General features: G+C 58.8%; 53 protein-coding genes and 1 pseudogene (2 of these 54 cut by a window edge). 33 read left to right on the forward strand and 21 right to left on the reverse strand.

Going from position 1 to position 57,195, the window contains the following annotated elements; genetic code table 11:
• The 15 genes from aceA to nuoN all read left to right on the forward strand — a co-directional run.
• Window positions 1-971, forward strand: partial view of an isocitrate lyase gene (gene aceA, locus H8F21_RS17165; RefSeq protein ID WP_130264071.1) — the 3' portion only. Its footprint begins 355 nt before the window's first position; 971 of the gene's 1,326 nt are visible here — the last part of the coding sequence; the start codon falls outside the window, past its left edge; it ends in the stop codon at window positions 969-971.
• Window positions 972-1,154: 183 nt separating this feature from the next.
• Window positions 1,155-1,817 carry a lysoplasmalogenase gene (locus H8F21_RS17170; RefSeq protein WP_203481532.1) on the forward strand — a complete coding sequence of 221 codons (663 nt, stop codon included), beginning with the start codon at window positions 1,155-1,157 and terminating at the stop codon, window positions 1,815-1,817.
• A 358-nt stretch (window positions 1,818-2,175) separates the two neighbouring features.
• Window positions 2,176-2,589, forward strand: coding sequence for an NADH-quinone oxidoreductase subunit A (locus H8F21_RS17175; RefSeq protein ID WP_028944238.1), 414 nt, complete (start codon window positions 2,176-2,178; stop codon window positions 2,587-2,589).
• 10 nt (window positions 2,590-2,599) lie between these two features.
• Window positions 2,600-3,277, forward strand: coding sequence for an NADH-quinone oxidoreductase subunit B (locus H8F21_RS17180; RefSeq protein WP_010220398.1), 678 nt, complete (start codon window positions 2,600-2,602; stop codon window positions 3,275-3,277).
• Between the two features lie 78 nt (window positions 3,278-3,355).
• Window positions 3,356-5,137 (forward strand): NADH-quinone oxidoreductase subunit C/D, encoded by a 1,782-nt coding sequence (nuoC, locus tag H8F21_RS17185; RefSeq protein WP_203481534.1) that lies wholly within the window; start codon window positions 3,356-3,358, stop codon window positions 5,135-5,137.
• A 2-nt stretch (window positions 5,138-5,139) separates the two neighbouring features.
• Entirely contained in the window at window positions 5,140-5,637 is a 498-nt protein-coding gene (gene nuoE, locus H8F21_RS17190; RefSeq protein ID WP_136477175.1) for an NADH-quinone oxidoreductase subunit NuoE, read from the forward strand.
• Window positions 5,634-6,998 (forward strand): NADH-quinone oxidoreductase subunit NuoF, encoded by a 1,365-nt coding sequence (gene nuoF, locus H8F21_RS17195; protein ID WP_203481536.1) that lies wholly within the window; start codon window positions 5,634-5,636, stop codon window positions 6,996-6,998. The genes nuoE and nuoF overlap by 4 nt, the downstream gene beginning before the upstream one ends.
• Before the next feature lie 131 nt (window positions 6,999-7,129).
• Entirely contained in the window at window positions 7,130-9,844 is a 2,715-nt protein-coding gene (gene nuoG, locus H8F21_RS17200; RefSeq protein ID WP_203481538.1) for an NADH-quinone oxidoreductase subunit NuoG, read from the forward strand.
• Window positions 9,841-10,848: an NADH-quinone oxidoreductase subunit NuoH gene (gene nuoH, locus H8F21_RS17205; RefSeq protein ID WP_136477178.1), complete on the forward strand. Its 1,008-nt coding sequence runs from the start codon at window positions 9,841-9,843 to the stop codon at window positions 10,846-10,848. Before nuoG ends, nuoH begins: the two co-directional genes overlap by 4 nt.
• An 11-nt stretch (window positions 10,849-10,859) precedes the next feature.
• Entirely contained in the window at window positions 10,860-11,408 is a 549-nt protein-coding gene (gene nuoI / locus H8F21_RS17210) for an NADH-quinone oxidoreductase subunit NuoI (protein ID WP_116551508.1), read from the forward strand.
• 9 nt (window positions 11,409-11,417) lie between these two features.
• Complete coding sequence (nuoJ, locus tag H8F21_RS17215) at window positions 11,418-11,918, forward strand: NADH-quinone oxidoreductase subunit J (protein ID WP_136477179.1); 501 nt, start codon at window positions 11,418-11,420, stop codon at window positions 11,916-11,918.
• 4 nt (window positions 11,919-11,922) lie between these two features.
• Entirely contained in the window at window positions 11,923-12,231 is a 309-nt protein-coding gene (gene nuoK, locus H8F21_RS17220) for an NADH-quinone oxidoreductase subunit NuoK (protein ID WP_203481540.1), read from the forward strand.
• Complete coding sequence (nuoL, locus tag H8F21_RS17225; protein WP_136477180.1) at window positions 12,228-14,081, forward strand: NADH-quinone oxidoreductase subunit L; 1,854 nt, start codon at window positions 12,228-12,230, stop codon at window positions 14,079-14,081. The genes nuoK and nuoL overlap by 4 nt, the downstream gene beginning before the upstream one ends.
• 39 nt (window positions 14,082-14,120) lie before the next feature.
• Window positions 14,121-15,653 (forward strand): NADH-quinone oxidoreductase subunit M, encoded by a 1,533-nt coding sequence (gene nuoM / locus H8F21_RS17230; protein ID WP_203481542.1) that lies wholly within the window; start codon window positions 14,121-14,123, stop codon window positions 15,651-15,653.
• Window positions 15,654-15,660: 7 nt separating this feature from the next.
• Complete coding sequence (gene nuoN / locus H8F21_RS17235; RefSeq protein WP_136477182.1) at window positions 15,661-17,130, forward strand: NADH-quinone oxidoreductase subunit NuoN; 1,470 nt, start codon at window positions 15,661-15,663, stop codon at window positions 17,128-17,130.
• 57 nt (window positions 17,131-17,187) lie between these two features.
• Here the strand turns inward: nuoN and H8F21_RS17240 are convergent, their stop codons facing one another.
• Window positions 17,188-17,496, reverse strand: a complete 309-nt coding sequence (locus tag H8F21_RS17240) for an Ogr/Delta-like zinc finger protein (RefSeq protein ID WP_328824286.1) — start codon at window positions 17,494-17,496, stop codon at window positions 17,188-17,190.
• 269 nt (window positions 17,497-17,765) lie between these two features.
• Here H8F21_RS17240 and H8F21_RS17245 point away from each other — a divergent pair, with 269 nt between their 5' ends.
• Window positions 17,766-18,176, forward strand: coding sequence for a helix-turn-helix domain-containing protein (locus H8F21_RS17245; protein ID WP_203481544.1), 411 nt, complete (start codon window positions 17,766-17,768; stop codon window positions 18,174-18,176).
• A gap of 78 nt (window positions 18,177-18,254) precedes the next feature.
• On the opposite strand, the pseudogene H8F21_RS17250 reads toward H8F21_RS17245, so the two are convergent.
• The 3 genes and pseudogenes from H8F21_RS17250 to H8F21_RS17260 all read right to left on the reverse strand — a co-directional run.
• Window positions 18,255-18,590, reverse strand: a pseudogene (locus H8F21_RS17250) (putative holin); the annotation flags it as partial.
• On the reverse strand, window positions 18,535-18,903 hold the full coding sequence (locus H8F21_RS17255) for a head completion/stabilization protein (protein WP_236043090.1): 369 nt from the start codon (window positions 18,901-18,903) through the stop codon (window positions 18,535-18,537). The gene H8F21_RS17255 and the pseudogene H8F21_RS17250, both read right to left, overlap by 56 nt.
• Before the next feature lie 36 nt (window positions 18,904-18,939).
• Window positions 18,940-19,203 carry a response regulator transcription factor gene (locus H8F21_RS17260; protein ID WP_203481549.1) on the reverse strand — a complete coding sequence of 88 codons (264 nt, stop codon included), beginning with the start codon at window positions 19,201-19,203 and terminating at the stop codon, window positions 18,940-18,942.
• A 213-nt stretch (window positions 19,204-19,416) separates the two neighbouring features.
• On the opposite strand from H8F21_RS17260, the gene H8F21_RS17265 reads away from it, so the two are divergent.
• Window positions 19,417-21,498, forward strand: coding sequence for a TonB-dependent receptor family protein (locus H8F21_RS17265; RefSeq protein ID WP_203481551.1), 2,082 nt, complete (start codon window positions 19,417-19,419; stop codon window positions 21,496-21,498).
• Here H8F21_RS17265 and H8F21_RS17270 read toward each other — a convergent pair.
• Genes H8F21_RS17270 through fnr form a run of 3 tightly spaced genes read right to left on the reverse strand, consistent with a single transcriptional unit; the run spans window position 21,495 to window position 23,803 of the window.
• Complete coding sequence (locus H8F21_RS17270; protein WP_203585105.1) at window positions 21,495-22,559, reverse strand: AI-2E family transporter; 1,065 nt, start codon at window positions 22,557-22,559, stop codon at window positions 21,495-21,497. The two genes, H8F21_RS17265 and H8F21_RS17270, sit on opposite strands and share 4 nt — an antisense overlap.
• A gap of 56 nt (window positions 22,560-22,615) precedes the next feature.
• Window positions 22,616-23,047: a hypothetical protein gene (locus H8F21_RS17275; RefSeq protein WP_203585106.1), complete on the reverse strand. Its 432-nt coding sequence runs from the start codon at window positions 23,045-23,047 to the stop codon at window positions 22,616-22,618.
• Between the two features lie 9 nt (window positions 23,048-23,056).
• Complete coding sequence (fnr, locus tag H8F21_RS17280; protein ID WP_203481557.1) at window positions 23,057-23,803, reverse strand: fumarate/nitrate reduction transcriptional regulator Fnr; 747 nt, start codon at window positions 23,801-23,803, stop codon at window positions 23,057-23,059.
• A gap of 315 nt (window positions 23,804-24,118) precedes the next feature.
• Between fnr and trhP the strand changes: the two genes are divergently transcribed.
• Window positions 24,119-25,438, forward strand: coding sequence for a prephenate-dependent tRNA uridine(34) hydroxylase TrhP (gene trhP / locus H8F21_RS17285; protein WP_203481559.1), 1,320 nt, complete (start codon window positions 24,119-24,121; stop codon window positions 25,436-25,438).
• A 56-nt stretch (window positions 25,439-25,494) separates the two neighbouring features.
• On the opposite strand, the gene pvdQ is transcribed toward trhP, so the two are convergent.
• Complete coding sequence (gene pvdQ / locus H8F21_RS17290) at window positions 25,495-27,816, reverse strand: bifunctional acylase PvdQ (RefSeq protein WP_203481561.1); 2,322 nt, start codon at window positions 27,814-27,816, stop codon at window positions 25,495-25,497.
• A gap of 211 nt (window positions 27,817-28,027) precedes the next feature.
• Here pvdQ and H8F21_RS17295 point away from each other — a divergent pair, with 211 nt between their 5' ends.
• Entirely contained in the window at window positions 28,028-28,417 is a 390-nt protein-coding gene (locus H8F21_RS17295) for a fe2+ zn2+ uptake regulation protein (protein ID WP_203481574.1), read from the forward strand.
• Window positions 28,418-28,453: 36 nt separating this feature from the next.
• Here H8F21_RS17295 and H8F21_RS17300 read toward each other — a convergent pair whose 3' ends face one another.
• Window positions 28,454-28,642, reverse strand: a complete 189-nt coding sequence (locus H8F21_RS17300) for a hypothetical protein (protein ID WP_136477193.1) — start codon at window positions 28,640-28,642, stop codon at window positions 28,454-28,456.
• A 375-nt stretch (window positions 28,643-29,017) separates the two neighbouring features.
• On the opposite strand from H8F21_RS17300, the gene H8F21_RS17305 reads away from it, so the two are divergent.
• Window positions 29,018-29,410, forward strand: coding sequence for a Mor transcription activator family protein (locus H8F21_RS17305; protein WP_203481575.1), 393 nt, complete (start codon window positions 29,018-29,020; stop codon window positions 29,408-29,410).
• 97 nt (window positions 29,411-29,507) lie between these two features.
• On the opposite strand, the gene H8F21_RS17310 is transcribed toward H8F21_RS17305, so the two are convergent.
• From H8F21_RS17310 to H8F21_RS17320, 3 genes are read right to left on the reverse strand one after another with little or no spacing between them, the layout of a single operon-like run.
• Complete coding sequence (locus H8F21_RS17310) at window positions 29,508-33,131, reverse strand: translocation/assembly module TamB domain-containing protein (RefSeq protein WP_236043099.1); 3,624 nt, start codon at window positions 33,129-33,131, stop codon at window positions 29,508-29,510.
• A 47-nt stretch (window positions 33,132-33,178) separates the two neighbouring features.
• Window positions 33,179-34,921 (reverse strand): autotransporter assembly complex protein TamA, encoded by a 1,743-nt coding sequence (locus tag H8F21_RS17315; RefSeq protein ID WP_203481577.1) that lies wholly within the window; start codon window positions 34,919-34,921, stop codon window positions 33,179-33,181.
• 57 nt (window positions 34,922-34,978) lie between these two features.
• Window positions 34,979-35,638: a GNAT family N-acetyltransferase gene (locus H8F21_RS17320; protein ID WP_203481579.1), complete on the reverse strand. Its 660-nt coding sequence runs from the start codon at window positions 35,636-35,638 to the stop codon at window positions 34,979-34,981.
• Between the two features lie 162 nt (window positions 35,639-35,800).
• On the opposite strand from H8F21_RS17320, the gene xthA reads away from it, so the two are divergent.
• From xthA to H8F21_RS17335, 3 genes are all read left to right on the forward strand, one after another.
• Window positions 35,801-36,613, forward strand: a complete 813-nt coding sequence (gene xthA / locus H8F21_RS17325; RefSeq protein WP_203481581.1) for an exodeoxyribonuclease III — start codon at window positions 35,801-35,803, stop codon at window positions 36,611-36,613.
• Between the two features lie 107 nt (window positions 36,614-36,720).
• Window positions 36,721-38,043: a substrate-binding domain-containing protein gene (locus H8F21_RS17330; protein ID WP_203481583.1), complete on the forward strand. Its 1,323-nt coding sequence runs from the start codon at window positions 36,721-36,723 to the stop codon at window positions 38,041-38,043.
• A gap of 164 nt (window positions 38,044-38,207) precedes the next feature.
• Window positions 38,208-39,215, forward strand: coding sequence for a TerC family protein (locus H8F21_RS17335; RefSeq protein ID WP_203481585.1), 1,008 nt, complete (start codon window positions 38,208-38,210; stop codon window positions 39,213-39,215).
• Window positions 39,216-39,257: 42 nt separating this feature from the next.
• Here H8F21_RS17335 and H8F21_RS17340 read toward each other — a convergent pair whose 3' ends face one another.
• Complete coding sequence (locus tag H8F21_RS17340) at window positions 39,258-40,487, reverse strand: acyl-CoA dehydrogenase (RefSeq protein ID WP_203481588.1); 1,230 nt, start codon at window positions 40,485-40,487, stop codon at window positions 39,258-39,260.
• Window positions 40,488-40,627: 140 nt separating this feature from the next.
• Between H8F21_RS17340 and H8F21_RS17345 the strand changes: the two genes are divergently transcribed.
• From H8F21_RS17345 to H8F21_RS17355, 3 genes are all read left to right on the forward strand, one after another.
• Entirely contained in the window at window positions 40,628-41,563 is a 936-nt protein-coding gene (locus tag H8F21_RS17345; protein WP_203481592.1) for a LysR family transcriptional regulator, read from the forward strand.
• A gap of 108 nt (window positions 41,564-41,671) precedes the next feature.
• Window positions 41,672-42,073 (forward strand): MerR family transcriptional regulator, encoded by a 402-nt coding sequence (locus H8F21_RS17350; protein ID WP_203481593.1) that lies wholly within the window; start codon window positions 41,672-41,674, stop codon window positions 42,071-42,073.
• Window positions 42,074-42,092: 19 nt separating this feature from the next.
• Window positions 42,093-42,992 (forward strand): hydroxymethylglutaryl-CoA lyase, encoded by a 900-nt coding sequence (locus H8F21_RS17355; protein WP_203481594.1) that lies wholly within the window; start codon window positions 42,093-42,095, stop codon window positions 42,990-42,992.
• 523 nt (window positions 42,993-43,515) lie between these two features.
• Here H8F21_RS17355 and H8F21_RS17360 read toward each other — a convergent pair.
• Window positions 43,516-44,064: an MgtC/SapB family protein gene (locus tag H8F21_RS17360; protein WP_203481596.1), complete on the reverse strand. Its 549-nt coding sequence runs from the start codon at window positions 44,062-44,064 to the stop codon at window positions 43,516-43,518.
• Between the two features lie 146 nt (window positions 44,065-44,210).
• Between H8F21_RS17360 and H8F21_RS17365 the strand changes: the two genes are divergently transcribed.
• The 3 genes from H8F21_RS17365 (at window position 44,211) to mapR (ending at window position 47,434) form a co-directional block, all read left to right on the forward strand.
• A complete protein-coding gene (locus H8F21_RS17365) occupies window positions 44,211-44,450 on the forward strand; it encodes a DUF3203 family protein (RefSeq protein ID WP_203481598.1) in 240 nt (79 codons plus the stop codon).
• Window positions 44,451-44,571: 121 nt separating this feature from the next.
• The gene (gene ccoG / locus H8F21_RS17370; RefSeq protein ID WP_203481600.1) at window positions 44,572-45,984 is read left to right on the forward strand and encodes a cytochrome c oxidase accessory protein CcoG; all 1,413 of its coding nucleotides are present in this window, start codon (window positions 44,572-44,574) and stop codon (window positions 45,982-45,984) included.
• 40 nt (window positions 45,985-46,024) lie between these two features.
• Window positions 46,025-47,434, forward strand: a complete 1,410-nt coding sequence (gene mapR, locus H8F21_RS17375; protein ID WP_203481665.1) for a GntR family transcriptional regulator MpaR — start codon at window positions 46,025-46,027, stop codon at window positions 47,432-47,434.
• Window positions 47,435-47,443: 9 nt separating this feature from the next.
• On the opposite strand, the gene H8F21_RS17380 is transcribed toward mapR, so the two are convergent.
• Both H8F21_RS17380 and H8F21_RS17385 read right to left on the reverse strand, forming a co-directional pair.
• Window positions 47,444-48,190 (reverse strand): SDR family oxidoreductase, encoded by a 747-nt coding sequence (locus H8F21_RS17380; protein WP_203481601.1) that lies wholly within the window; start codon window positions 48,188-48,190, stop codon window positions 47,444-47,446.
• Window positions 48,191-48,258: 68 nt separating this feature from the next.
• On the reverse strand, window positions 48,259-49,416 hold the full coding sequence (locus H8F21_RS17385; protein ID WP_203481602.1) for a sterol desaturase family protein: 1,158 nt from the start codon (window positions 49,414-49,416) through the stop codon (window positions 48,259-48,261).
• Window positions 49,417-49,570: 154 nt separating this feature from the next.
• Here H8F21_RS17385 and H8F21_RS17390 point away from each other — a divergent pair, with 154 nt between their 5' ends.
• Genes H8F21_RS17390 through H8F21_RS17405 form a run of 4 tightly spaced genes read left to right on the forward strand, consistent with a single transcriptional unit; the run spans window position 49,571 to window position 53,112 of the window.
• On the forward strand, window positions 49,571-51,274 hold the full coding sequence (locus H8F21_RS17390) for a copper resistance system multicopper oxidase (protein WP_203481603.1): 1,704 nt from the start codon (window positions 49,571-49,573) through the stop codon (window positions 51,272-51,274).
• Entirely contained in the window at window positions 51,267-52,223 is a 957-nt protein-coding gene (locus H8F21_RS17395) for a copper resistance protein B (RefSeq protein WP_203481604.1), read from the forward strand. Before H8F21_RS17390 ends, H8F21_RS17395 begins: the two co-directional genes overlap by 8 nt.
• Before the next feature lie 15 nt (window positions 52,224-52,238).
• Window positions 52,239-52,667, forward strand: coding sequence for a DUF411 domain-containing protein (locus H8F21_RS17400; protein ID WP_038612884.1), 429 nt, complete (start codon window positions 52,239-52,241; stop codon window positions 52,665-52,667).
• A 10-nt stretch (window positions 52,668-52,677) separates the two neighbouring features.
• Window positions 52,678-53,112, forward strand: a complete 435-nt coding sequence (locus tag H8F21_RS17405; protein WP_203481605.1) for a YqaA family protein — start codon at window positions 52,678-52,680, stop codon at window positions 53,110-53,112.
• Here H8F21_RS17405 and H8F21_RS17410 read toward each other — a convergent pair.
• The 5 genes from H8F21_RS17410 to speB all read right to left on the reverse strand — a co-directional run.
• Window positions 53,109-53,690, reverse strand: a complete 582-nt coding sequence (locus tag H8F21_RS17410; protein ID WP_203481606.1) for a DinB family protein — start codon at window positions 53,688-53,690, stop codon at window positions 53,109-53,111. The two genes, H8F21_RS17405 and H8F21_RS17410, sit on opposite strands and share 4 nt — an antisense overlap.
• Window positions 53,691-53,701: 11 nt before the next feature.
• On the reverse strand, window positions 53,702-54,820 hold the full coding sequence (gene zapE / locus H8F21_RS17415) for a cell division protein ZapE (RefSeq protein WP_203481607.1): 1,119 nt from the start codon (window positions 54,818-54,820) through the stop codon (window positions 53,702-53,704).
• A gap of 123 nt (window positions 54,821-54,943) precedes the next feature.
• Window positions 54,944-56,089: a PQQ-dependent sugar dehydrogenase gene (locus tag H8F21_RS17420; RefSeq protein ID WP_203481609.1), complete on the reverse strand. Its 1,146-nt coding sequence runs from the start codon at window positions 56,087-56,089 to the stop codon at window positions 54,944-54,946.
• 30 nt (window positions 56,090-56,119) lie between these two features.
• Window positions 56,120-56,437, reverse strand: coding sequence for a hypothetical protein (locus H8F21_RS17425; protein ID WP_203481667.1), 318 nt, complete (start codon window positions 56,435-56,437; stop codon window positions 56,120-56,122).
• A gap of 124 nt (window positions 56,438-56,561) precedes the next feature.
• Window positions 56,562-57,195: the 3' portion of an agmatinase gene (gene speB / locus H8F21_RS17430; RefSeq protein ID WP_203585108.1), read on the reverse strand. Its footprint extends 329 nt past the window's final position; the window shows 634 of its 963 coding nt (coding positions 330-963); its start codon lies off the right edge, out of view; it ends in the stop codon at window positions 56,562-56,564.

Consider the following 57,195-nt stretch of genomic DNA (forward strand, 5'->3'; position numbering starts at 1 on the left):
TGTACCCAGTGGACTCGGTTCCAACTGTGGTCAAGCGCATCAACAACTCGTTCCGTCGCGCTGACCAGATCCAGTGGAAAGCCGGCAAGAACCCAGGCGATGACGGCTACATCGACTACTTCGCTCCAATCGTGGCTGACGCCGAAGCCGGTTTCGGCGGCGTGCTGAACGCCTACGAACTGATGAAGAACATGATCGAGGCAGGCGCCGCCGGCGTTCACTTCGAAGACCAACTGGCCTCGGTTAAAAAATGCGGTCACATGGGCGGCAAGGTACTGGTGCCAACCCAGGAAGCCGTACAAAAGCTGAGCGCTGCGCGTCTGGCTGCCGACGTTGCCGGCGTACCGACCATTATTCTGGCCCGTACCGACGCCAACGCCGCTGACCTGCTGACCAGCGACTGCGACCCGTACGATCAGCCGTTCGTAATGGGCGAGCGTACTCCAGAAGGCTTCTACAAAGTACGTGCTGGCCTGGATCAAGCAATTGCCCGCGGCCTGGCCTACGCGCCTTACGCTGACCTGATCTGGTGTGAAACCGCCAAGCCAGACCTGGACGAAGCCCGTCGCTTCGCCGAAGCGATCAAAAAGGAATACCCGGACCAGATCCTGTCCTACAACTGCTCGCCTTCTTTCAACTGGAAGAAAAACCTGGACGACGCGACCATCGCCAAGTTCCAGCGCGAACTGTCGGCAATGGGCTACAAGCACCAGTTCATCACCCTGGCCGGCATCCACAACATGTGGCACGGCATGTTCAACCTGGCGCACGACTACGCCCGCAACGACATGACCGCTTACGTGAAACTGCAGGAACAAGAGTTCGCTGACGCCTCGAAAGGCTACACCTTTGTGGCCCACCAGCAAGAAGTCGGCACCGGCTACTTCGACGACATGACCACTGTGATTCAAGGTGGCAAGTCTTCGGTTACCGCCCTGACCGGCTCCACCGAAGAAGAGCAGTTCCACTGATTAGTGGGCAATTGCTGAAGATCGGGTAATAAACAAAACCCGGGGCCTGTGATGGGGCTCCGGGTTTTACTTTTTCAGCCGCAGCGCACAGGCTCCACGAAGCCCGCTGATTCGGCGGATTCGGCACTTCCTTAATAATCCTCATTGGCTATCCTAGGAGCACTACAACACCAAGGATCGGTCATGCCCCGCCCCCTCACCCTCCTGTGCCTTGCCCTGCTAGGTGCCGCCTTCTATATATATGCACTGGCCAGCGACAACGCGCTGCTCGGCCTGGCAGTCAAACCGATTCCCGTCCTCGCCCTGATCGTCTGGCTGTATGCTGCCGAACCTTGCCGCTACCGCCGCTGGATAACCGTGGGCCTGGCATTCTCATTGCTCGGCGACATTCTCCTGGCCGTACCGGGCGATCTTTTCGTGTTCGGCCTGGCAGCCTTTCTGTTCGCACACCTGGCCTACTTGCGCGCCTACCTGAATGAAACGCGGCAAATGGCGACCTGGGCACTGGCCATTTCACTGATTGTCGGCGTGGCGCTGCTCACGCTGGTGATCAACCACGGGCTTGGAGAATTGCTGGTTCCGGTAACGGTCTACGCACTGGCCATCAGCGCAATGCTCTGGCGCGCCCTGGCCTGCGGCGGCATCGCGGCACTGGGGGCGATTGCCTTTGTGTTTTCCGATAGCTTGATCGGCATCGACCGTTTTGTCGGGCACTTCGGGGCTGCCCCTTACCTGATCATCCTTGCCTACTGGCTTGGACAATGGGCGATCACAGCTTCGGTCTACACTAACCAACGGACAAAAACCTTGATCCAGACCCCGACACGCCAGGATAAATTCGGTTAAAACACCGGGGGTAAAAACTTGCAGGTGATTCCAATGCCGCACAACTTTGTAGTTGACCTTAACAGTAGGACGAATTGCATTTCTGCAAATGATATCAATTATCATTACGAAGTTGTGAGTTCATTACGCCATGCAAGAAACATAATTAACAAAACCCGAGGCAATGCCCGCCCCATGCGGCCTGCAGCGAGGTGCACAAGTTTTTTGTTCTTAATCTTACGAATAAATTTGCTGCAGAAATTTTACTTGCACCGGGTTTACCCATAAAATCAGCACGATAGATTCCGCTGCGACATATCGTCACTGCTTTACTACTTTCCAAGCCGCAGAGACAGGTCTCTGTATAAGGATTTTCAGCATGCCCGATTCGACAGGACTCATCGCCCACAACTGGGGCTTTGCCATTTTCCTTTTGGGTGTCGTTGGCCTCTGCGCCTTCATGCTCGGTCTGTCCGCTTTGCTCGGTAGCAAGGCCTGGGGCCGCAGCAAGAACGAACCCTTCGAATCCGGCATGCTGCCTACTGGCGGCGCCCGCTTGCGCCTGTCAGCCAAATTCTATCTGGTCGCGATGCTGTTCGTGATCTTCGATATCGAAGCCCTCTTTCTCTTTGCATGGTCTGTGTCCGTCCGCGAAAGCGGCTGGACCGGATTCGTCGAAGCTCTCGTTTTCATAGCAATTCTGTTGGCAGGTCTTGTCTACCTATTCCGAGTGGGGGCACTTGATTGGGCTCCGGAAGCTCGTCGTAAGCGGCAAGCGAAGCTGAAACAATGAGGCTTTGGCAATGCAATACAATCTCACCAGAATCGACCCGGATGCTCCCAACGAGCAATATCCAATCGGAGAGCGGGAAACCGTCTCCGATTCGCTACTAGAGGACCAGGTCCACAAGAATATCTTCATGGGCAAGCTCGAAGATGTTCTCAGTGGTGCGGTCAACTGGGGGCGTAAAAACTCCTTGTGGCCCTACAACTTCGGCCTCTCCTGCTGCTACGTGGAAATGACCACGGCCTTTACGGCGCCTCACGACATCGCCCGCTTCGGTGCGGAAGTCATCCGGGCATCGCCGCGTCAGGCCGACTTCATGGTTATCGCCGGCACCTGCTTCATCAAAATGGCGCCGATCATCCAGCGCCTGTATGAGCAGATGCTCGAACCCAAGTGGGTCATCTCCATGGGTTCGTGCGCCAACTCCGGTGGCATGTACGACATTTACTCGGTCGTTCAGGGGGTCGACAAGTTCCTCCCCGTGGATGTCTATGTGCCCGGCTGCCCGCCCCGCCCTGAAGCCTTCCTGCAAGGCCTGATGCTGTTGCAGGAGTCGATTGGCCAGGAGCGTCGTCCTCTTTCTTGGGTTGTCGGTGATCAAGGCATTTACCGTGCCGAGATGCCGTCGCAGAAAGAGCAACGCCGTGAACAGCGCATCCAGGTCACCAACCTGCGCAGCCCCGACGAAGTCTGATCCAGCGACCTGTTGCCTGCGCATGCGCGACAGGCAGCCTGGCTTCATTCTCTACGTTGACCGAAAGCGACCGAGACCATGACAGCGGACACCGCTATTTATATCCCGCCTTACAAGGCTGACGACCAGGATGTGGTTGTCGAACTGAACAATAAATTTGGCCCCGAGGCGTTCGTCGCCCAGGAAACCCGCACCGGCATGCCGGTGCTTTGGGTTACCCGCGCCAAACTCAAGGACGTGCTGAGCTTCCTGCGCAATGTTGCCAAGCCGTACAGCATGCTTTACGACCTGCACGGTGTTGACGAGCGCCTGCGGACCCAGCGTCGCGGCCTGCCCGGCGCTGACTTCAGTGTGTTCTACCACCTGCTGTCGGTAGAGCGGAACAGTGACGTGATGATCAAGGTTGCCTTGACCGAAGGCGATCTGAACCTGCCGACCGTGACCGGTATCTGGCCGAACGCCAACTGGTACGAACGTGAAGTCTGGGACATGTTCGGCATCGACTTTGCCGGCCACCCGCACCTCACCCGCATCATGATGCCGCCTACCTGGGAAGGTCACCCGCTGCGCAAGGACTACCCGGCGCGCGCGACCGAGTTCGATCCCTACAGCCTGACCCTGGCCAAGCAGCAGCTTGAAGAAGAAGCGGCACGCTTCAACCCTGAAGCCTGGGGCATGAAGCGTCACGGTGCGAACGAGGACTATATGTTCCTCAACCTGGGTCCGAACCACCCTTCGGCTCACGGCGCCTTCCGTATCGTCCTGCAGTTGGACGGTGAAGAAATCGTCGACTGCGTCCCGGACATCGGCTACCACCACCGTGGTGCCGAGAAAATGGCCGAGCGTCAGTCCTGGCACAGCTTCATTCCCTACACCGACCGTATCGACTACCTCGGCGGGGTAATGAACAACCTGCCGTACGTGCTCGCGGTCGAGAAGCTGGCCGGTATTCAGGTCCCGCAAAAGGTCGACGTGATCCGTATCATGCTGGCCGAGTTCTTCCGCATCACCAGCCACCTGCTGTTCCTGGGCACCTACATCCAGGACGTTGGCGCCATGACGCCGGTATTCTTCACCTTCACCGACCGTCAACGTGCCTACACCGTGATCGAAGCCATTACCGGCTTCCGTCTGCATCCGGCCTGGTACCGCATCGGCGGTGTTGCTCACGACTTGCCACGCGGCTGGGACAAACTGGTGAAGGATTTTGTCGACTGGCTGCCAAAGCGCCTCGACGAATACACCAAGGCTGCCCTGCAGAACAGCATTCTCAAGGGTCGTACCATCGGCGTTGCCCAGTACAACACCAAGGAAGCCCTCGAATGGGGCGTTACCGGTGCTGGCCTGCGCTCCACTGGCCTGGACTTCGACCTGCGTAAAGCCCGCCCTTACTCCGGCTACGAGAACTTCGAGTTCGAAGTACCGCTGGCCCACAACGGCGATGCCTACGATCGCTGCATGGTCCGTGTCGAAGAGATGCGCCAGAGTATCCGCATCATCGACCAGTGCCTGCGCAACATGCCGGAAGGTCCGTACAAGGCGGATCACCCGCTGACCACGCCGCCGCCGAAAGAGCGCACGCTGCAGCACATCGAAACCCTGATCACTCACTTCCTGCAGGTTTCGTGGGGCCCGGTCATGCCGGCCAACGAGTCCTTCCAGATGATCGAGGCGACCAAGGGCATCAACAGTTACTACCTGACGAGCGACGGCGGCACCATGAGCTACCGCACCCGGATTCGCACCCCGAGCTACCCGCACCTGCAGCAGATCCCTTCGGTGATCCGTGGCAGCATGGTCGCGGACCTCATTGCGTACCTGGGCAGTATCGACTTCGTTATGGCTGACGTGGACCGCTAAGCATGAATAACACGCTTATCCAAACCGACCGTTTCGCCCTGAGCGAAACCGAGCGCTCGGCCATCGAGCACGAGATGCATCACTACGAGGACCCGCGCGCGGCGTCCATCGAAGCCCTGAAGATCGTTCAGAAGGAACGTGGCTGGGTGCCGGACGGCGCCATCTATGCCATCGGCGAAGTGCTCGGCATTCCTGCCAGCGACGTCGAAGGCGTGGCTACCTTCTATAGTCAGATCTTCCGTCAGCCGGTTGGCCGGCACATCATCCGCGTTTGCGACAGCATGGTCTGCTACATCGGTGGTCACGAATCCGTGGTCAGCCAGATTCAGAACGAGCTGGGTATTGGCTTGGGCCAGACTACCGCCGACGGTCGCTTCACCCTGCTGCCGGTGTGCTGCCTGGGTAACTGCGACAAGGCTCCGGCGCTGATGATCGACGACGACACCTTTGGTGATGTCCAGCCTGCTGGCGTCTCCAAGTTGCTGGAGGGTTACGTATGACCATCACTTCCTTCGGCCCGGCCAACCGCATTGCGCGCAGCGCCGAGACCCATCCGCTGACCTGGCGCCTGCGCGATGACGGCGAACCTGTGTGGCTCGATGAGTACCAGGCCAAGGACGGCTACAGTGCCGCCCGCAAGGCCCTGGCCCAGATGTCCCAGGACGATATCGTCCAGACCGTGAAAGATGCTGGCCTCAAGGGTCGCGGCGGTGCGGGCTTCCCGACTGGGGTCAAATGGGGCCTGATGCCCAAAGACGAATCCATGAACATCCGCTACCTGCTGTGCAACGCGGATGAAATGGAGCCCAACACCTGGAAAGACCGCATGCTGATGGAGCAACAGCCCCATCTGTTGGTCGAAGGCATGCTGATCAGTGCCCGCGCACTGAAGGCCTACCGTGGTTATATCTTCCTGCGTGGCGAATACACCACTGCGGCGAAGAACCTCAACCGCGCCATCGATGAAGCCAAGGCCGCTGGCCTGCTGGGCAAGAACATCCTGGGCAGCGGCTTTGACTTCGAGTTGTTCGTTCACACCGGCGCCGGCCGCTACATCTGCGGCGAAGAAACCGCGCTGATCAACTCCCTGGAAGGGCGTCGCGCCAACCCGCGCTCCAAGCCACCCTTCCCTGCAGCCGTTGGCGTATGGGGCAAACCGACCTGCGTGAACAACGTCGAGACCCTGTGCAACGTACCGGCAATCGTCGGTAACGGCGTTGACTGGTACAAGTCGCTGGCACGCGAAGGTTCGGAAGATCACGGCACCAAGCTGATGGGCTTCTCCGGCAAGGTCAAGAACCCTGGCCTGTGGGAACTGCCATTCGGCGTTACCGCCCGCGAACTGTTCGAAGATTACGCAGGTGGCATGCGCGACGGCTTCAAGCTCAAGTGCTGGCAACCAGGCGGCGCCGGTACCGGCTTTTTGCTGCCCGAGCATCTCGATGCGCAAATGTATGCCGGTGGCATCGCCAAAGTCGGCACCCGTATGGGTACTGGCCTGGCCATGGCCGTGGACGACAGCGTCAACATGGTTTCGCTGCTGCGCAACATGGAAGAGTTCTTTGCCCGCGAATCTTGCGGCTGGTGCACGCCATGCCGTGACGGCCTGCCCTGGAGCGTAAAAATGCTTCGTTCCCTCGAGAACGGTCAAGGCAAGGCAGAAGACATCGAGACCCTGCTGGGCCTGGTCAACTTCCTCGGCCCTGGCCGCACCTTCTGCGCTCACGCGCCAGGTGCCGTCGAGCCGCTGGGCAGTGCCATCAAGTATTTCCGTCCGGAGTTCGAGGCCGGCGTCGCGCCTGTAACAGGCAGCGAAGCCCTGCGCCCGAACCTGGCCAAGCCGATTGTCGTCGGCGCATAACAAATGAAATGCGGGTGGTCCGTGCCACCCGCCGCTTCGACGGCTCGCCGGGCAAATCCCGTGCGGGCTGCAAGCACACAGATTTCCATTAGCCACGCCCGCAGACGCGGGCCAACGAAGAACTTTGAACCATGGCCACTATCCACGTAGACGGCAGAGCGCTCGAAGTCAACGGTGCAGACAACCTGTTACAGGCCTGTCTGTCGCTCGGCCTCGACATCCCCTATTTTTGCTGGCACCCGGCGCTCGGTAGCGTTGGTGCCTGCCGCCAGTGTGCGGTCAAGCAGTACACCGACGAGAACGACACCCGTGGTCGTATCGTCATGTCCTGCATGACCCCTGCCACTGATGGCACCTGGATTTCCATCGATGACGACGAGTCCAAGGCGTTTCGCGCCAGCGTTGTCGAATGGCTGATGACCAACCACCCGCACGACTGCCCGGTCTGTGAGGAAGGTGGTCACTGCCACCTGCAAGACATGACGGTAATGACCGGCCACAATGAGCGCCGTTACCGATTCACCAAACGTACCCACCAGAACCAGGAGCTCGGCCCGTTCATCGCCCATGAGATGAACCGCTGCATCGCCTGCTACCGTTGCGTGCGTTACTACAAGGACTATGCCGGCGGCACCGATCTGGGTGTATACGGCGCCCACGACAACGTCTACTTCGGTCGTGTTGAAGACGGCGTCCTCGAGAGCGAGTTCTCCGGCAACCTCACCGAGGTCTGCCCTACCGGTGTGTTCACCGACAAGACTCACTCCGAGCGCTACAACCGTAAGTGGGACATGCAATTCGCACCGAGCATCTGCCACGGCTGCTCCAGCGGCTGCAACATCAGCCCGGGCGAGCGCTATGGCGAACTGCGTCGGATCGAAAACCGCTTCAACGGTTCGGTCAACCAGTACTTCCTGTGCGACCGCGGCCGTTTTGGCTATGGCTACGTCAACCGTGAAGACCGCCCACGCCAGCCGCTGCTCGCCAACGGCACCAAGTTGAGCCTGGACGCTGCGCTGGATAAAGCTGCCGACATGCTCCGCGGCCGTAATATCGTTGGCATCGGCTCGCCGCGCGCCAGCCTGGAAAGCAACTACGGCCTGCGTGAGCTGGTGGGTGCCGAGCACTTCTACTCGGGTATGGAAGCCGGTGAACTGGCCCGCGTACGCCTAGCCCTGCAAGTATTGAACGACAGCCCGCTGCCAGTTCCGACCCTGCGCGACATGGAAGACCATGACGCGGTATTCGTCCTCGGTGAAGATCTGACCCAGACCGCCGCCCGCGTTGCCCTGGCACTGCGCCAGTCGGTCAAGGGCAAGGCCGAGGCCATGGCCGATGCCATGCGCGTTCAGCCTTGGCTCGACGCCGCGGTGAAAAACATCGGTCAACACGCCATGTACCCGCTGTTCATCGCCAGCCTTGCCGAAACCAAGCTCGATGATGTCGCTGAAGAATGCGTACACGCAGCGCCAGACGACCTGGCCCGTATCGGTTTCGCCGTAGCTCACGCCATCGACCCAAGCGCCCCTGCCGTTGAAGGCCTGGACGCTGAAGCCCTGGCCCTGGCTCAGCGTATTGCCGACGCCCTGGTTGCCGCCAATCGCCCACTGGTGGTTGCCGGTACTTCCCTGGCCTCCAACGCGCTGATCGAAGCCGCCGCCAACATCGCCAAGGCCCTGAAGCTGCGCGAGAAGAATGGCTCACTGAGCCTGGTAGTGCCTGAGGCCAACAGCCTCGGCATGGCCATGCTCGGTGGTGATTCGCTCGATGCCGCCCTGGACGCAGTGATTTCCGGCAAGGCCGACGCCATCGTTGTCCTCGAAAACGACCTGTACAGCCGCGTTCCGGCTGCCAAGGTCGACGCTGCCCTGGCTGCGGCCAAGGTGGTGATCGTCGCTGATCATCAGAAGACGCGCACGGTAGACCGCGCTCACCTGGTGCTGCCAGCAGCCAGCTTTGCCGAAGGTGACGGTACTCTGGTCAGCCTCGAAGGCCGCGCCCAGCGTTTCTTCCAGGTATTCGATCCAACGTACCTGGACAGCAGCATCCTGGTTCATGAAGGCTGGCGCTGGATGCACGCGCTGCGTGCCACCCTGCTCAACAAGCCTGTGGACTGGACCCAGCTGGACCACGTTACCGCTGCCTGCGCCGCTGCCGCTCCACAGCTGACCGGGATCGTCAACGCTGCACCGTCCGCTTCGTTCCGCATCAAAGGCATGAAGATCGCGCGTGAGCCGCTGCGCTACTCCGGTCGTACTGCGATGCGCGCCAACATCAGTGTGCACGAGCCACGCACCCCACAGGACAAAGACACCGCGTTCGCCTTCTCCATGGAAGGTTACTCGGGCTCGGCTGAACCTCGCTCGCAAGTGCCGTTCGCCTGGTCTCCGGGCTGGAACTCGCCACAAGCCTGGAACAAGTTCCAGGACGAGGTCGGTGGTCACCTGCGCGCAGGCGACCCAGGGACTCGCCTGATCGAAAGCCAGGGCGACAAGCTCAACTGGTTCGCCAACGTACCGGCAGCGTTTTCGCCAGCCCGTGGTACCTGGCAGGTCGTGCCGTTCTACCACCTGTTCGGCAGCGAAGAGAACTCCTCGCGCGCCGCACCGGTACAAGAGCGCATTCCACAGGCCTACGTGGGCCTGGCCAAGTGCGAAGCCGACCGCCTGGGCGTCAATGAGGGCGCAATGCTCAGTTTGAACGTGGCTGGCCAGACCCTGCGTCTGCCATTGCGTATCAATGAAGAACTGGGCGCAGGCCTGGTTGCCCTGCCCAAAGGCCTGGCCGGCATTCCGCCAGCCATCTTCGGTGCATCCGTCGAAGGTCTGCAGGAGGCAGCACAATGACTTGGTTCACCCCTGAAGTGATCGATGTGATCATCACCGTCATCAAGGCCATCGTGGTCTTGCTGGCCGTGGTGGTCTGCGGTGCGCTGCTCAGCTTCGTCGAGCGGCGTCTGCTGGGCTGGTGGCAGGACCGTTACGGTCCGAACCGCGTGGGTCCGTTCGGTATGTTCCAGATTGCTGCCGACATGCTTAAAATGTTCTTTAAAGAGGACTGGAACCCACCCTTCGTCGACAAGATGATCTTCACCCTGGCGCCGGTAGTGGCCATGAGTGCCTTGCTGATCGCCTTTGCAATCATCCCGATCACCCCGACCTGGGGTGTGGCGGACCTCAACATCGGCCTGCTGTTCTTCTTCGCCATGGCCGGCCTGTCGGTGTATGCGGTGCTGTTCGCCGGTTGGTCGTCGAACAACAAATACGCCCTGCTCGGCAGCCTGCGGGCCTCGGCGCAGACCGTGTCGTACGAAGTGTTCATGGGTCTGGCGCTGATGGGCATCGTCGCCCAGGTCGGCTCGTTCAACATGCGTGATATCGTTGACTACCAGGCCCAGAACCTGTGGTTCATCATTCCGCAGTTCTTCGGCTTCTGTACCTTCTTCATCGCTGGCGTCGCCGTGACTCACCGTCACCCGTTCGACCAACCGGAAGCGGAACAGGAACTGGCCGACGGTTACCACATCGAATATGCCGGTATGAAGTGGGGCATGTTCTTCGTTGGTGAGTACATCGGCATCATCCTCATCTCGGCGCTGCTGGTAACCCTGTTCTTCGGTGGCTGGCACGGTCCATTCGGCATCCTGCCGCAAGTACCGTTCCTGTGGTTCGCCCTGAAGACCGCGTTCTTCATCGTTCTGTTCATCCTGCTGCGTGCCTCGATTCCACGTCCGCGCTATGACCAGGTGATGGATTTCAGCTGGAAGTTCTGCCTGCCGCTGACCCTGATCAATTTGCTGGTGACCGCTGCGATTGTGTTGCTCAACACACCAGCTGTTGCGGCCCAGTGAGGATTTGACCCATGTTCAAGTATATTGGCGACATCGTTAAGGGCACCGGCACCCAGCTGCGCAGCCTGGCAATGGTGTTCTCTCACGGTTTTCGCAAACGTGACACCCTGCAGTACCCCGAAGAGCCGGTCTACCTGCCGCCACGCTACCGTGGCCGCATTGTCCTGACCCGCGATCCGGATGGCGAAGAGCGTTGTGTAGCGTGCAACCTGTGTGCCGTGGCTTGCCCGGTAGGTTGCATTTCGCTGCAGAAAGCCGAAACAGAAGACGGTCGTTGGTACCCGGAGTTTTTCCGCATCAACTTCTCGCGTTGCATCTTCTGCGGCCTCTGCGAGGAAGCCTGCCCGACCACCGCAATCCAGCTCACGCCGGATTTCGAAATGGCCGAGTTCAAACGTCAGGATCTGGTTTACGAGAAAGAAGATCTGCTGATCTCCGGTCCCGGCAAGAACCCTGACTACAACTTCTACCGTGTTGCAGGTATGGCCGTTGCCGGCAAGCCGAAAGGCGCCGCACAGAACGAAGCCGAGCCGATCAACGTGAAGAGCTTGCTCCCTTAAGGAAGAAAGATGGAATTCGCTTTCTATTTCGCATCCGGTGTCGCTGTGGTGTCTACCCTACGGGTAATCACTAACACCAACCCCGTGCACGCCCTGCTCTATTTGATCATTTCGCTGATCTCCGTAGCGATGACTTTCTTCGCCCTCGGTGCCCCGTTTGCCGGGGTGCTGGAAGTGATCGCCTACGCTGGCGCCATCATGGTGCTGTTCGTCTTCGTGGTGATGATGCTCAACCTGGGCCCGGCGTCGGTCGCCCAGGAACGAGGCTGGCTCAAGCCGGGTATCTGGCTCGGGCCAGTGGTCCTGGCCGCGCTGCTGCTGCTCGAGTTGCTGTATGTGCTGTTCAGCAACCAGAGCGGTGCCAGCATCGGTCACACCACCGTCGACGCCAAGGCTGTCGGCATCAGCCTTTATGGTCCTTACCTGCTGGTGGTGGAACTGGCCTCGATGCTGCTGCTTGCTGCAGCGGTAACGGCTTTCCACCTCGGCCGCAACGAGGCGAAGGAGTAATCACATGCCTGCAATTCCTCTCGAGCATGGCCTGGCAGTCGCCGGCATCCTGTTCTGCCTCGGCCTCGTCGGCCTGATGGTGCGCCGCAACATTCTTTTCGTGTTGATGAGCCTGGAAATCATGATGAACGCCGCGGCTCTGGCTTTCATCGTCGCGGGCAGCCGTTGGGGGCAGCCGGATGGACAGATCATGTTCATCCTGGTGATCAGCCTGGCAGCCGCCGAGGCCAGTATCGGCCTGGCGATCCTGCTGCAACTGTATCGCCGCTTCCACACTCTCGACATCGATGCAGCCAGTGAGATGCGCGGATGAACCTTCTCTTTCTGACTTTCGTTTTCCCCCTGATCGGCTTCCTGCTGCTGTCGTTCTCGCGCGGACGGTTCTCGGAGAACCTGTCGGCGCTGATCGGTGTCGGCTCGATTGGCCTCTCGGCCATCGTCACCGCCTATGTGATCTGGCAGTTCAACGTCGCGCCGCCTGAAGGCGGCGCGTACAGCCAACTGCTGTGGCAGTGGATGTCGGTGGATGGCTTTGCGCCGAACTTCACCCTGTACCTGGACGGACTCTCGGTAACCATGCTCGGCGTGGTCGTCGGCGTGGGCTTCCTGATCCACCTGTTCGCCTCCTGGTACATGCGCGGTGAAGCGGGCTACTCGCGCTTCTTCGCCTACACCAACCTGTTCATTGCCAGCATGTTGTTCCTGATCCTGGGCGACAACCTGCTGTTCATCTACTTCGGTTGGGAAGGCGTAGGCCTGTGTTCGTACCTGTTGATCGGTTTCTACTACAGCAACCGCAACAACGGTAACGCTGCACTCAAAGCCTTCATCGTTACCCGTATCGGCGACGTGTTCATGGCCATCGGCCTGTTCATACTGTTCCAGCAACTGGGCACTCTGAATGTTCAGGAACTGCTGGTGCTGGCACCGCAGAAGTTCCAGGCCGGTGATTTCTGGATGGTCCTGGCCACCCTGATGTTGCTCGGTGGTGCGGTGGGTAAATCTGCCCAGTTGCCGCTGCAAACCTGGCTGGCAGACGCGATGGCCGGTCCTACCCCGGTTTCGGCACTGATCCACGCCGCAACCATGGTTACCGCCGGCGTCTACCTGATTGCCCGCACCCACGGCCTGTTTGCCCTGGCACCTGACGTATTGCACCTGGTTGGTGTGGTCGGCGGTGTGACCCTGGTGCTGGCGGGCTTTGCAGCCCTGGTCCAAACCGATATCAAACGTATCCTCGCCTACTCGACCATGAGCCAGATCGGCTACATGTTCCTGGCGCTGGGCGTTGGTGCCTGGGACGGCGCGATCTTCCACCTGATGACCCACGCCTTCTTCAAGGCCCTGTTGTTCCTTGCTTCCGGTGCTGTGATCGTTGCCTGCCACCACGAGCAGAACATCTTCAAGATGGGCGGTCTGTGGAAGAAGCTGCCGTTGGCCTATGCCAGCTTCATCGTCGGTGGTGCCGCTCTGGCTGCCCTGCCGTTGCTGACTGCCGGCTTCTACTCCAAGGACGAGATCCTCTGGGAAGCCTTCGCCAGCGGCAACAACGGTTTGCTCTACGCAGGCCTGGTCGGTGCGTTCATGACTTCGCTGTACACCTTCCGCCTGATCTTCATCGCCTTCCACGGCGAGGCCAAGACCGAAGCTCACGCCGGCCACGGGATTTCCCACTGGCTGCCACTGGGTGTGCTGATCGTGCTGTCGACCTTCATCGGTGCCTGGATTCATCCACCACTGGCGGGTGTCCTGCCGCAGAGCGTCGGTCATGCCGGTGGTGAAGCCAAGCACAGCCTGGAAATCGCCTCGGGCGCTATCGCCATCGCCGGTATCCTCCTGGCCGCGCTGCTGTTCCTGGGCAAGCGTCGCCTGGCAACCGCGATCGCCAATAGCGGCATCGGCCGCGTCCTCTCGGCCTGGTGGTTCGCTGCCTGGGGCTTCGACTGGATCTACGACAAGCTGTTCGTCAAACCTTACCTGCTGATCAGCCACATCCTGCGCAAGGATCCGGTTGACCGCAGCATTGGCCTGATTCCGCGTCTGGCAAAAGGCGGTCATGCCGCCATGAGCAAGACCGAAACCGGCCAGCTGCGCTGGTACACCGCTTCGATCGCCGTAGGTGCCGTGCTTGTTCTTGGTGCCGTTGTTATGGCTGCGGTCTGATATGAACCTTGCGACTTTGCGAAAGGAATTGAGCCCGTCATGATTTTGCCTTGGCTGATCCTGATCCCCTTTATCGGCGGCCTGCTGTGCTGGCTGGGTGAGCGCTTCGGCGCCACCCTGCCGCGCTGGATTGCGCTGCTGACCATGTCCCTGCTGCTTGGTATCGGCCTCTGGCTGTGGGCCAACGGGGACTACACCCTCGCCCCTGCACCGGGTGCTGCGCCCGAGTGGGCGTTCGAATTCAAAGTACTGTGGATCGAACGCTTCGGCATCAGTCTGCACCTGGCACTCGATGGCCTGTCGCTGCTGATGATCCTGCTCACCGGCTTGCTCGGTGTGCTCTCGGTACTGTGTTCCTGGAAAGAGATCCAGCGTCACGTCGGCTTCTTCCACCTCAACCTGATGTGGATCCTTGGCGGCGTGGTCGGTGTGTTCCTGGCCCTGGACCTGTTCCTGTTCTTCTTCTTCTGGGAAATGATGCTGGTGCCGATGTATTTCCTCATCGCGCTCTGGGGTCACAGCTCCTCTGACGGCAAGAAGACCCGGATCTACGCAGCAACCAAGTTCTTCATCTTCACTCAGGCCAGCGGCCTGATCATGTTGGTGGCGATCCTGGGTCTGGTTCTGGTCAACTACAACAACACCGGCGTGATCACTTTCGATTACACCCAGTTGCTCAAGGCCGACCTGCCTGCTGGCACCGAATACCTGCTGATGCTTGGTTTCTTCATCGCCTTCGCGGTCAAGCTGCCCGTTGTTCCGTTCCACTCCTGGCTGCCTGACGCTCACGCCCAGGCACCGACTGCAGGCTCCGTCGACCTCGCCGGTATCTTGCTGAAAACCGCGGCCTACGGCCTGCTGCGCTTTGCCCTGCCGCTGTTCCCGAATGCCTCGGCCGAGTTTGCGCCGATTGCCATGACCCTGGGTCTGATCGGGATTTTCTACGGTGCGTTCCTGGCCTTCGCTCAGACCGACATCAAGCGTTTGATCGCCTTCTCCAGCGTGTCGCACATGGGCTTCGTGCTGATCGGTATCTACTCCGGCAGCCAGCAAGCACTGCAAGGTGCAGTTATCCAGATGCTGGCTCACGGTGTTTCGGCAGCGGCCTTGTTTATCCTCAGCGGCCAGTTGTATGAGCGTCTGCACACCCGTGACATGCGCCAGATGGGAGGCCTGTGGCATCGCATTGCCTACCTGCCGGCGATCAGCCTGTTCTTCGCTGCGGCCTCGCTGGGCTTGCCTGGCACCGGTAACTTTGTTGGCGAGTTCCTGATCCTGATCGGCAGCTTCGTCAGCGCGCCATGGATCACGGTCATTGCTACCTCGGGCCTGGTGTTTGGTTCGGTCTACTCGCTGATCATGATTCACCGTGCCTACTTCGGCCCGGCGAAATCGGACGAAGTCCTGGCTGGCCTGGATACCCGCGAGATGATCATGGTGTTGGGCCTGGCTGGTCTGCTGATCTTGCTGGGCGTCTACCCGCAGCCGTTCCTGGACACTTCCGCCGCCACCATGAGTGGTGTGCAGCAGTGGCTCGGCTCCGCTTTCACTCAACTCGCTTCGGCCCGGTAAGAGCGCTATGGACCTGACGATTCAACACTTTATTGCGCTTGCGCCGCTGCTGATCACCAGTATCACCATTGTCGTGGTGATGCTGGCCATCGCCTGGCGCCGCAATCACTCGCAAACCTTCCTGCTGTCGACCGTGGGCCTGAACCTGGCCCTGCTGTCGATTATCCCGGCACTGAAGACTGCACCACTGGCAGTCACCCCGCTGCTGACCATCGACAACTTCGCCTGTCTGTACATGGCGCTGATCCTGGTTGCCACCCTGGCGTGTGTAACCCTTGCCCATGCCTACCTGGGCGATGGCGGCAAAGGCTACCCAGGCAACCGCGAAGAGCTGTACCTGCTGATTCTCCTGGCTGCCCTCGGTGGCCTGGTACTGGTCAGCGCGCAGCACCTGGCGGGCCTGTTCATTGGCCTCGAGCTGCTGTCGGTACCGGTCTATGGCCTGGTCGCCTACGCTTTTTTCAACAAGCGTTCGCTGGAAGCAGGCATCAAGTACATGGTGCTCTCGGCTGCAGGTTCGGCCTTCTTGCTGTTCGGTATGGCTCTGCTGTACGCCGACGCTGGCAGCCTGAGCTTTGACGGTATCGGTAAAGCCCTGGCCACTACCAGCATGCCTAGTCTGCTGGCACAGCTGGGCTTGGCCATGATGCTGGTGGGCCTGGCATTCAAACTGTCGCTGGTGCCTTTCCACCTATGGACCCCGGACGTCTACGAGGGCGCACCTGCGCCGGTCGCTGCCTTCCTGGCCACCGCCAGCAAGGTTGCGGTATTCGCCGTAGTGGTACGCCTGTTCATGCTCTCCCCTGCTGCCAGCAGTGGCGTGCTGACCACTGTGTTGTCGGTGATTGCCGTAGCGTCGATCCTGATCGGTAACCTGCTGGCGCTGACCCAAAGCAACCTCAAGCGTCTGCTGGGTTATTCCTCGATCGCCCACTTCGGTTACCTGCTGATCGCCCTGGTGGCGAGCAAGGGTATGGCCGTCGAAGCCATTGGCGTGTACCTGGTCACTTACGTGATCACCAGCCTGGGTGCGTTCGGGGTTATCACCCTGATGTCCTCGCCGTACAACGGCCGTGACGCCGATGCCCTGTACGAGTATCGCGGCCTGTTCTGGCGTCGTCCGTACCTGACTGCGGTGCTGACCGTGATGATGTTGTCGCTGGCCGGTATTCCGCTGACTGCAGGCTTCATCGGCAAGTTCTACATCATCGCTACCGGCGTCGAGTCGCAGCTGTGGTGGCTGGTCGGGGCCCTGGTGATCGGCAGTGCCATCGGCGTGTTCTACTACCTGCGCGTAATGGTCACCCTGTTCCTGATCGAACCAAACCTGCGTCGTCACGATGCGCCGCTGAACTGGGAACAACGTACCGGTGGTGTCATGTTGCTGGCGATCGCGATCCTGGCCTTCGTGCTGGGTGTGTACCCGCAGCCATTGCTGGACATCGTCCAGCATGCTGGACTGCAGTTGATCGGCTGATCGACTTCGCGATAAAAAACACCCCGCCTCGGCGGGGTGTTTTTTTTAGGGAAGGTTCTAGGCGGGGTCAAATTGCGCTATGCCATGGCGTGGTGCCGAGGCCTGGTGGTCATCGTCACACCGAGGCACTGGTTGCAGCGCTGCCCGGCGCAACTCTCCGCCAGCGCGTGGCAGGTGAACATCTGGGTTTGGCATGCCACTGGGTGACAGTTCATGGGTCATCTCAAACTCGGCGCGCACCGACCAACCGCAGGCTTCGGTGGTGCACTGAAGATAAGCTATCCGCAGAAAGATGTGTCGCCCCTCGCTGGTGCGAATGCGCATGCGACTTTTGCAATGAGGGCACACTAACTTGTAAGTACTCACGAGTCTCTCCCGCCAAAGTCTGCGAACCACTGAACATGCCCGACAGCTACAACGCAAAATGCTCTGCTAACTGGGTAATAATTCATACATTTCAGAATCTGATGTAGTCTCATGCGTAGATGAAAAGCGTACTTTTTCCTTTTTCTCCCGGAATTCGCCATAGATCGATAATGTCCTTATGAGTTGCGTTTGATGTACCGAATCATGATTACTCAGATCGAATATTGCTTTGCAAATATTCATAGAAGTATCCCACAGGAATACTCACAATGAGTACAAATGGATTTACTGCTGTACTACGCCGGATGAAACTGATCACCGCGTCCACGACAGACGCCGAGCTTTCAGCCGCACTGAACGTTAGCCCACAGACCTTGAGCAGCTGGAAAGGCCGCAACAGCATCCCATACTCATTATGCATAGGCCTTGCCACATGCCATGGTATTTCGCTGGATTGGTTGTTACTGGGAGAAGGCCCGCAACAACGCCCGCTTGGCGCAACGCCTACCGCCACGGATGAAAGCGCTCACGACTGGGAAACTCGGCTGCTCACTCAACTGCGTACGCTCGGCCCACAAGACCAGCAGGCAATTGCACAGGCGGTAGAAGACAGGCAACGCTTTCGTCAGTTGGAGCGCCAGGTAGAGGACATGCACAAACTGCTGCATGCCAGTCGCTGAACCGAAACGTTTTAAGGAGCCATTGCGCACACGCTGCAGAATTTCACGAAGGTCCGCAGAGTCGAGCCAGATCATTACCTTGATACTGATCGGAATAACCACCACAGCTGCAACGAATGCCGCCACACCACTCGACAGAAAGGGTGCCAATAACAGCACGAAGGGTGTGAACAGATAGCCAACACCCGCTGAAAGGAAAAGTGATCCCAGGCGCTGCCAAGCCTTGAGAGCCCGCCGGGTACTGGCGACCAACCACGCCCCCAGCACCGCACCGAATATTGTATCGCCGTCAATTGTCGGCATTGATGAAGCCAGACCCAAGCCAATAAATACGCTGGAAAGACTCGCGCTGGTTGGCTCACTCATGTGCTGGCACTCCATTCGGACCGGGTTGGCACGCGACCAGCAGTACATCTTTCTCCAGTGCCAAATGGGTGTTCGCCTCAACCGCACGCCGATAGCAACCCGACAAGAGTTGGTGCGACGCCATGTCTTCCAGACGCTTATAGCCTCGATCTCGAAGTACCCTGCGCCATTGCGCAAACTCTCTACCCGCCTTGTGGGCCGCAGCCCGAGCTGCCACTTCCAGTCGTGTATCGCTGATCGCACCGCAAAGTGCCAAATGCTGGCGCAGCTCCCGAAGGTTGATACTGGGCCAGAACGGGTCGTCGCAGGTCAGCATGTAGCACCGATCAGCGTGATTTACTGCGTAGTTGTCGCTCTGCATATAGAGCTCCCTTGAGTTCGTCGTTTCTTTCGCGCATCACAGTTGCTGCAACATCCCGTGGCGCAATCCCTTGAGCACTGCAGCAACTCGGTTAGTGACGTCGAACTTGCGCAGGATGTTGCTGACATGGAAGTTCACGGTCGACTCCTTGCATTGGAGAATCTGTCCGATCTCCCAAGAGCTCTTCGCGTGAGCACACCAGAGAAGCACCTCTTGCTCCCGAGCAGTCAGTTTGAATTGAGCGCCTGTGTTGTCAGCAGATACGTCGTTCACAGGGTTTTGTGAGGAATGGGTTGTCATGGCTAATCTCCGCATTTTTTCCGGAGTCATTCCGGATCAGGGTGTGCCGTCACCATACGAACAGCACTTGCGTCATTTCCAGAAAGCCAACTTGTAGGAACCGACCCTACAAAACATTCTTACGCTAGGTTCAGCACTGCCTGGCGTGATCTGAAGTGAATTTCGGTCGTCTGAGCTTCGATGATCACTGCCCTCTGCTGTTGGAGTCGTACGATGCGCCCCGCTTTACTCTCCCCCTCTTCCCTTGGTGTGCTCGGGTTGTTCGTTGCAATAAATCCGGCACTGGAGGCTGCGCCTCTGGAACTGGGTCAGGTGCTGATCGAAGGCCGGCAGCAGAACGAATTGGATGCAGCCCAAGAGCGCTTGCGCCAAGTACCAGGCGCAACGAACCTGGTGGACATGCAACAAGTAGAGCAAGGTCGGGTCGCTAGCAACGAGGACGTCCTTGCCTATCAACCGGGCGTGTTTGCCCAGTCGGCTGGCAACGATGGCGTCAAACTGTCGATTCGCGGATCGGGCATCAACCGCGCGCCGGGCAGCCATGGCTCGGGCGTCTACGTGATGTTCGACGGTTTGCCGTTGACCGGCCCCGGCGGTACCCCTTATGAATTGTTCGAGCCGCTCTGGTTGAGCCGTGCTGAAGTACTGCGTGGCGCCAACGGCTTCGACCGCGGAGCCCTGGCCCTGGGCGGCGCCATCGACTACGTCACCCACACTGGCCATGATGCGGCGCCGTTGCAGGTGCGTTACGAAATCGGCAGCCGTGGCTATGCCAAGCGCCAAATAAGTTCGGGTCAGGTGCTGGGTGATCTGGATTATTACGTAGCCCTGACCGACTCCGAGTACGATGGTTATCAGCAACATAGCAGCGGCAGCAGCAAGGGTATCGCCGCCAATGTCGGTTATCGCTTCAACCCTAACCTGGAGACCCGCTTCTACTTGCGTTACCGGGAAACCGAGAATGACTTGGCCGGGCGCCTCACCAAGGAGCAGATCAAGCACGATCCGCGAGCCGCCAACCCACTCTACCTGAGCCGTGATGCCAGCCGTCCACAGCCGGGGAGTACTTGGCTGGGAAACAAGACCACGTTTTTCCTCGATGAAGATTCACGCCTGGAAACCGGACTGGTCTACCACGACTATCCAATGGACCTGCGGGAGGGGCCCAACCGGTTGAAAGTGGCCTATTCCGACGTCAGTGGGACCTTGAATTACGTGCGTCGCGACAACCTGTTCGACCACGAAAGCAAAACCACCCTTGGTTGGCGCACCACCAAACACCTGCCTAACAGCGGTGCCTCCGAGTTCGTCCGTGTGCCAGGCACTCAAGCCGTCGGCACCCGCACCCGCGATTTCAGCTACCAAGGCTCTGACAGCGTCGTGCATGCCGGCAACGAGCTGGAGCTGGCCCCCGACTTGTGGCTGACCAGCGGTCTGGCGATGATTTATACCCGACGCGAAAGTGCGGTGACTTACCCGCAAGAGGGTGGAAAAGTAAGCAAGCATGACTGGGATTACGCGCCGCGCCTGGGCCTGCGCTATGACCTGAGCCCAAGTTTGCAGCTATTCGGCAACATCAGTCGCTCGGTTGAGCCACCTCACCCATGGGCGTTGATCTGGAGTTCACCGCGGGTCAATGGCCTGCAAACTCAGCCCATCGAAATGCATAACCAGACTGCGACTACGCTGGAGCTTGGTGCCCGAGGCGACTCAGATTTCGGTCGCTGGGACCTGACTTGGTACTACTCGAACGTACGGCACGAACTGCTTGCGGTCGAGATCGTACCCGGCCTGCCCGCAGCCGAGTTCAACGCCAGCCCCACGGTCCACCAAGGTGTCGAAGCAGGCCTCGACAGCCTGCTCTGGGAGCGCGGCGGGGTTGGTAAACTCTCTCTGCGCCAGGCTTATACCTTCAGCGACTTCCATTACCGCGACGACGACGTTTTCGGCGATAACCGCCTGCCCGGCATCCCGATGCACTATTACCAGGCCGAGATGCGTTTCGATTTGCCGAGCGGGTTGTACGCCGGGATCAATACTCAGATGGCTTCCAAGGTTCAGGTCGATTACGCCAACAGCTACCCAACTGATGCCTACGCCCTGCTCGGCGCAACCCTGGGTTACAACTCACCCAAGCAGGACTGGCAGACCTGGCTCGACCTGCGCAACCTGACCAACAAGCGTTATGCCGCCACGGTCACTCCTGGCTATAACGACAATGGCAAGGACACTCCCCATTCGACGCCTGGCGAAGGCTTTGGCGTCTATGCCGGCGTGTCTTACAGCTTCCGTTAATTGGGCAGTTGCACCTGGGGCTTGGTCGAGACAAAGATCCCCCAACTGGACATGAACAGCGCGGCGATCAACGGGCCGATGACAAAGCCGTTGAGCCCGAATACCGCCAGCCCTCCGAGAGTGGAAACGAGGATCAGGTAATCGGGCATTTTGGTGTCCTTGCCCACCAGCATTGGCCGCAGCAGGTTGTCGACCAGACCAATCACAAATATGCCAAACGCCGCCAGCACCGCCCCCTGCCATATCGCGCCGGTGGCCACGAAGTAGATCGCCACGGGCGCCCAGACGATCCCTGCGCCGACGGCCGGAAGTAGCGACAGGAAAGCCATCAGCACTCCCCAGACCAACGCGCTGGGGATGTCCAGGATCCAGAAAATGATTCCGCCAAGGGCGCCTTGGGTCACCGCCACCAGCAGATTGCCTTTGACCGTGGCCCGTACCACCCGGTTGAACTTGAGTTGCAGACGGCGCTTTTGCTGATCGGCCAAAGGTACTGCGGTGCGTATTTTGCGTACCAACTCAGCGCCGTCACGCAAGAAGAAGAACAGCAAATAGAGCATCACGCCAAAGCTGACCAGAAATTCGAATGTACCCTGGCCAAAGTTGAACGCCTGAGAAGCGAAGAACTGACTGCCCTGTAAAGCACTACTGGCGATCTTGTCGCGCAAGCCGTTCAGGTCCCCCATGCCCATTCGCTCCAGACCGCTTTGAGCGAATCCCGGAAGGATATCCTTGAAGCGTTCAATGTAGCCGGCCAGGTCCAATTGACCCGTCTCGATGGTCTTGTACAGCGCAGCTCCTTCCTGCACCAGCAACATGCTAATGATGATCACCGGGAGAATGGCGATGACCAGGCAGATCAGCAACGTCAGGCCTGCGGCCAAGTTGCGTCGCCAGTCCAGGCGTGCCAGCAAGCGCCGCTGAAGCGGAGCGAAAACGATGCCGAGGATCACTGCCCAGAACACCGCACCGTAGTAAGGTAGCAGGATCCAGATGAAGGCAATGGTAACCAGGGCCAATAGCATGTGCAGGGCCCTGTGCTGCAGGTTGGTTTCGTTCATATGCGCTCCGTTGCCACTCACAACGTTAGTGCATGGTGTTGCGGCAAAAGTGCCGTTCACACAGAACAATTAACCTCTTCATTGGTATGTGTGCCTGCCAGGATCTGCTCCTGCCCCGCGTGCCAGTTATTCGTGGTTTGCCCCGTTTTCACTTCACTTTCCCAGAAGAAGTTCGCCTTTAGCTCGATGTGCACGTGGCCCTCCTTTATCCTGCTGGCTGCCCCGGCAGGGTTGCCGCTGGTAGGTATTTGCCAGGCTCGCTGGTCAGCCGAGGTACTCCAGGTGATGGGGCTGCGCAACCGCAGATTGGCAAACGTAAAAGTGCAGTCGATGGCGTCCGTCAGCGATTGCGCCTTCCAGTTCCAGCGGTACGTGCTATCCACCTCCCGCCCTTCGTTCAATGCGTACTGAGTACGAAACCCCGGACGTGAATCGACAGGTTTTGCCACTGCGATGGACCAAGGCCCATGTGAGAGAATCAAAGTCATTGATATTCCTTAACGCAGGCTGCAAGCCGACATTGATCCATCGGCCAGAAGAAAGAGCTGTTCAGGTTCGAGAATGTGCACATCCTTGCCTTCGACCTTGATCAGGCCATTTTGCTGGAGGCGAGTGAACACGCGAGACACGGTCTCTCCGGCGAGGCCCAGGTAGTTGCCGATTTCATTGCGCGAAATGCTCAAGTGCAAACGGTTGGCCGCGTAGCCAAGGGTGCGAAAACGGGCCGCCAGATTAACCAGCAATGTCACCACTCGCGCATCGGCGGCCTTTTTGGAAAGCAGGCGCGTCATTTGCTGTGTATCGCGGATTTCGCGGCTCATCGCCCGCATCAGGTGGCGGCGCAGTTGCGGTAGCCGAGTCAACATGTGGTCGAGTGGTCCGAAAGGAAGTTCGCAAACGTAGGTTTCCTCAAGCGCCTGGACTGAAACCAGATAGGCTTGTGCGTCGACACCAGACAGACCGATCAGCTCTCCGGGCAAATGGACACCGACAATTTTCTCCTCGCCGGTTTCACTCAGACTGATGGACTTCAACGCGCCTGAGCGAATCGTGTAGATCGAGTTGAAGCTGTCTCCCTGGCGAAACAGAAAGTCGTCTTTTTTCAATGGTCGACCATGCCTGACCAGATCATCCAAAGTGTCGACTTCTTCGTGGCTCACAGAGCCTGCCAGGCATAACGACGCTAGGCTGCAGGTCTTGCAACTGGCCTGGCGATGAGCATGCAAGCGAACGGCTTCAGACATTTATTGCCCCCAATGAGATCACACACGTTGTGCGCTACATAATTGTCCCGCGGGCCGATTTCAAATCCTTCTCAAGAATCTTTATTTGATATCAAACCATTGATTTCATTGAGTTATTAATACGAAGTCATTGCATGTGGCCGGGTTATATAAGCACCGTTATATGGCCGAATCAGACGCTGTCCTTTGCCGACGGATTGTGCCCGACGACACCACTGATCCAGCCCTGCACAGCACCCGGAGTGCCCTTGATGCAGATCAATGTCTGGACATGGCGTTGCCGTTAGCATTCCCGCCTTTTGCCGCGATCCGACCATGACCCTGCCCGCCAAACCTGAATTGCTCGCCCCTGCCGGCACCCTGAAGAACATGCGTTACGCCTTCGCCTATGGCGCCGACGCGGTCTATGCAGGTCAACCGCGCTACAGCCTGCGAGTGCGCAACAACGAGTTCGACCACGCTAACCTGGCCTTGGGTATCAAAGAAGCTCAGGCCCAGGGCAAACGTTTCTATGTAGTGGTCAACATTGCGCCTCACAACGCCAAGCTCAAGACCTTCCTCAAAGACCTCGCGCCGGTCATCGAGATGGCCCCGGATGCACTGATCATGTCGGACCCTGGCCTGATCATGCTGGTGCGCCAGCACTTCCCGCAGATACCGATTCACTTGTCGGTGCAAGCCAATACCGTGAACTGGGCCAGCGTCGAATTCTGGCGCAGCCAGGGGCTTACACGGGTGATTCTTTCGCGTGAACTGTCGCTGGAGGAAATCGAGGAGATTCGTCAGCAAGTGCCGACGATGGAGCTGGAGGTTTTCGTCCATGGCGCGCTTTGCATGGCCTACTCTGGCCGCTGTTTGTTATCGGGCTACCTCAACCGCCGCGATGCCAACCAGGGCAGTTGCACCAACGCCTGCCGTTGGAAATACAGCGCCACGCCGGCCACCGAGGATGCCAGCGGCGATATCGTTCGCGAAGTGCAACCGACCCTGGGTGTCGGTGCACCGACCGAGCAGGTCTTCCTGCTTCAAGAAAGCAATCGCCCAGACGAGGACATGCCCGCCTTCGAGGACGAGCACGGCACCTACATCATGAATGCCAAGGACCTGCGCGCGGTACAACACATCGAACGGCTCACCCGCATGGGTGTGCACTCGCTGAAAATCGAAGGCCGGACCAAGTCGCACTTCTATTGCGCCCGCACCACCCAAGCTTATCGCCAGGCGATCGATGATGCCGTGGAAGGTCGGGAGTTTGACCGCAGCTTAATGCTCAACCTTGAGTCATTGGCCCAGCGCGGTTACACCGAAGGTTTTCTGCGCCGCCACGTGCATGATGAGTATCAGAACTACCAGCGTGGCAACTCTGTTTCCGACCGCCAGCAGTTTGTTGGAGAACTGACCGGCGAGCGCGTCGAGGGCTTGGCAGAAGTGCGGGTCAAGAACCGCTTTGCCCTGGGTGATCACTTGGAATTGATGACACCGCGGGGCAACTATCACTTCGACCTCCATCAACTGCGCAACCGCCAGGGCGCAGCGATCGATGTGGCACCAGGTGATGGACACACGGTCTACCTGCCGATTCCCGAACAGGTCGAGCTGGAGTTTGGGTTGCTGTTGCGCGAATTGGTGCAGTAACTGCCGCACTGCCATCGCTGGGCGCGCTTCCACGCGCCCAGCAGTCGGAACTTCAATCAAGGCGCCTTTTTTGCCAGCGCCGCAGGCTCAACCTCCCTGATTACCTGCAAGCGATACTGCGGGTCGGCCTTGATCTGCGCCTCGGTGAAGGGCAGCACATGCCATTGCTTGGCCGAGAAGGCGCGAGTCTGGTCACTGGCGTGTGCAGAGCCTGCTTCACTGGACTCGGAAAACGCCAGCACACCCAATGCCTGCGGGCCTTTCGCGTCAAAGGTCACCAGTTGCAAGTAACTGGTGCCACTGACCACCAGGCGCTTGCCCGGCGCTGTCGGCACACTCTGGATTGCGTTGTACACCCCCAAGCTTGCCGGCCCACCATGGATCGGCGTGCCATCAGCGGCTTGCTGGATCTGTCCCCAACGCGCATCGGCAGCAAGGCCGGCACGCTCCACCTCCGCCAGCGACGCGAGCGCCGCATCGTTCAACGCGCGTGCCACGTCGGCACGCTCGACAGCCAAGCCACGCGGAGTGTGCTGGGGGTCAGCTGGATCGAATGTCACGCGCCAGAAGTCTGGATGCTCGAGCAAGCTCTGCAGAATATTCTGAAAGTGCACCAGACCCATGCCACTGTCCAGATCAGCACGCAGGTTCCAGGCTTTCAGGCTGCTGCACAGTGCCGCCAATTGCGACGCTGGCGGTTGCGCTCCACACCACTGCAACATATCCGACAGCACCAATTCGGCCAGATAGACCTGGTTGTCCATCACCATTTGTTGCAGATCAGCGCCGGTCAGCTTGTCGTCCCGACTCAATCGCTGCAATGCATAGCGAGTGCGCGGCCCCAGGGGCTGGTCTTCGCGACTGATCAACGGTGAGTAACCACGCAAGGGCTGCGCCGGGTTGACCATCCAGGCCGAATCATTGGAGTGCTGGATAAAGTCGTTGCGGCTCAGGCTTGGCTGAAGCTGCGCAGGAAAGATACCCGCCTGTGCTGCACGCGCATCAACCTTCCAATTACAGACACTGCGCGAGCCATCGAGCACAATCATGCCCTGCCCGGCAGCCGGGTCACTGCACTGCGTCAGCAACGCAGCATCGACAAAGGGCACCACCGATTGATTCAGATACAAGGTCTGCCCTTTGGCATCCACAGCCAAGGTGTTGACCCATGGAATACCCTGCAGGTGCTGAACCGAGTCCTGCAGCGCCTTCAGGCTTTGTGCCTGGTTCATGCTGTACCACTGCTGCAGAACCCGGGTATTTTCCAGGTTCGCATCGCGCAGGCTGAACGCATGTTGCTTGTTCCAATCCAGCCGGCCAGGCCATTGCACGACCGGGCCAAACACCGAACTGTAGACATCTCGGTTGACCGCAGTGAGCTTGCCGTCCTCGCCCTTGACCATCACCGTCAGACGCTGACGACTCAGGGGTAAGGACTTGCCATCAAGCATGTAACGGGTGGCATCCTTGGGATCGAGTTCGAGTCGATACAGGGTGAAATGGCTGGAGGTGTCCACCGTATGGGTCCAGGCAAGGTGGCGGTTAAAGCCGATGTTGATCAACGGTAACCCGGGTAATGCAGCGCCCATGACGTCTAGTTTGCCCGGCACAGTGAGTTGCATCTGATAAAAACGCATACCACCGGCCCAGGGGAAATGCGGGTTGGCGAGCAACATGCCGCGCCCATTGGCAGAGCGCTCGCTGCCCACGGCCACCGCATTGCTACCTCGCTCAAGGGCAAAATTATCCTGACGCGCCTGAGCAACGCCCATGTCCAGGTTCGTACCCAACTGCCCCACTACACCGGGTGGTGTCGCGCCAGCCAAGGCCTCGGCGAACTGGCCGACGCCGCCTTCAACCAACAGGCGTCGGGTCAACTTGACCAGATCGAGGGAGGTGATCGGGCGCAACCATTGCGCCTGCATGCATTGCGCACCTTGTCCCTTGACGAGCAGCTCGGCCAGTGCACGGTTGTATCCCTTGGCATAACCCTCAAGCAAGGCACGCACCTCCCTCGATTGCGCCTGCCAGAAGCCGAATACCGCAGAGGGGGTATTGAGCCAGTTGAAAAACAGATCGCTGCCCAGGTTCTTGCCCTGCTCGAAGGTTACCTGGTCGGGGCCAAAGAAGCGTGAGCGCTCACCGTTGACGGTGATCACCTCGTTAGCTAGCAGGCACAGATTGTCTTGCGCATACGCGTAGCCAATTCCGTACCCCAGCCCCTGTTCATCGTGCGCCAGGATGTGCGGCACCCCAAAGCTGGTACGGCGTATTTCGGCGCTGGCATCACCTGCGGCGACCCGAGCTTGGGAGGTAAAGCTGAAGCCGACGAGCAGCCCGGCCAGACAGACGCGTGCCAAGGGACGAGGGTTGATCACGAATACTCCTTCACAGATCACAACGCGAATGATCCTGATTGAACGAAGCACGGCGAAAAAATTTACGGAAATTGCGCTTGCGAAACGTCTTTACCAAAGCGACTCAAGATTTTTTTTCGACAGGTACTGCAGTTTTGCGCCGCTCATTCGTCTTATAGGTGTAAGCATCACAAAAACGGTATCTGAACTGGCCATGAAAAGGAGCGTTCACATGTACAACCAGCAACAGGCAGGGATCGCCACCAGACCAGTGCGCAAGGCTCGCCAAGTGCTGCCGGTAGTAAAAGTCGACAGTGGCGACAGCGAGCGCCCGGGCAACGAACATATTCGCGAACTACTGAGGTCGTTCGGGCTTCGCACCAGCCTGATCCGCTTGAAAGTGATCGATGCCTTGCACACGGCCCACCGCAACGGGCGCAGCATCGGCGTACGCGGTGTGCACAGTCAGCTTGAACAGCTGGACATTCCGCTGTCATTTCTAAGCGTTCGTGAAGTGCTCAAGCGCTTGTGCACTGAAGGCGTAATCAGCATGGACAACGAAAAGTGCTACACCCTCAACCCCGAGGCGCGCAGCATTCTCGAACAATTCGGCCCCCGTTGAGCGAAAGGCCGGCAACGAGCCGGCCGCGCAGATCATTCAGATTTTGACCTTGCGTCGCATGATGCCGTTGATCACCACCACCGCGACCGCGACACCGATAGCGATGTACTGGAACACTTGCTCGCTGATCGTGCCTTGCTTTTGCAGGTAGGACAGGCCGAGCATGATCCCCAGCACCAGCAGGGAGATCAGGATGGAGTATTTCAGGCGTTGACCTTGAGTCATTGGTATTTCCTTGCAACTTCGGGATATGTGGCCCAGAACGGCCTGCGCGTATCATACAACGCGCCCATGATCCGGGCGGACAATTTCCTTTTCCCGCCAATCGACCTGGCACCGGTCTCGGACCGATAAGCCTGTTGCTCATGCGTCTGACCGCTGAGCATGGGTTGGCCAACCATGCGCCATGCATTTATGCCATTAGACTGAGCAATCAAGGCTTAGCGACGTGTCAGGCATAACCTTCCTAAGCAACACTCCCTTGTTGCCTACAAATCACATACCCGATGCCCACCGCCCTTGCTGCGCTTGCAGCCTGTTATGAGCGGCGCGGATGTTCAACCATGAGAGCGTCAAGTCAACTCCAACAAGGAAGTCATTATGGAACTGCGCGACCTCGAACGTATCGACATTCACCAACTTCCCCATTCACTACAGATGCTCATCGAATGCCTGGGCATCGAAAACGCCTACAACCTCACCAATGCCTTTGGCGGCCGTCCCAAATATATTCCCAAGCATCGTGAACGGACTGCTCTGGCACAGGTGCTCCCCGCCCATGCACTCGATGCCTTGATCAAACGCTATGCTGGCATGGCGCTGGAAATCCCCAAGGTCGACCATTTCCTGCGCCAGTTGCGCAATCAGCAAATTCAGCAGGAAAGCGCCGAAGGTTTGTCACGCAGCATCCTGGCCAACAAGTACGGTTTGAGCTTGCGCCAAATCGGCAACATCCGCCGGCAGGAGTCCTGCACGCACACCTTGAGCCAGTAAAAACCTGCTCTGCGCATGATGTAAGTTGATCGATAATCGGCGCGAGGGTGACAGCAACGAGGTCATCGAGGCTGTCACCGCACCACAATAGCGAACGTCAGAAGTCGCGCTTGTAGAAGATATCCAGGGAGCTCGCCAGGCCACTGGCGGCCTCCAGATACACCTTCTTGCTCAACTTGTAGCGCAAGGCGACGGTGTTGACAGGCTCGAACACACCCACCCCGTACCTCAGACTCAGGCGCTCGGTAAGGTTGCCGCTGGCGACCACACTGGTGCTGTTGCCGCTGCCTTCGGTATCCAGCTGGAAGTCGTCGATGCCCAGGCTCGACGCCAGGCTTCCGGTTACCCCGGCGCTGGTCGCCAGCCCCAGGCCAAGGGCCGCTTCGGCGAGCATGTTGTTGTCCTCACCGCTAGTGCCCAGCGGCCGGCCCATGACCAGGTACGACAGCGCTTGCTCCTGGCTCATGGCCGGTTCGGAAAACACTTGGGTGGTGGGCTGCTCGGCACTGCCGCTCAAGCGGATGCCGGCAATAACATCATCAGTCTGGCGGATGGCTTCGATGTCCAGGTAAGGCTGATCGATAGGCCCGGCAAACAGCAGTCGTGCTCGGCGGATAGTCAGGCGCTGACCATACGCACGGTAGCGGCCATCAGCCAGACTGAGCTCGCCACGGGTGTCCAGGTTGTCACCGATGTGCACATGCCCGAGAAGATTGGCGGTCAGTCCAAAGCCACTGAAGGAGAGCTTGTCGCTGCCCACTTCGACGTCGATGTCCATAGCCACGGCCATCGGCGCCTTGCCCTCTTCGGTCTGATGACCAACGATGACCGTGTCATCGGAAACCTTGACCGTCGACGGCGGCAGCTCACGCACGGTGATCTTGCCCTTGGGCACGCGTACCTTCCCCGATACCGCCAGCTTGTCCTCAAGAAGACTTATTTTCAGGTCCGGCTCTACCTCAAGGTTTGCATAGGGCTCGACAGTGACCGGCAGGCGCTGGCCTTGCAGTTGCAGGTCGACCACTAACGCTCGTCCCCAGCCAATCTGGCCACGCAAACTGCCCTGGCCGGCCTCACCGCTTTTCCAGGCGCCATTGAGCTGAACCCGCTCACCTGCGATCAGTGCTTGCAGTTGCAGGTCTTTAAGGCTGACCGGCAGTTCGGCGCCAGCCACTTCACCACCGGTGAGGTTCAAGCTGCCATTGACCTGGGGCTCGAGCAAAGTACCTGTGAGCTGACCGCTGCCATTGAGTTGGCCGGCCAGCCGCTCGACCATGGGTGCAAATGGGCGAGCGATGGCTAGATCCAGTCCGGTCAGGCGGAAATCGCCACTCAACGGTTTATTGCGGGCTACCGGGTCGAGACGGGTGACCACTGACAGCTCACCCAAGCGTTCACCTTTGAAGTTCAGGCGAGTATCAACCCGGCGTGGCGACAGATCGCTTTGCAGGCGCAGGGTTTGATAAGGGAAATCAAGCCATTGCCCCTTTTCACGCAGGCGTAGGGTGCCACCGCTGGCATCGACGATAATGGTGCCTTTCGGGCCGCTGGCCGGAACATCCAGATTGATATCGGCATTGAGCAACCCCTGCCAGGCAAAGTCTTTTGGCAACCACTGGGCCAGGCTCTGCAACGGGAACTGCTTCAAGTGGTAGCGCAGGCGTGGATCGGGAGCCAGGCGCTGGTCTTCACCACACAGGCTCGCTTGCCCGGAACGCCAGCAATGGGCACCGAAATCTATCTGTCCGCTGGCCAGGCGTTGCAGTTTCGCCGGCGCTTGCAATTGCCAGTCCTGGCCACCGGCCTGGATCCGACCACTGGCAAGACGCCCACGCCAGTTGCTCTTGTCCAACTGGCCATCGGCGGCCAGATCAAGCTTGAGTTGAGGCCCATCCAAGGCCAAATCCAACTGCTGCTTGCGAATATCACCGCGTCCCTTGGCAGTGAGCGTACCCAGGCTGGTGTCGCCCAAGCGAATACCACCGGCTTGCAAGTCAATCAGTGCATGTTGAGCCGTATCCAGGCGCGCCTCCAGCGCCAAACGCAGCAAATGGTTGTCGGCATGGGCCAACTTCTGTCCCTGCAACGTCAATGTTCCCTGCGGCGCCTTCAAGGTGCCGGAGACTTCGAGCTTGCCCTTTGCCTGGCCTTGCAGTTGTGGCCAGAGTTGACCGAGACGTGGCAGATTGAGGTCCAATTGACCGGCCAGGCGCTGCTGCACACTGCCGCTCCCATTGATATGGTTGTCGCCCAGGCGAATATCCAGCGTCCCAAGCGTCCAACTCTGGCCTGCCCCCTGGGCAATCGCTTTGAGTACCGCAGGTTGTCCGCGCAAGCGCCCTTTCAGATCCAGCTCTGCGTCGAGGCTGAGTTCCCCATCTTTTATCTGCCCTTTACTACGCAGTGGGCCAGCCAGGGTGCCCGGCAGTTCAGCGAGCCAGTAGGCCGGGTTCAGCGCCGAAAGTTCAAGGGCAGCGTCCCAGGCCACAGCATCGGCAAATTGCACACTGACATTGCCCTCAAGCTTGCCTTGCCCGGCATTGAGCGCCAGTTGCGCAAAGCTGATCTGCTTCAAATCACCCTTGAATGGACTGTTAACGCTGAACGCACCCGCCGGGCCATCAAGATCCCCCTTGAACTCACCTTGGTAATTGCCGTCACGGTACTGCACTTGACCGACAAAACGGTGCAGCGTCACCTGCGGTGCCTCTTCCAATGGGTAGAGGCGCAGCCAAGGGAAATCCAACCAGTTAATGGTTGCCTCGGCATTCAAGCCTTGCTGCCAATCGACATTGGCGGTGAGTTTGAGGCGCTTGTCTGCGCTGGCAGTGAGATCCAGCGCACTCAATTGCGCGCCCTTGGCGTCGACCTTGCCCTGTAGATTCAATGCCACAGGCTCTTGCTCGGCCGGTAGGCTGGCCGTACCAAGCAACTGATAGCCACTTTGCAGGTTGCCTTGGGCACTGAGCTCAAGATTGTTCAATTGCACGGTGTCAGGCAGGTCGGCACCGGGCTTGAACGCCTTCGCGCTAATCTGCAACTTCGCTGGCAACTGCTCGGCCAACGCTTGCAACTCGCCCTTGAGTCGCGCGTTCAGATAGCCACTGCTGTCACCGGTGATCTTCAGGGTTTTCTGCAGCTCGCCGTTGATCTGTAAAGCCAGTTGCCATTGCTGGTTATCCACCTTGGGTAACTGCAACTGCCCCTGGAGCTGCATCGGCCAGTCGCCCTCGGGCTGGAGCAGACCTTGCAGACTCAAGTGCACGTCGTCGCGCTGCAACTGCAGGCTGTCGATCTGCAAACCGGCAGCGGTCCAATGCGCAGCCAGTTGCAGCTGGCTCAACTGCTCATTGCCATCGAGACGCAAATGGCCGATGCGCACCTCGCCCAGCTCGATCGCTACGGGAAGCTTCAGGGCAGGCAGTTGTAAAGGCCCGCTGTCAGGCTTGGACTCACTCGGCGCGAAGGCAAGATTTACCTGGTCGGCCTGCAAACGTTCGATGCACAACGTCATGCGCAAAAGGCAGGAAGGTGACCAGGAAAAAACCGGCGCCACCAGCTCGACCCGATTTCCGCCCTGCTCCCACACCACGCGATCGGCCTGCCAACCACCCGCCAGGCGTCCCTGGAACTTCTCCAACTGCAGACCCGGAACCATACCCAGAGCCCAGCGGCTACCTGCTTGGCTTCCCAGTATCAGGCCCACCATAAGCAGCACCATCAGCACCAACGCCAATAGACCGAGGAGGATGTTTCTAATGATGCGACTCACAGTTCCGGCCCCATGGAAAAGTGCAGACGGATACCGCCGTCGTCATCCAGCGCATGGGCCAGATCCAGACGCAACGGCCCGACTGGAGAAACCCACCTGACACCGATACCGACACCGGTCTTGAGACTTGGGAACTCCAAATTGTTGAATGAATTACCTTGGTCGACAAAGGTCGCCACGCGCCATTTCTCGACAACTTCATACTGATATTCGACACTGCCGGCAACCAAATAGCGGCCACCGATACGATCGCCATCGGAGTTCTCCGGCGACAGGCTCTGGTAGTCATAACCCCGCACGCTCTGGTCACCACCGGCAAAGAAGCGCAGCGATGGCGGCATCGAACTCTGGTAGTCGTTGGTGGCGCTGCCGCCGACTTGAACACGGCCCAGGAAGCGGTGCTTCTGACCCAGGGTGGTAAGCCCTTTGAGCACTACGTTGGCATGCAACAGGTTGGTATCCGATACCAGGCCTTCTTTAGCGGCCTGCACATCGAACTGCAGACGATATCCATTGTGCGGATCTATGCGGTTGTCGCTGCGCAAATAGGAATAGCTGACGCCTGGCATCAGCAGGTTACTCAGGCCCGAGTCGTCACCCAGCCGATATTCTTCACGCTGGTATTTGAGCGACAGCACGCGCTGCCAGCCACTGGGCAACTTGCTGTGCCATTCAGGGCCGACGGTGAGCAACTTGCTCAGGGTATCTGTGCCGGCAATTTCTTCGTTCTGATAGCCACCGGCAAAACGAAATTTATCGGTCAATGGTGGGTCCAGCGGAATGTCATACCACAGCCCGACGTTCTGGCGCGGTGCCGACAATTCGGTTTCCCAGCCGTAACTATGGCCTTGTGGATTGACCCAGTGACGGGTCCAGTTTGCCTTGCCGCGAGGCCCGACGTCAGTCGAATAGCCCAGACCCAGACCCATGGTCCGCGGCTTGCGCGTGGTCAGTTGCACCGCGACGGGAATGGTCTGCTGCACCGCAGCGTTGGGCGCGGCGTCTACCCGCACCCCTTCGAAGTAACCACTGGACTGCAGGGCATTATTGAGTTCGGCGATCAGCTCGGAATCGTAAGGCGTATCGGCCTTGAACGGCACCATGCGTTGGAGCAGCGAATCGTCGAAGGGTGTATCACCTGCAAAATTGACGTTGCCCAGTCGGTAGCGCGGACCACTGTCGTAAACCAATTCGATATCGGCTACTCCAGCCTGAGGATCAACCGCCAGGCGCTGGCGAACGAAATGCCCACTGAAAAAACCATAGCGTGCAGCCTGGTTTTGAATCAGTCGCTTGGCATCGTCGTAATGCCCATGGTTGAGTACTGCGCCTGAACGCAGGGCCTTGCTGTTGGGAATACGAAAGGCCTTGAGCTCACTTGCCGGGCCTTCGATGCGCACGGTGACGTCACGCAGGTGCACGGGTTCGCCCGGGTCGATGGTAAGGACTAGTTGCGGATCCTTGTCGGCCTTTTCTGGTGGTTTGACCTCGCTGTCGATTTGCGCCTGGTAATAGCCCAACGCCTGGGCGGCCTTGCGGGCCTGCTCGACAGCCCCGCGACTAAAGCGCAGCAGTGCCTCTTCATCGCGTTTACCAAGGCTGCCGATGTAGCCTTCGACATTGGCCTTGAGTTCGTTATTGGCAGGTTTGATCTTTACTACCAGCTCGCTCTGCGCATACGCGGCGGCACTGGAAAACAATAGAATCAAACCGCAAGTGAATCGTCCTGAATACGTCATAGGCGCGGATGCTACCAGAGCTTGGCGCCAGCATGGAGCCCGAGGCTCTGCGACCGGTTACGCAGACGCAAAGGAGGCACGTTGAGACGGCTGCGGATTTGGGTGAAAAAACACGTGTTCCCGAACAGGTCCTACGGCAATTTCGCCGATTTCCCGATAGCCCTGGCGCTGATAAAACGCCAGATAATGTTCATTTCCGGTGTCGAGTACGACACCTTGCGAATTCTCGTCTTCAGCGCACCAGTCGTGGACCGCTTGCAACAACTGCTCGCCGTAATGGTTGCCCTGAAACTGTGGGTGAATGCCAAGCAGCGGTAACACGTGAACAGCGTCGCCCGGCAAGCAAGCCATCAGCGCGGCTTGATAATCCAGGAAGCGACGAGTGCAGCGAAAACCGGTACTCAGAACCATCCGCATGCGCCAGACCCAACTCTCGGTCACGCCCAGACGGCGCTGCGGCGGTGCAATCAGGGCAATACCCACCAGGCGATCATCGACCAGCAACCCCAACGCAGGAAAGTCTTGAAGGAAATGCTGCTTGACCAGCTCGCGCACCGTCGCGCGGATACGTTGGTCATAACCTGGGCGCTGGGATTCGAACAAGAACGCATACGTAGGTTCATGACGATAGGCGTGATACAGCAACGAACGTGCTTCACGGCTGTAACCACCATCAAGCAAGCGGATCTGCGCCGGGGCAGCAGTCGATTCGGTCATTCGGACAAACCTCCACAAATGGGCATTCATTGCCTTCGAGGCGTACATTGCGCCGACGTTCACCCCGAGCACCACGTTAGCAGCCTATCGGATGGCGCGCCATGCTGGTCGCAGCTGTCGATGTCGGCTAGGATTCCAGCTTTTATCAGGATTGTTTTGGCCATGAAGATCGTCTCGTTCAACATCAACGGCCTGCGCGCACGGCCTCATCAGTTGGCGGCGCTGATCGAAAAGCATCAACCGGATGTTATCGGCCTGCAGGAAACCAAGGTCAGCGACGAGCAGTTTCCATTGGCAGATATCCAGGCCTTGGGTTATCACGTGCACTTTCATGGCCAGAAAGGTCATTACGGCGTTGCCTTGCTCTCGCGCCAGGCACCGCTGAGCTTGCATAAAGGCTTTGCCAGCGATGAGGAAGACGCTCAACGGCGCTTTATCTGGGGCACCTTCGCCGATGCTGATGGCACGCCTATCACCATCATGAACGGCTATTTCCCCCAAGGTGAAAGCCGTGACCATCCAACCAAGTTTCCGGCCAAGGAGCGTTTTTACAGCGACCTGCAAGCGCTGTTGGAAAGCCAGTTCAAAAACGATCAGCCTGTCGTGGTAATGGGTGATGTGAACATCTCCCCGCAAGACTGTGACATCGGCATTGGCGCCGACAATGCCAAGCGCTGGCTCAAAACCGGCAAATGCAGCTTCTTGCCCGAGGAACGTGAGTGGATGGCCCGCCTGAAAAACTGGGGCCTGGTCGATAGCTTCCGTCACCTGCACCCGGAAGTCGCTGACCGTTTCAGCTGGTTCGATTACCGCAGTCGCGGCTTTGAAGACGAGCCCAAGCGCGGCCTGCGCATCGATTTGATCATGACCTCCCAGGGTTTGCTGCCACGCATCAAGGCAGCCGGCGTCGACTACGATCTGCGCGCCATGGAAAAGCCATCTGACCACGCGCCGATCTGGCTGGAGCTGGCATAACCCAAGGCTGCAGGCAGAGGTTCAGAACGGTTGGATGGCTGTCATCTTACAGTCATCCAACTGTCTTAATCTGCGGCATATCCGTTGCCTGAAGAGTGCCCGCCGGCATGTTCCGCCACCTCTGCCTGTTCCTTGCCTGTTTGCTTCCTGTCTTCGCCTATGGCGCCACCGATGAGTCGGTGCTGCTACGCATCCAGGGCTCCAATACCATTGGCGCAACGCTGGCCCCGGCGCTTGTCAAAGGCTTGCTGGAGGCCCAGGGAGCTGGTCAGATCAAGGTCGATTCGACCGCGACTGCCAATGAGATTCGCGTCCGGGCGGTTGATTCCCAGGGCCAGGCAATTCGTATCGATATTGCCGCCCACGGTTCCAGCACCGGCTTTACCGCGCTCAAAGCCGGCCAGGCAGATCTGGCTGCCGCTTCACGCCCGATCAAGCTCAACGAGCTGAGCGAGCTACGCGCACTGGGCGACTTGAACAGCACCAACGCTGAGCAGGTTATCGGCCTGGATGGCGTCGCTGTGATTGTGCATCCCGACAACCCCCTGCCCCAATTGAGCACGGCTCAACTGGCAGGAATTTTTGCCGGAAAAATCACCACCTGGGACGAATTGGGCCTGGGCAACGGCACAATCCATCTGTACGCCCGGGACGACCGCTCCGGTACATTCGAAACCTTCAAGGCACTGGTACTCGACCCGACCGCACAGCCCCTGGCGTCGACCGCGCAGCGCTTCGAGTCGGCGGATCAGTTGACCCGCGAGGTGCTGGCTGACCGCCAGGCCATAGGCTTCAGCAGCCTGGCCTCGGTACATGGCGCCAAAGTGCTGGCTATAGCTGATGGCGCCTCGCGCGCCATGCTACCCAGCACCACATTGGTGGCCAGCGAGGACTATCCATTGTCCCGCCGCCTGTATTTCTATTTGCCTCCCCTGCAGCCTGCGCCGTGGGCCCAGGCACTGGTGGAATTTGCGCAAAGCCCGAAGGGGCAAGCCATCGTCACCGGTAATGGTTTTGTCGGCCAGCAAATCCATGCATCCAAAGTGCCGGCTACTGATGAGATGCCCACGTCTTATCGCACCTTGGCGCGCAATGCCCAACGCCTGTCGGTGAATTTCCGTTTTCAGGAAGGTAGCGCCAATCTCGACAACAAGGCGATGCGCGACGTTCAGCGCTTGGTCGAGTTTCTGCGCCACAACGACCAGCTGGACCGCGATGTGGTGTTGGTTGGCTTTGGCGATGCCAAGCCCGACCCCGAGCGTGCCAGCCTACTTTCTCGCCTGCGCGCCATGGCGGTACGCCGCGAGCTGACCAAGCAAGGCGTCACGCTGCGCCAAGTGGTTGGCATGGGCGACGATCTGCCCGTAGCAACCAACTCAGACGAAGAAGGCCGAATCCGCAACCGACGGGTTGAAGTCTGGGTCTACTAAACCCCCAGCTACCCTGTGCAAATATTTGTTACAGCCTCGATTGGGCGCACGCACTTATCGCAACTAGGCTTGGGTAAGTGACGCCGGGCCCCTCTGACGGCTGCCAAGCCGCCATGTCGGAGTCACTGTTGCGAATCGCAACGACGACAATCAAGGAGGGGCGCATGGCGGCTCTACAGGCATTTCTCGACAACCAGTTCCTTGGCACCAGCATGTGGTTCTGGCTGGCATTCATTTCTATTGTTTTGACCCTGCTGATATTGGACCTGGGCGTTCTGCACCGCAAAGCTCACGAAATCGAAATGCGCGAAAGCCTGCTGTTGTACGCGGGCTATTTCAGTGTCGGCGTATTGTTCGGTGGGTGGATCTGGCTGGAGCTTGGCGCGCAATCTGCCCTGGAGTTCTACACCGGTTTTCTGGTGGAGCAATCATTGTCCATGGACAACGTGTTTGTCATGGCGATGATCTTCAGCTACTTCTCCATTCCTCGCCTTTACCAGCACCGGGTATTGTTCTGGGGCATCCTCGGGGTGGTGGTATTGCGAGCAATCATGATCGGTGTCGGTAGCGCACTGGTGCAGGAGTTCGCCTGGATTCTCTATGTGTTCGGCGCCTTCCTGCTGATTACCGGCATCAAGATGTTGTTCTCTCGCGAGGAAGGTCACCCGGACCTGGCCAACAATGCGGTGCTCAAGTTTGTGCGCCGCCACCTACGGGTTACCGATGACCTGCATGGCCCGCGTTTTTTTGTACGCATCAAGGCTGCCGGACAAAACAAGGCCGTGCTCTTTGCCACCCCCTTGTTCCTGGCGTTGGTGTTGATCGAGCTGGCCGACTTGGTATTTGCCGTAGACAGCGTGCCGGCAATCTTTGCCATCACTCAGGATCCATTCATTGTCTATACCTCGAACATCTTCGCCATTCTCGGGCTGCGCGCGCTGTATTTCGCCCTCGCGGCACTCATGCACCGTTTCGTCTACCTGAAATATGCGCTGGCCCTGGTACTGATCTTCATCGGTAGCAAGATCTTCTATCACGGCCTGATTGGAGCGGTGCCGGCGTGGCTGTCACTGAGCGTGACCTTGGGGCTCTTGACGGGTGGCGTGGTGCTGTCGCTGCTCAAGACCCGCGATCAACCACCGCACCCGGCAAACTCCAGTAACCACAAATGAAACAGGCCCGCAGTCGCGGACCTGGTACGCAAGGCGGGCAGATCAATGCCCGCTACGCAGCATTTCCTTTGGTACGTATTTGCCGATTTCGTACTTGCCGATCGCGGCACGGTGCACTTCGTCCGGACCGTCAGCCAGGCGTAGAGTTCGCTGCATTGCGTACATGTAGGCCAAGGGGAAATCACCACTTACCCCGGCACCGCCATGAATCTGGATTGCCCGGTCGATGACTTTCAACGCCACATTCGGCGCCACTACCTTGATTTGCGCGATCTCACTGCGAGCCACTTTGTTACCTACGGTGTCCATCATGTAGGCCGCTTTGAGCGTCAGCAGTCGAGCCATGTCTATTTCCATGCGCGAATCGGCGATCTTGTCGACATTACCCCCCAGGCGCGCCAACGGACGACCGAATGCCGTGCGCTCCACAGAGCGCTTGCACATCAGTTCAAGGGCGCGCTCAGCCATGCCGATCGAGCGCATGCAATGGTGAATTCGTCCAGGGCCCAGACGTCCCTGGGCAATCTCGAAACCGCGTCCTTCGCCCAGCAGTACGTTTTCGTAAGGCACCCGCACATTTTCGAACAGCACCTCGGCGTGGCCATGGGGTGCGTCGTCATAACCGAACACCGGCAGCGGACGAACAATTTTCACGCCCGGGGTATCGGTGGGAACCAGAATCATCGAATGTTGTTGATGGCGCGGCCCCTCCGGATTGCTCAAGCCCATGAAGATCATGATCTTGCAACGTGGATCGCAAGCACCTGAAGTCCACCATTTGCGCCCGTTGATCACCCATTCATCACCGTCGCGCACTGCTCGGGCGGCCATATTGGTGGCATCCGAAGACGCTACATCGGGCTCCGTCATGGCAAATGCGGAACGGATATCGCCGCGCAGTAGCGGTTCCAGCCACTGGCGTTTCTGCGCCTCGTTGGCGTAACGCACCAGTACTTCCATGTTGCCAGTGTCCGGGGCCGAGCAGTTGAATGGTTCCGGACCCAACAGCGACCGGCCCATGATCTCGGCCAGCGGCGCATATTCCAGATTGGTCAGCCCCGCGCCCAGTTCCGATTCGGGCAGAAACAGGTTCCACAGACCTTCAGCCTTGGCCTTGTTCTTCAATGTTTCCATGATTGCGGTGGGCTGCCAGCGATCGCCCTCGGCGACTTCACGCTCGAACACCGCCTCGGCGGGATAGACATAAGCATCCATGAACGCAGTGACGCGTTCACGCAGCGCCTGAACCTTGGGTGAATAGGCAAAATCCATTGGCAGTACCTTCTGTGGAAAGGGGATCTGAACAAGAGCCTAGATCAACGAGTAAAATCCACCTAGTCTATTCTCGGCGTGTATAAACATTCATAACCAATATATGATTCACCCATAACATCAACAAAAGAGCAGCGCCCATGAACCTGAGCAAGGTCGACCTCAATCTGTTCATCGTCTTCGATGCCATCTACACCGAAGCCAACCTGACCCGTGCCGGGCAGATTGTCGGCATTACCCAGCCTGCGGTGTCCAATGCCTTGGCGCGCTTGCGTGAAACCTTCAATGATCCGCTGTTCGTGCGTACCGCTCAGGGCATGGTGCCTACGCCAATGGCCCAAAACATCATTGGTCCGGTGCGCAATGCCTTGTCGCTGCTGCGTGTATCGGTGCAAGAGAGCCGCATCTTCAACCCCCTGCAGGCGAACAAAACCTTCCGTATCAGCATGACTGACCTCACCGAAGCGGTGATTCTGCCGCCACTGTTCCAGCGACTCCGTCGCCTGGCCCCGGCGGTAATAATTGAAAGCTTCCTGTGCAAGCGCCGCGAGACCACCAAGGAGTTGGCTGCCGGGCGCCTGGATTTTGCCGTTGATGCGCCGCTTAACACCGATCCGCAGGTGCGTCACGTCAAGCTGATGCAGGACCAGTACGTGTGTGCCATGCGCCACGGCCACCCGATGACCAAAGAAAAACTCAGCTTGGAAGACTATCTGGGCTTGACCCACATTCATATTTCCAGTCGACGCAACGGTTTGGGCTATGTCGACCTGGCGCTGGGAAAAATGGGCGTACAGCGCAAGATCGCCCTGCGCTCACAGCATTACCTGATGGCTTCCCAGGTACTGCAGCAAACCGATATGGTGATGACGGTGCCGGAGCGGTTCGCCCGGCGTCACCAACTCAACTACCTGAGCCTGCCGGTGAGTGGCGTACCGCCGCTGGAAACGCACCTGTACTGGCATGAAAGCACCGACCAGGACCCCGCCAACCGTTGGATGCGCGAACAGATTATCGAGTTGTGCCAGACGGTGGTCGCTCAAGATGAGCGCGCGGCCGAGGCTGAATCTCGTTAGCCGCGGGCCAGACCAGTAACACTCGACACAAGCAACGTCGCAAGACGCGCTTGACGTATACGTCAAGCTGCAATTAGGTTAGCTCATGCCCTTTTCCCGAGCCTGACCATGAGCAGCCAGACCTACAGCATTTCCGACCTGTCCCGTGAGCTGGATATCACTACCCGTGCTATTCGCTTCTATGAAGAGCAAGGCTTGCTCAGCCCCGAACGCCGGGGGCTGGAGCGGGTTTATTCCGCCCGTGACAAAGTAAGCCTGAAGCTCATACTGCGCGGCAAGCGTATCGGCTTTTCCTTGGCCGAGTGCCGCGAGCTGATCGAACTCTATGATCCGACCAGCGGCAACCTCAAACAATTGCACAGCATGTTGGCCAAAATTTCCGAACGTCGGGCTCAGCTCGAACAGCAATTGCTAGATATTCAGCAGATGCAACTGGAGCTGGACACTGCTGAAGAGCGCTGCGAACAAGCGCTGGCCACCACCTTGAAGAACCAGAACAACAGCCACTGAGCCCCGAGGAATTTGCGCCATGTCATTGCCTGAAAAAGTCCGCCTGGTCGAAGTCGGCCCTCGCGACGGCCTGCAGAACGAAGCACAGCCAATCAGCGTGGCCGATAAAGTCCGCCTGGTGGATGATTTGACCGCCGCGGGCCTCTCCTACATTGAAGTAGGCAGCTTCGTCTCACCCAAGTGGGTGCCGCAAATGGCAGGTTCTGCCGAGGTGTTCGCCAATATTCGCCAGCAACCAGGTGTTACCTACGCAGCGTTGGCGCCGAACCTGCGTGGATTCGAAGATGCCCTTGCCGCTGGTGTGAAGGAAGTGGCGGTGTTCGCTGCGGCATCCGAAGCTTTTTCCCAGCGCAACATCAACTGCTCCATCAGCGAGAGCCTGGCGCGTTTCGCCCCGATCATGGACGCTGCTCGACAGCACGGCGTGCGTGTGCGTGGTTATGTGTCCTGCGTACTGGGCTGTCCCTATGAAGGTGCAGTCAGCGCCGAGCAGGTAGCACCTGTCGCTCGGGAGCTGTTCGAGATGGGCTGCTATGAAGTGTCGTTGGGCGACACCATCGGTACCGGCACCCCAGGCTCCACCCGCCGCCTGTTTGAGGTGGTCGCAGCCCATGTGCCTCGCGCGCAGTTGGCCGGGCACTTTCATGACACTTACGGCCAGGCACTGGCAAACATCTATGCCAGCCTGCTTGAAGGCATCACTGTATTCGACAGTTCTGTCGCTGGGCTGGGTGGCTGTCCCTACGCCAAAGGCGCCAGCGGTAACGTCGCCAGTGAGGATGTGCTTTATATGCTCCAGGGCCTGGGTATCGAAACCGGTATCAACCTGGAGCAGTTAATCGACGCGGGCTCGCGGATCAGCACTGTTTTGGGTCGTACCAGTGGCTCCCGCGTAGCACGCGCCCGTCTCGCGCAATAACCTGCTCAGCCCACCGGGGGTGTTACCGCCCCCGCACTTTCCAGCGAAAAACCGGGTAACACGGAAACAAATCGACAAATCCTCGCGTACCAATTTCTTGCCTAAATTCCTAACTCATTGATTTAGATGACTTTTTAAACGTTGGCACGGCATCTGCTATATCTTTGGTACAAGAACAACAAAAATACGAAACACCTAATAAAAATAAGACGTAACGACTCTGACATAACAAGAACAACACGACAGAGACGCAGCTAACAGATTTTTTTGGAGAGGATGTGCTTTCCTGGGGTTCGCCCCCGCAACCTGACAGAAAACAATAAAACTACCCTGAGGTAGCGAAGGTCACGGTTGGATCAGTAATGATGAGAGTAGATCAGCGCTCAAAAAAATACGTTTGCTCTTGATCCCGGATGGGGATCGCCAGTGACAAGAGGCAACGGTCGCCAAAAACAATAATAGGCCGCCCTCCAATAACAAAAAAAGAGCACGCAACAATCTTTGAGGGGAGCTTAGGCTCCCCTCAGTGCTTTCTGTCTTCCTTGTTTTCGTCCTCGTTTTCGTCCTCGTTTTCATCCTTGTCAGTTTCCAGCTTGTCCACCACCCAAGGCATGACCCCCAGTACCAGCAGCGCCAATAGCGTGCTGATGACGGCGGTAGCTTCACGCCCCATACCGGCGGCTACGCCAATGGCAGCGGTCATCCATAACCCGGCAGCCGTGGTCAGCCCTTTGACATGACTGGCATCTTCCTGATCCCGCCCTTTGAGTATGGTGCCTGCGCCAAGAAAGCCGATACCGGCAACGATGCCCTGCACCACCCGGCTCAAGCCCGCATCATCGACCCCGGCCATCCGCGGCACCAGGACGAACAGCGCCGCCCCCATTGCCACTAGCATGTGCGTGCGCACTCCGGCTGCCTTGCCCTTCAGTTCACGCTCAAAGCCCAGCACAGCCCCTAGCAGAGCGGCCATGAGCATGCGCACCGTGACCTGGGTCAGTTGCTTGGCATCATTGATGTCGGCGAACTCGGCTACCAGGGTCAACCAGACTTGCTGCCACCAGATGTCCATCGACGTAGTCCGTATTCAACGAGGGTTAATGCATGGACCACAGGCTACGGCTAAAAGTGCTGCACATACCGTTGATCGGTTTGCCCCAGTAACCGCGCACCCGCAGGAGTCCAAATCCGTAACTCCGACGGTCCGAGGACGCTGACATGACCATTGAAATTGATCAAAGCAATCAACGCTGCACGCTGATTGCCGACGACCTGCGAATCGAAGGCGCCGCTACAGACGTTACGGTAGTAACCGATGAGCATCTACGCATGTCAGTGGCCGAACTTGACGGCCAGCGCGTGCCTATCACTGAAGCAGAGGCCGATGCGCTAACTGTAGCGGGTGCGGTGGATGGTCGCAGGCATCTCAAGGCAAGCGAGGAAGGCTCGATAATCTGAGCCCTGCGCGGATTTTCCGAAAAATCTGATACGGTTTTTATCTAAATATCTGAGTCTGTTATGCAAACAGATGGGGCGCCATAGTGCTCTGGCCTGATCGAGGCCTGATGAGCGACGAACCATGAGCGATAGAATCCCCGTCCAGATCGTTGAAATTGCCGAGCCTTCCACTTTCAAGAAGAAGGCCGCCAGCAGCGACAGACAAATCCATACCCGCAGCTTTACCGGCTTGTTTCGAAACCTGCGCCTCGGTGGCGCAGGATTTCTGTTTCTGCTGTTTTTCGGCACCGTCTGGTTGAACTGGGAGGGACGCCAGGCAGTTTTGTGGGACCTGGCTGACAGCAAATTCCATATTTTTGGCGCGACCTTCTGGCCACAGGACTTCATTTTGTTGTCGGCACTGTTGATCATCTGCGCCTTCGGCCTGTTCGCCATCACCGTATTTGCCGGACGCGTGTGGTGCGGTTACACCTGCCCACAAAGTACCTGGACATGGGTATTTATGTGGTGCGAGAAAGTTACCGAGGGTGATCGCAACCAGCGGATCAAACTCGATGCCGCACCCTGGGGCCTGAACAAGATGATTCGGCGCTCAGCCAAACACACCCTGTGGCTGGCTATCAGCCTGCTCACCGGCTTGACCTTCGTCGGTTACTTCACCCCGATCCGGCCGTTGGCCGAGGAGCTATTTACCTTACAGCTGGGCGGTGTCAGCCTGTTCTGGATCCTGTTCTTTACCGGGGCCACCTACATTAATGCCGGTTGGCTGCGTGAAGCGGTGTGCATGCACATGTGCCCCTATGCGCGGTTCCAAAGCGTGATGTTCGACAAAGATACCCTGGCCATCGCCTACGACCCGAGCCGCGGCGAATCCCGTGGCCCGCGCAAGAAGAACAGCGACTACAAGGCCAAAGGCCTTGGTGATTGCATCGACTGCCAGATGTGCGTGCAGGTCTGCCCGACCGGTATCGATATTCGCGACGGCCTGCAGATGGAATGCATTGGCTGCGCCGCCTGTATCGACGCCTGCGACTCGATAATGGACAAGATGGGTTACGCCCGTGGCCTGGTGGGCTACAAGTCCGAACACAACCTGCAGGGTGGCACGACAAACTGGCTGCGCCCTCGCCTGCTCGGTTATGTCACGGCACTGGTGGTGATGATTGGCGCCCTGGTCATCGCGCTGCAACAACGGCCGATGGTATCGATGGACGTTATCAAGGACCGTGGCCTGTTCCGCGAGAACAACCTGGGCCAGATCGAAAACATCTACACCCTCAAAGTCATCAACAAAACCCAGCAACCGCAGCACTACCGCCTGCGCCTGGTGGACGCCAACGGCTTCGAGTTGCACGGCAAGACCGAATTTACCCTCGCGGCCGGAGAAATGAGTGAGATGCCGGTATCGGTGGCAATGCTTGCCGAACGGGCTCAGAGCAGCTCCCAGGAACTCAGCTTTGAACTGAGCGACACCGACCAGCCAGGCATTTCCACGGTTGCCCACAGCCGTTTTGTCGCGCCTTTGAACCGCTGATCACATACACTTCGAAGCAATCGAAACGTCCTGAGCCATGATGAAACGCTACGAAAAATTCGCCGACGACATTGCCGAACTGATTCGCTCCGGGGTCCTGGGCCCCGGCCAGCGCGTGCCGTCGGTGCGTTACGCCAGTCAGACCCACGGGGTCAGCCCTTCCACGGTGTTCCAGGCTTATTATCTGCTGGAGCGCCGCGGCCTGATCCGTGCTCGGCCGCGTTCGGGCTACTTCGTCAACGCCCATGCGCCGCGGCAATTCAACGAGCCACAAATCATCGAACAAGCGAGTGAGTCCACCGAGGTGGATGTCAGCGCGCTGGTGTTCTCGATTCTGGATTCGATCAAGGACCCCGAAACGGTCGCGTTCGGTTCGGCCTTCCCCAGCCCGAATCTATTCCCGCTGCCACGTCTGGCCCGTTCCATGGCCAGCGCCAGCCGCGAGATGGACCCGCGCATGGTGGTTACCGACCTGTCGCCGGGCAACCCGCAGCTGCGCCGTCAGATTGCCCTGCGCTACATGGTCGGCGGCTTGATGCTGCCCATGGAAGAGTTACTGATTACCAACGGCGCCCTGGAAGCACTCAACCTGTGCCTGCAGGCGGTTACCGAGCCCGGCGACCTTGTAGCAATCGAGGCCCCGGCCTTCTACGCCTGCCTGCAAGTGCTTGAACGCCTCAAGCTCAAGGCCGTGGAAATTCCGGTACACCCTCGTGAAGGCATCGATCTTGGTGTGCTGGCGCAAACCCTGGACAAGCATCCGGTCAAGGCGGTCTGGTGCATGACCAATTTCCAGAATCCGGTTGGCGCGAGCATGCCAGAGGAGAAAAAGCAGCAGTTGGTAGAACTGCTGCGCCAGCACCAGGTACCGATGATCGAAGACGATGTCTATGCCGAGTTGTACTACGCCCAGCAAGCCCCGAAGCCAGCCAAGGCCTTCGATACTGACGGTCTGGTGATGCACTGCGGTTCCTTTTCCAAAAGTCTGGCTCCTGGTTACAGGATTGGCTGGGTGGCTGCCGGGCGCTATGCGCAGAAGATCGAACGGCTCAAGCTGATGACCTCGCTGTGTGCCTCGATGCCGGCCCAGGCGGCGATCGCCGACTACCTGCAACACGGCGGTTACGACAGGCATCTGCGCAAGCTGCGCTATGCCCTTGAGGAGCAGCAGAGTGCCATGCTTGCGGCGATTGCCAGGCACTTTCCGGCGCAGACACGGGTCAGCCATCCTTCTGGTGGCTACTTTCTGTGGCTGGAGCTGCCCGAGCAGATGGACTCGCTCAAGCTGTTCCAAATGGCCCTGGCCCAAGGTATCAGCATTGCCCCCGGGCCGATCTTTTCGCCAACCCAGCGCTTTCGCAACTGTATTCGCCTGAACTACGGCAGCCCCTGGACCGAACAATCGGAGAAAGCCATGGAGACCCTTGGGCGGATCGTGCGCTCGTTCTAGCCGGTAGGCTCAGCGCCCGCCGCCCAGATCGATAAAGCTGCCGGTCGAGTACGAGGCTTTGTCCGAGAGCAGCCACATGATCGCCTCGGCCACTTCTTCGGCTTGACCGCCCCGGCCCATGGGTATGCTCGGTTCAAGCTTGCTGACGCGTTCGGCGTCGCCACTGAGGGCATGAAAGTCGGTAAATATATACCCTGGGCGCACCGCATTGACCCGTACACCGTCAGCGGCAACTTCTTTTGCCAGTCCCAGGGTAAACGTGTCCAGGGCGCCCTTGGAAGCCGCATAGTCGACATACTCGTTCGGCGAGCCGAGCCGGGCAGCCACCGATGAGACATTGACGATACTGCCACCCTTGCCACCGTGGCACTGGGACATACGCTGTAAGGCATGCTTGGCACAGAGCATCGGCCCGACCACATTGGTCTTCATCAATTTGAGCAGGCGAAATTCGGACATGTGTTCAAGCTGGCTCTTGTGGCCGATGGTCCCGGCGTTATTCACCAGTGCAGTAACCGGCCCGAGTTCGACATCGACGCGCTGAAACAGTTGGATGATCTCGTCCTCGACGCTCACATCGGCCTTGACCGTTATAGCGTCGGCACCCAACTCGCGAACCTCGGCCAACACCTTTTGTGCAGCCTCATCGTCGTTCAGATAGTTGATGCAGATGCGGTAGCCTGCACAGGCAGCCAACCGCGCTGTTGCCGCTCCAATACCCCGGCTGGCGCCGGTAATCACTATGACGTTGTCCATCGATACTCATTCCCCCAATGGCCTGACCCTCAAGGCTAACGCACTGCAGGGCCAGGCGGAAAGTCACTTCAGGTGGCCGGCGGTGATGTCGGCACCTTGGGTTCGGGCGTGCGCAGCGGGTAAAGATGCTGGCGCACGATACCTTCAGGCAGCTCCTTGCCAAACACGCCGTAGCGTGTCGGCCACTCCTTGGGTGGCAGCTTGAACGTGCCGAACAGCATGTCCACCAACGGTGTGTGGATGGCGTAGTTCTTGTAGATGTAGTCCTTGTGCCGAGCATGGTGCCAGTGATGGTAGCGCGGCAGGACGAGCACATAATTGAGCCAACCACCGTCGATACGCACGTTGGCATGCGCCAGCACAGCCTGAACGCCGACCAGAATGACATATGCGTTGAGCGCCTGTGGCGAGAAGCCTAGCAGGATCAACGGTGCCAGCACGCCGGTGCGCGTCAGGAGGATTTCGCAGAAGTGGATACGCGAACCCGCCAGCCAGTCCATGTGCGTGCTCGAGTGGTGGACTGCATGAAAGCGCCACATCCATGGCACCACATGATAGAGACGGTGCAGCCAATACTGGCCAAGATCGGCGACCAGCACCGCAAGCAGGAACTGCACAACGATCGGCAGCCCCTGCACCTTGGCCTGCAACGTCTCGGACACCACCCAACCGGCCAGCCAACTGGAGGATGCGGTAACAAAGATCAGGATGAATTGCACCAGCATATGGCTGACGAAAAAATAGCTGAGGTCCGTGCGCCAATGCGGTCGCAGAATGTTCTGTTGCGGGTCCTTGGCGTAGAGCTTTTCCAGCGGAATAAATATGATCGCGGAGACCAACAGGGCCAGCACGAACCAATCCAGGCCCAGGGAGTAAGGCGTCTGACCTATGGTTTCGGTCTGGATATTAGTGCCACCGAGGAACATTGCCAGTCCGGCTGCAGCGATACCGGTAAACCCCAGGCGCTTGCGCCGGTTGAGCAGGATATTCAAGGTACCGAGGCCGAATGCCAGGATCAGCCCGACCAGCAACGTAGTACGGGCGAACTGTTCGCTGTATACCTTGCGAAACTCGGCAAAGGTCAACCACTCGGGGAATAAAAAGCACAACACCGCCAGCAGGCTGAGCACCCCCAGTGTGGCCGAGATGTAACCGCTGATACGTCCATCGCCGAGCTTGAACGGGGCGTTGCCGTGGCGTTTGAAATAGGCCCTGATTGCCTGCATGAATCGCTGTTCCTTCAGTGTTGAGAATCTCCGTGCGGGGCGCAGTATACCCGCCTGCGAACGCTGGCTGACAAAACTGTAATGTGGTGCTCAGCTCGCTGACAGTCGTCGCTGGCTAACGTCGTGCCATCCCAGCCCCCGAGATGGCCGCGTTATGCTCCGACAACCTACCCGCCGTACCTTCGTCAAAGGCTTCGCCGCCGGCAGCGTCCTGGCCGGACTTGGCCTTTGGCGCCTACCCGCTTTCGCCGTCAGTGCCCCCCTGGGCAATGAGCTCAGCGGCCGCGATTTCGACTTGTTCATCGGCCAGACGCCGGTCAACATCACGGGGCGTCCGCGCACGGCGCTGACCATCAACAACAGCTTGCCGGGCCCGGTGCTGCGCTGGCGCGAAGGCGACACGGTAACCCTGCGGGTTCGTAATCGCCTGGACGAGCCAACGTCGCTGCATTGGCATGGCATTATTCTGCCAGCCAACATGGACGGCGTTCCTGGGCTGAGTTTTGCCGGCATCGAACCGGGTGGTGATTACCTCTATCAATTCACCCTGCAACAAAGCGGCACCTATTGGTACCACAGCCATTCCGGGCTGCAGGAACAAGCCGGTGTGTACGGGGGCATTGTCATTGAGCCGAAAGAGCCTGAGCTTCATCGCTATCAGCGCGATTACGTACTGCTGCTCAGCGACTGGAGCGACCAGACGCCCGAAGCCCTGATGGCAACGCTGAAAAAGCAGTCCGACGCCTTCAACTACAACAAGCGCACCGTTGGTGATTTTATCGACGACGTGGCCGCACAGGGTTGGTCAAAGACGGTCGCTGAGCGCAAGAACTGGGCGCAGATGCGCATGAGCCCCACCGACCTCGCCGACATCAGCGCAGCAACCTACACCTACCTACTCAACGGTCAGCCACCGGATGGCAACTTCACCTGTCTATTCCAACCCGGCGAAACCGTGCGCCTGCGCCTGATCAACGGCTCGGCCATGAGTTACTTCGACTTTCGCATTCCAGGCTTGAAGATGACGGTTATCGCTGCTGATGGCATGCCGGTGCAGCCAGTCGGCGTCGATGAACTGCGCATCGCCGTGGCCGAAACCTATGATGTGCTGGTGGAGGTCGGTGACCTGCCCGCCTACACCCTCTATGCGCAAAGCATGGACCGCACCGGCTTTGCCCGTGGCACGCTAGCGCGCAGTGCCGGGCTCAGCGCGCCGGTACCAGCACCTGACCCGCGCCCGATCCTGACCATGGCCGACATGGGCCACGATGGTATGGACTCGATGGCAGGTATGGCAGGTATGGCGGGCATGGATCACAGCCAGATGGGCGGCATGCAGACCCACCCGGCCAGTGAAACGGATAACCCGCTGGTCGACATGCAGACCATGAGCCCCAAACCCAACCTCACCGACCCGGGTATTGGTCTGCGCAACAACGGTCGTCGAGTGCTGACCTATGCCGACCTGAAAAGTACCTTTGCCGATCCTGACGGGCGCGAACCGTCACGGGAGATCGAGCTGCATTTGACCGGGCACATGGAACGCTTTGCCTGGTCGTTCAACGGCATCAAGTTCTCCGATGCCGAACCGTTGCGCCTGCGCTACGGCGAGCGCCTGCGCATCATCCTGGTCAACGACACGATGATGGCCCACCCGATTCACCTACATGGTTTGTGGAGCGACCTTGAGGACGAACACGGGCGTTTCCAGGTGCGCAAGCACACCCTCGATATTCCTCCCGGCAGTCGCCGCAGCTATCGCGTCAGCGCAGACGCCCTGGGGCGTTGGGCTTACCACTGCCACCTGCTTTACCACATGGAAATGGGTATGTTCCGCGAGGTACGCGTCGATGAATGAAGTATTCAATCGCCCTCTGCTGGGCAGCCTGGCCCTGCTCGCTTTGCTTGCCAGTGAAGAAGTCACGGCCCAGGCCATGGACCACAGCACGATGAATCATGGCAGCATGAATCACGCCGCACCGCCCAAGGCGCCCATGAATCACGCCGATATGGAAGGCACCAGCATGGACCATAGCGGTATGAACCATAGCGGCATGGATCATGGTGCCATGGGCCAAGGCCAGGCGCCCGTTTCACCGCGTACGCCATTGCGGCCCATCACCGATGCCGATCGCCGCGCGGCATTCCCGCCTTTGCCCGGCCATCAAGTGCATGATCAGCAGATCAATTGGGCAGTGATTGTCGAGCAATTGGAGTATCAGAACTTCGAAAGCAGCAGTGCCCTGAACTGGAATGCCAATGCCTGGATCGGCGGCGATATCGACCGGCTCTGGTTGCGTACCGAAGGCGAACGTGAGCAAGGTGTCACCCACAAGGCCGAGTTGCAGGCACTCTGGGGCCATGCCATCAGTCCTTGGTGGGAGTTGATGGGCGGCGTGCGCCAAGACTTTAAGCCGGCCAGCGGCCAGACCTGGGCCGCTTTCGGTATTCAGGGCATGCCACTGTATGGCCTGGAACTGGAAGCCACGGCTTATGTGGGTGAGCGGCAACAAAGCGCGCTGCGCCTGGAGAGCAGTTACGCTATCCTGCTGACCAACCGCTGGATTCTCGAGCCGTCGCTTGAGGCCAACTTCTTCGGCCGTAACGATGCCAGTCGCGATCAGGGCAGTGGCCTGGCCGACACTGAGATCGGCCTGCGCCTGCGTTATGAAATTACCCGCGGTTTTGCCCCTTACCTGGGCGTCAGTTTCAATCGCAGTTATGGCAATGCTGCCGAACAGATCCGTGATGACGATGGCGATATCGGCCAGACTCGCCTGGTTGCTGGTGTCCGCCTACGTTTCTAGCCTTGGAGAGTCAGTATGTTGAGCAAGAAAATTGTCGCTTTTGGCTTGTTGGCCCTGAGCACCCTGGCACAAGCCGGACAAACTATCGATGTATACCGTGATCCCAATTGCGGCTGCTGCAAAGAGTGGATCAGCCACCTGCGCGACAACGGTTTTACCGTCAACGACCATGTCGAGCCAAACATGAGCGCGGTCAAGCAGCGCTTGGGTGTGGCTCCACGCCTGGCCTCCTGCCATACCGGGGTGATCGACGGCAAGTTCGTCGAAGGACATGTTCCCGCCGAGCAGGTCAAACTGTTAGCCAAGCGCTCCGATTTGCGCGGTCTTGCAGTACCCGGTATGCCGATGGGTTCACCCGGCATGGAAATGGGCGACCATAAAGACGCCTACCAGGTTATCGGCTTGACCCAGGATGGCCGCGACGAAGTGGTCGCCAACTACTGAGCTGCCCTGGATGTTGAGTGAATGGGCGCTGTTTTTCAGCGCCTTTGGCGCAGCCACCTTGCTACCGCTGCAATCGGAAGCGGTGCTGGTGGGCTTGCTGGTGCGCGAGCCACAGGCGGTGTTCAGCCTGCTGCTGATAGCCACGCTGGGCAATGTGCTGGGCTCGATCGTCAACTGGCTGCTTGGTCGTGGCATCGAACACCTGCGCGAGCGCCGTTGGTTTCCCTTCACGCAAGCTCAACTGGACAAAGCCCAACAGCGTTATCAACGCTACGGCCAATGGTCATTGCTGCTGAGCTGGATGCCGGTGATTGGTGATCCCCTGACCCTGATTGCCGGCATCATGCGCGAACCCTTCTGGCGTTTCCTGGCCTTGGTTACCATTGCCAAGGCCGGGCGCTATGCGGTGCTGGCCCTGATAACATTGGGCTGGCTGGGCGCCTAGCGTCCCCAGATCATAGCTTCGGTCCACCCCAGTTCGGCAAAGTCTTGTGCGCGCAAATGAGCTTCCTCTTCGCAGAAAAACTCATCCAACTGTGGCGGTCGCACCGATGTGTCACTGAGCATGGCGTGAACCTGCCCGCGGTGATGAATCTGGTGCTCGAACACATGAGATAGCAGCCGCAGGCGTTGTTCGCGCTGAACCCAGTCGGGGCGCACGATGCTCACGTAACGTTGCAGTTGATCGTCGCGCAGCAGGCTGCAGTAGGCGATCAGCCGATGATCAGCCTGGGCCTGCTCGGCACCGAGCACATCGCAACTGGCGAAAGGCTCATGGGGTTCGAAGAAGCGCTCGCTATCGGCCTCTGGCGCTTCACCGCGCTGCTCGGACTCCAGGGCATTCAAGTAAAACCAATCAACGGTAAGAATGTGATTGAGCGTGGCTTTGATTGAGCCAAAGAAGCTGCAACGTGGTGCCACGAACTCGTCTTGGCTCAGTTGCAGGCAGGCTTTGTACAACCGGTGGTTGGCCCAGCCGTTCTGGTAGGCCATGGTCAGCAAATAATGCGAAAGTGACTGCATGATCGACTCCTTCAACAGAAGCGTTGCAGTTGCATCTCCCGCAGGCGGCTCAAGGTGCGCCGGAACGGGAACTCCAGGTACCCTTGAGTGTAGAGTGCATCCAGCGCTACCTCAGCCTCGATGTACAGGGCGACCCGACGGTCGTAACACTCATCGACCAGTGCAATGAAGCGCCGCACGCCGTCATCATGCACTGACAATTGCGGTAGTTCCCGATCCCCCGCCGGTACCCGCTCGGCACCGTCCTCTGTACCCCGGGCGATCTTTGCCGGACGCTGGCGAGCGCCAAGGGCTGGAACATCGCCAAGCAGGATAGCCTTGTAACTGTCGCACAAGGCCATGAAGTCCATGGCCGCGAACGGCTGTTCACACAGATCGGCATAGCGGCACCAGATCACCGACTCGCTACGCCGCACTACCGACAACTGCCGTGAGCCGATGGCCAAAGGCTGATCGCAGTCGGCTTCGCCGCCGCTCAGTAGCTTGAACACCTCGCTCAGGGCTGGCGACTGTCCCGGTTCATGTACCCAGTACCGTTGCTGGGCAATACCTGGGTGTAAACGATGGTCCTGTTCACCGGCAACGGCAAGCACCCGCATGTGCTGCTCGATGGCGGCGATTGCCGGGACAAAGCGCTCTCGGTTGAAGCCGTCGAGATACAACTGATCGGGTGGTTGGTTGGAAGTAGCAACCACCACCACGCCTGCCTCGAACAACACCTGGAAAAGCCGGCCGAGAATGATTGCATCACCAATGTCATTGACGAACAGCTCATCAAAACACAGCACGCGGATTTCTTCGGCCAATGAAAGCGCCAGGGCTTGCAAGGGGTCGGCGGTGCCATTGAGCTGAAACAGGCGCTGATGTACCCAGCGCATGAAATGATGAAAATGCTGACGCCGGGCTGGTACCTGCAAACACTGATAGAACAGGTCCATCAACCAGGTCTTGCCGCGCCCGACCGGGCCCCATAGGTAGACGCCCTGGGGAGTTTCGCCGCGTTGCAGGACTTCGAAGCAGCTTTGCAGGGCCCTGGCAGCCTGCAACTGGGCCGGATCGCTGACAAAGCCATCGCGATCAATGGACTGTTGGTAGAGCTGGAGGGGGGACTGCTCGGTGAAGCAGGTCATGCGCAGCGTCCGTCGCAAAAGCGACCATTCTACCTAAAAACCCCTGAAACCTTGTGAGAATTCCAGTGCCGCAAGCCCTGCCCATTTTTGTACAAGACAGCTGCCCCCTTTAACAGCGCCTGGCTATATCGCTAGCCCGACCTTCAACAACGCACCATCGCTGTCATCGGTCAGCACGTACAGATAACCATCCGGCCCCACGCGGACATCGCGGATTCGCGCTTCAAGCTCACCCAACAGGCGCTCTTCGTGCACGATCTTGTCACCGTCCAACTCCAGGCGGATCAACGCCTGGCTTGCCAGGGCGCCGATGAACAGGTTGTGGTCCCACGCCTCGAAACGCGGATTGTCATAGAACGCCATACCGCTGATGGCCGGCGACTTTTCCCAGACATGATGGGGGTCAATCATGCCGTCTACATGCTCACCCTTGGCCTCGGGGATTGGCAGCAAGGTGTAGTTGATGCCGTGGGTCGCGACAGGCCAGCCGTAGTTTTTACCCGGCTTGGGCAGGTTGATTTCATCGCCACCACGGGGGCCGTGCTCGTTGGTCCACAACTCGCCTGTCCACGGGTTGAGCGCGGCGCCCTGCTGATTGCGATGGCCGAATGACCAAATCTGCGGACGTACGTTTTCCCGCCCTACAAAAGGGTTGTCCTTGGGCACAGTGCCATCCGGGAGGATACGCACTACCTTGCCTTGCAGTTTGTCGAGGTCCTGGGCGGTCGGACGTTGGTTGTTTTCTCCCAGGGCGATGAACAGGTAACCATCGCGGTCGAACACCAACCGCGAACCAAAGTGGATACCACTGGAAAGCTTCGGCAACTGGCGGAAAATGACGTTGAAATCTTCAAGCTTGGCCATGTCGGCAGACAATCGCCCACGCCCCACGGCGGTACCTGCCTTGCCATCCTCGCCTCCTTCGGCATAACTGAGATAAACCATGCGATCCTGCTTGAAGGTCGGCGACAAGACCACATCCAGCAACCCGCCCTGCCCTTCAGCCCACACTTGTGGAACGCCAGCCAACGGCGCGCCCACCTTGCCCTCGACGCTGACGATGCGCAGGTTGCCCATGCGCTCGGTTACCAACATGCCTTTGTTATCGGGCAAAAAAGCCAGCGCCCACGGGTTCCTCAGGCCCTCGGCCAATGTACTGACGGTGACGGTGCCCTCTTCGCTTTTAAAGCTGCGCTCGGGGGCGGCATGGGCCAGCAGCGGTAGCAGTGTCGCGGCCAGTAAAGTGGGTATCCAGGTGCGTACGGGCATTAGCGTTTCCTTCCAGGGAGTGTCTGCCAATCAAGGCATGCGAGGCGATTCGCGCGGCGGCCGGGTGGGCTCCAGGCGCGGTGGTGTCTGCTCGCGGCGAATGTTTTCACCGTTACCGATGCCACGATTTTCAAGGGTCGGCGGACGCGGCACCGGTTGGGTCGAAGGACCACGTACCGCAGGTGTGGCCGGCACGCTGCCTTGGCGGCTATTGGGATTGGCGCGCATGATCGGGCTGTTGTAGGGATTGTTCGCCGAGCCAGCCACCTGCAGCGGCGTTACAACCTGCGCTGCCTGCACCGGGGTGCCGAACAACAAGGCCAGAGACAGGCCAACCAAGCCCAACATTGATGTATTCACGGTGCTACCTCCTGCGCGAAATAACGCGCCCAAGCATTTGGATAGCCTAAGGCGCGTCTGGTTCGTCAGGAAATAACGATTTCCCCTACAGGTGATTCATTTTGTTTCCACTTCAACTATCAACCTTATGCCGAGCGGCGTACAGACAGAGCATTTCCATGGCCAATGTCGATCCAGCCAGGGCGGTTATATCGGCGTGATCATAAGCGGGCGCAACTTCTACCAGATCCATGCCCACCAGGTTAATACCGCGCAACCCGCCAAGAATTTCCAGCGCCTGCACGGTGGTAAGGCCACCACATACCGGGGTGCCAGTGCCGGGCGCGTAGGCGGGGTCCAGACAGTCGATATCAAAGGTCAGGTACACAGGATTGTCGCCCACTCGCTGGCGGATCGATTCGATGATCGCCTGGCAGCCACGCTGGTGTACCTGCCGCGCATCCAGCACAGCAAAGCCCTGGTTATCATCATTGGTAGTACGCAAACCGATCTGCACCGAGCGTGCCGGATCAACCAGCCCCTCGCGGGCAGCGTGCCAGAACATAGTGCCGTGGTCGACGCGCCCGCCACCTTCCTCGCACGGCCAGGTGTCACTGTGAGCATCGAAGTGGACCAATGACAACGCGCCATGTTTACGCGCGTGAGCCTTGAGCAGCGGGTAGCTGATGAAGTGATCGCCGCCCAGGGTGAGCATGGCGCAGCCAGCCTCGAGAATCTGTTCAGCATGCGCCTGGATGCTATCGGGT

It is taken from the genome of Pseudomonas arcuscaelestis, assembly GCF_016881005.1.
GTDB classification, from domain to species: Bacteria; Pseudomonadota; Gammaproteobacteria; order Pseudomonadales; family Pseudomonadaceae; genus Aquipseudomonas; species Aquipseudomonas arcuscaelestis.

Coding starts and splice junctions, on each gene's coding strand:
- nuoL (WP_136477180.1), top strand. CDS start 12,228: ATGAACCTTCTCTTTCTGACTTTCGTTTTCCCCCTGATCGGCTTCCTG.
- H8F21_RS17265 (WP_203481551.1), top strand. CDS start 19,417: ATGCGCCCCGCTTTACTCTCCCCCTCTTCCCTTGGTGTGCTCGGGTTG.
- H8F21_RS17180 (WP_010220398.1), top strand. CDS start 2,600: ATGCAATACAATCTCACCAGAATCGACCCGGATGCTCCCAACGAGCAA.
- H8F21_RS17300 (WP_136477193.1), bottom strand. CDS start 28,642: ATGACTCAAGGTCAACGCCTGAAATACTCCATCCTGATCTCCCTGCTG.
- nuoH (WP_136477178.1), top strand. CDS start 9,841: ATGACTTGGTTCACCCCTGAAGTGATCGATGTGATCATCACCGTCATC.
- mapR (WP_203481665.1), top strand. CDS start 46,025: ATGAAACGCTACGAAAAATTCGCCGACGACATTGCCGAACTGATTCGC.
- H8F21_RS17355 (WP_203481594.1), top strand. CDS start 42,093: ATGTCATTGCCTGAAAAAGTCCGCCTGGTCGAAGTCGGCCCTCGCGAC.
- H8F21_RS17295 (WP_203481574.1), top strand. CDS start 28,028: ATGTACAACCAGCAACAGGCAGGGATCGCCACCAGACCAGTGCGCAAG.
- H8F21_RS17385 (WP_203481602.1), bottom strand. CDS start 49,416: ATGCAGGCAATCAGGGCCTATTTCAAACGCCACGGCAACGCCCCGTTC.
- nuoJ (WP_136477179.1), top strand. CDS start 11,418: ATGGAATTCGCTTTCTATTTCGCATCCGGTGTCGCTGTGGTGTCTACC.
- zapE (WP_203481607.1), bottom strand. CDS start 54,820: ATGACCTGCTTCACCGAGCAGTCCCCCCTCCAGCTCTACCAACAGTCC.
- H8F21_RS17305 (WP_203481575.1), top strand. CDS start 29,018: ATGGAACTGCGCGACCTCGAACGTATCGACATTCACCAACTTCCCCAT.
- H8F21_RS17310 (WP_236043099.1), bottom strand. CDS start 33,131: ATGGTGCTGCTTATGGTGGGCCTGATACTGGGAAGCCAAGCAGGTAGC.
- H8F21_RS17260 (WP_203481549.1), bottom strand. CDS start 19,203: ATGACAACCCATTCCTCACAAAACCCTGTGAACGACGTATCTGCTGAC.
- trhP (WP_203481559.1), top strand. CDS start 24,119: ATGACCCTGCCCGCCAAACCTGAATTGCTCGCCCCTGCCGGCACCCTG.
- xthA (WP_203481581.1), top strand. CDS start 35,801: ATGAAGATCGTCTCGTTCAACATCAACGGCCTGCGCGCACGGCCTCAT.
- H8F21_RS17170 (WP_203481532.1), top strand. CDS start 1,155: ATGCCCCGCCCCCTCACCCTCCTGTGCCTTGCCCTGCTAGGTGCCGCC.
- H8F21_RS17365 (WP_203481598.1), top strand. CDS start 44,211: ATGACCATTGAAATTGATCAAAGCAATCAACGCTGCACGCTGATTGCC.
- H8F21_RS17390 (WP_203481603.1), top strand. CDS start 49,571: ATGCTCCGACAACCTACCCGCCGTACCTTCGTCAAAGGCTTCGCCGCC.
- nuoM (WP_203481542.1), top strand. CDS start 14,121: ATGATTTTGCCTTGGCTGATCCTGATCCCCTTTATCGGCGGCCTGCTG.
- ccoG (WP_203481600.1), top strand. CDS start 44,572: ATGAGCGATAGAATCCCCGTCCAGATCGTTGAAATTGCCGAGCCTTCC.
- H8F21_RS17350 (WP_203481593.1), top strand. CDS start 41,672: ATGAGCAGCCAGACCTACAGCATTTCCGACCTGTCCCGTGAGCTGGAT.
- H8F21_RS17360 (WP_203481596.1), bottom strand. CDS start 44,064: ATGGACATCTGGTGGCAGCAAGTCTGGTTGACCCTGGTAGCCGAGTTC.
- H8F21_RS17320 (WP_203481579.1), bottom strand. CDS start 35,638: ATGACCGAATCGACTGCTGCCCCGGCGCAGATCCGCTTGCTTGATGGT.
- H8F21_RS17270 (WP_203585105.1), bottom strand. CDS start 22,559: ATGAACGAAACCAACCTGCAGCACAGGGCCCTGCACATGCTATTGGCC.
- nuoI (WP_116551508.1), top strand. CDS start 10,860: ATGTTCAAGTATATTGGCGACATCGTTAAGGGCACCGGCACCCAGCTG.
- H8F21_RS17340 (WP_203481588.1), bottom strand. CDS start 40,487: ATGGATTTTGCCTATTCACCCAAGGTTCAGGCGCTGCGTGAACGCGTC.
- H8F21_RS17345 (WP_203481592.1), top strand. CDS start 40,628: ATGAACCTGAGCAAGGTCGACCTCAATCTGTTCATCGTCTTCGATGCC.
- nuoF (WP_203481536.1), top strand. CDS start 5,634: ATGACCATCACTTCCTTCGGCCCGGCCAACCGCATTGCGCGCAGCGCC.
- H8F21_RS17245 (WP_203481544.1), top strand. CDS start 17,766: ATGAGTACAAATGGATTTACTGCTGTACTACGCCGGATGAAACTGATC.
- H8F21_RS17275 (WP_203585106.1), bottom strand. CDS start 23,047: ATGACTTTGATTCTCTCACATGGGCCTTGGTCCATCGCAGTGGCAAAA.
- nuoC (WP_203481534.1), top strand. CDS start 3,356: ATGACAGCGGACACCGCTATTTATATCCCGCCTTACAAGGCTGACGAC.
- nuoE (WP_136477175.1), top strand. CDS start 5,140: ATGAATAACACGCTTATCCAAACCGACCGTTTCGCCCTGAGCGAAACC.
- H8F21_RS17425 (WP_203481667.1), bottom strand. CDS start 56,437: ATGTTGGGCTTGGTTGGCCTGTCTCTGGCCTTGTTGTTCGGCACCCCG.
- H8F21_RS17335 (WP_203481585.1), top strand. CDS start 38,208: ATGGCGGCTCTACAGGCATTTCTCGACAACCAGTTCCTTGGCACCAGC.
- nuoK (WP_203481540.1), top strand. CDS start 11,923: ATGCCTGCAATTCCTCTCGAGCATGGCCTGGCAGTCGCCGGCATCCTG.
- H8F21_RS17255 (WP_236043090.1), bottom strand. CDS start 18,903: ATGCAGAGCGACAACTACGCAGTAAATCACGCTGATCGGTGCTACATG.
- nuoG (WP_203481538.1), top strand. CDS start 7,130: ATGGCCACTATCCACGTAGACGGCAGAGCGCTCGAAGTCAACGGTGCA.
- fnr (WP_203481557.1), bottom strand. CDS start 23,803: ATGTCTGAAGCCGTTCGCTTGCATGCTCATCGCCAGGCCAGTTGCAAG.
- H8F21_RS17175 (WP_028944238.1), top strand. CDS start 2,176: ATGCCCGATTCGACAGGACTCATCGCCCACAACTGGGGCTTTGCCATT.
- H8F21_RS17410 (WP_203481606.1), bottom strand. CDS start 53,690: ATGCAGTCACTTTCGCATTATTTGCTGACCATGGCCTACCAGAACGGC.
- H8F21_RS17420 (WP_203481609.1), bottom strand. CDS start 56,089: ATGCCCGTACGCACCTGGATACCCACTTTACTGGCCGCGACACTGCTA.
- nuoN (WP_136477182.1), top strand. CDS start 15,661: ATGGACCTGACGATTCAACACTTTATTGCGCTTGCGCCGCTGCTGATC.
- H8F21_RS17315 (WP_203481577.1), bottom strand. CDS start 34,921: ATGACGTATTCAGGACGATTCACTTGCGGTTTGATTCTATTGTTTTCC.
- H8F21_RS17400 (WP_038612884.1), top strand. CDS start 52,239: ATGTTGAGCAAGAAAATTGTCGCTTTTGGCTTGTTGGCCCTGAGCACC.
- H8F21_RS17380 (WP_203481601.1), bottom strand. CDS start 48,190: ATGGACAACGTCATAGTGATTACCGGCGCCAGCCGGGGTATTGGAGCG.
- H8F21_RS17405 (WP_203481605.1), top strand. CDS start 52,678: ATGTTGAGTGAATGGGCGCTGTTTTTCAGCGCCTTTGGCGCAGCCACC.
- H8F21_RS17330 (WP_203481583.1), top strand. CDS start 36,721: ATGTTCCGCCACCTCTGCCTGTTCCTTGCCTGTTTGCTTCCTGTCTTC.
- H8F21_RS17395 (WP_203481604.1), top strand. CDS start 51,267: ATGAATGAAGTATTCAATCGCCCTCTGCTGGGCAGCCTGGCCCTGCTC.